Raw genomic sequence first — 56087 nt, 5'->3', positions numbered from 1 at the left:
GCGGACGTCGTCCAGGCTGACGTGGGCGGTGGGCACGGGCCGGGTGCTCGCCCAGTGCCGGGCCACGGTGGTCTTGCCCGCCCCGGCCGGGCCGATCAGCAGCACGGCCAGGACGGCCCCTCCGGTGCCCGGCACCGCGGGCGGCAGCGGGATGTGCCCGGTGGCCTCCGGCAGGGGCGGCAGGCCCGCCGGCGGCACGGGGTGCGGCGGCGGGGTCCCCGGCCAGCCCTGCGCAGGGGGTATCGGCGGTTGCGGCGGCGCTGCCGGGTGCTGTCCCGACTGCCCCCAGCCCGCGCCCCCGCTCCCCACTCCTTGCTGCATCCGGTGCAACTCCGTCTCGTTCCGGCGACTGATGCGAGAACGTTATATGACCCCGGAGACCTCGTCCGCCAGCGCCCGCAGCGCCAGCCTGTACGAGCCGATGCCGAAGCCCGCGACGGTGCCGGTCGCCACGGAGGCGATGACCGAGGTGTGGCGGAACTCCTCGCGCGCGTACGGGTTCGAGATGTGCACCTCGATCAGCGGCGCGGTGCGCTGCGCCGCCGCGTCCCGCATGGCGTACGAGTAGTGCGTGAAGGCGCCCGGGTTGATGACCACGGGAATCTTCCCGTCGGCCGCCTCGTGCAGCCAGCGCACGAGCTGCCCCTCGTCGTTGGTCTCGCGGACCTCGACGTCGAAGCCGAGCTCCTCGCCCAGCGTGCGGCAGCTCTCCACCAGGCCCGCGTACGAGGTGGCCCCGTACACGTCGGGCTCGCGCGAGCCGAGCCGGCCCAGGTTCGGGCCGTTCAGCACGAGCACGCGGCGGCTCACGCGGAGACCTCGCCGTAGGCGGCGATCAGGTGCGCCGGGTCGGGGCCCTCCAGCACGGTGGGCTTGCCCAGGCCGTCGAGGACGACGAAGCGCAGCAGGTTGCCGCGCGACTTCTTGTCGACCTGCATGGTCTGGAGCAGCTTGGGCCACTGGTCGCCGCGGTAGCTCAGCGGCAGGCCGACCGAGGCGAGCACCGAGCGGTGCCGGTCGGCCGTGGCGTCGTCGAGGCGGCCCGCGAGCCGGCCCAGTTCGGCCGCGAACACCATGCCCACGGAGACGGCGGCGCCGTGCCGCCACTTGTAGCGCTCGTTCTTCTCGATGGCGTGCGCGAGGGTGTGGCCGTAGTTGAGGAACTCGCGGAGACCGGTCTCCTTGAGGTCGCTGGAGACCACGTCGGCCTTGACCTGGATCGAGCGCACGATCAGCTCGGTGGTGTGCGGGCCGGTGGGCGTACGGGCCGCCTGCGGGTCGGCCTCGATCAGGTCGAGGATCACCGGGTCGGCGATGAATCCGGCCTTGATGACCTCGGCGAGGCCGCTGACGTAGTCGTTGACCGGCAGCGAGTCCAGCGCCGCCAGGTCGCACAGCACACCGGCCGGCGGGTGGAAGGAGCCGACGAGGTTCTTGCCCTCCGCGGTGTTGATGCCGGTCTTGCCGCCGACGGCCGCGTCGACCATCGCGAGGACGGTGGTCGGTACGGCGATCCAGCGCACCCCGCGCAGCCAGGTGGCCGCGACGAAGCCCGCGAGGTCGGTGGTGGATCCCCCGCCGACGCCGACGACGACGTCGGAGCGGGTGAAACCGGACTGGCCCAGCGCCTTCCAGCAGTACGCGGCCACCTCGGCGGTCTTGGCCTCCTCGGCGTTCGGCACCTGGATGGCGACCGCCTCGTAGCCCTGTTCGGCGAGGTCGTAGCGCAGTGCCTCACCGGTCGAGGCCAGGGCCTCGGGGTGGATCACGGCGACCCGCTGGGCCTTGTTGCCGATCATGCTGCCCAGTTCGCCGAGCAGCTGGTGCCCGACCAGCACCTCGTACGCGTCGTGGCCGGCGTCGGCGCCGACCTGGATCCGCGTCACCTGGTCCGTCATACGTCCTTCAACTCCAGAGCGTCGAGGACCGCCTGGGCGACCTCTTCGGGGGTGCGGTCGTCGGTGGCCACCACGACGCGCGCCACTTCGGTGTACAGGGGTCGGCGGGCGTCCATCAGCTCGCGCCACTGGCGGCGCGGGTTGACCGCCAGCAGCGGGCGGGCGGCGCCGAGGCCGGCGCGCCGGACGGCCGCCTCGATGTCCATCGACAGGTAGGCGACGGGCAGCCCGGCGAGCAGGGCGCGGGTGCCCGGGTCGAGGACGGCGCCGCCGCCGAGGGAGAGGACTCCGGTGTGCTCGGCGACGCCGGCGGCGACCGCCCGGCGTTCCAGCTCACGGAAGTACGGCTCGCCCTCGTCGACGAAGATGTCCGAGATCTCCCGGCCCTGGGCCGCGACGATGTCCGCGTCCGTGTCCCGGTAGGCGACGCCGAGCCGCTCGGCGATCAGTGCGCCCACCGTGGACTTGCCGGAGCCCGGGGGCCCGACGAGGACGACGACGGGCCCGCTCGGGGTGGCGGGTCCGCCCGTCACCGGATCTGCAGGTGGTCGAGGTACGAGCGGACGTTGCGGCGGGTCTCGGGCACCGAGTCGCCGCCGAACTTCTCGACGACGGCGTCGGCCAGCACGAGGGCGACCATGGCCTCGGCGACGATGCCGGCGGCCGGGACGGCGCACACGTCGGAGCGCTGGTGGTGGGCCACCGTGGCCTCACCGGTCGCCACGTCCACGGTCGCCAGCGCGCGCGGCACGGTCGCGATGGGCTTCATGGCGGCGCGCACGCGCAGCAGCTCACCGGTGGTCAGACCGCCCTCGGTGCCGCCGGAGCGGCCGGAGGTGCGCTTGAGGCCGTCGGGGGTGGAGACGATCTCGTCGTGGGCCTTGGAGCCGGGTACGCGCGCCAGCTCGAAGCCGTCGCCGACCTCGACGCCCTTGATGGCCTGGATGCCCATGAGCGCGGCGGCGAGACGGGCGTCGAGACGGCGGTCCCAGTGCACGTGCGAGCCGAGGCCGACAGGGACTCCGTACGCGAGGACCTCGACGACGCCGCCGAGGGTGTCGCCGTCCTTGTGGGCCTGGTCGATCTCCGCGACCATCGCCTTGCTCGCGTCGGCGTCGAGGCAGCGCACCGGGTCGGCGTCGAGCTTCTCCACGTCGGCCGGGGTCGGGTGGACGCCGTACGGGGCCTTGGCCGCGGCCAGCTCCACCACGTGCGAGACGATCTCGATGCCCGCGGCCTCCTTGATGAAGGAGCGGGCGATGGCGCCGAGGGCGACGCGGGCCGCGGTCTCCCGGGCGCTGGCGCGCTCCAGGATCGGCCGGGCCTCGTCGAAGCCGTACTTCTGCATGCCGGCGAGGTCGGCGTGACCGGGCCGGGGCCGGGTCAGCGGCGCGTTACGGCCGGTGTCCTTCAGCAGAGAGGGGTCGACCGGGTCGGCCGACATGACGGTCTCCCACTTGGGCCACTCGGTGTTCCCGATCATGACCGCGACGGGGGATCCCAGCGACAGCCCGTGCCGGACGCCGCCGAGGAAGGTGATCTCGTCCTGCTCGAACTTCATCCGGGCACCGCGGCCGTAGCCGAGCCGGCGCCGGGCCAGGTGGTCGGCCACCAGCTCGGTGGTGACCGGGACGCCGGCGGGAAGGCCCTCCAGCGTCGCCACCAGTGCCGGTCCGTGGGACTCCCCGGCGGTCAGCCAACGCAACCTGCTCAACGATGCTCCTCATGCTCGCGCCTGGTACAGCTCGGCGCGCCCTGGAGACACCTCCCCGCGGAAGCTGGAGGAGTGCGCGGCCCGGACCCGCCTCACCCGATCCTCCCACGTCCGGACGGCCATACCGGCCTCGAGTCCAGCTATCGGACGGCTTGTCCGTCAGTTGACCCCCGGCCGACGCCGCGGCGGCGTGTGCGGAGCCAGGTGACGGCCGTCCACAGGCCCAGGGAACCGACGAGTCCGAGGACGATCGCCTTCGCCCACAGCGGCAGGTCGCCGAAGGCCGTTCTGGCCGCGGCGAGGATCACGAAGGGGATGTCCCACTTCGATGCGAGTATCTGTTCCGTGCCGGTCTGGTCCATGCCGCCCCCATGATCAACTATGTGGGCGGAAAGTCTAACGGGCGGCCAGTGCCCGCTCTGCTGCGGCGCGTATGGCCGCGAGGGGCCCCCGGTCGCACCCCGTCATCTGCTCGACCTGGAGCACGGCCTGGTGGACGAGGAGGTCCAGGCCTCCGATGACCGTGCCGCTCCGCTGGGACCAGGCGGCCGCGAGGGCGGTGGGCCAGGGGTCGTAGAGGACGTCGAAGAGGGTGCCCGGGGCGTCGGGTACGGCAGCGGCCAGTTCGTCGGTGGCGCCGGCCGGGGTGGTCGCCACGACCAGCGGCGCGGCCAGCGCCGCGGCCGCCTCGGACCAGTCGGCCGTACGGACGGGGACGCCGAGCCGCTCGCCCCACTGCCGCATCTCGTCGGCGCGGGCCCGCGAGCGGACGTACGCGGTGACCTCGCCGGTGCAGATCCGCGAGAGGGCGGCCAGCGCCGAGGAGGCGGTGGCCCCCGCGCCGAGGATGGCGGCGGACGGCACCTTGTCGATGCCGCGCTCGTGGAGCGCGGCGACGATGCCGGGGATGTCGGTGTTGTCGCCGAGCCGGCGGCCGTCCTGCGTGAAGACGACCGTGTTGACCGCCTCGACCGAGGCGGCGGTGTCGCTGATGCCGTCGAGCAGCGGGATGACCGCCCGCTTCAGCGGCATCGTCAGGGACAGCCCGGCCCATTCGGGGCCGAGTCCGGCGATGAATCCCGGGAGCGCGGCCTCGTCGACTTCGAAGCGGTCGTACGACCAGTCGGCGAGGCCGAGCTCCTGGTAGGCGGCGCGGTGCAGCACCGGTGAGAGGGAGTGCTCGATGGGCGAACCCAGCACCGCGGCCCTTGTGCGTGACATGCCTTGCCTACCCGCCGTTCTTCTGCTTCTGCCGCTCGAGGAATTCCGCGACCAGCGTCTGGTGCTCCTCGTACGTCTGCGTGAAGGTCGTCGTGACGCCGTCGACCGACACGAAGAACATCCAGCCACCGTGGTCGGGGTTGAGCGTAGCGGTCAGGGCCTCGGCGCCGGGATTCCCGATCGGGCCGGGGGGCAGTCCCCTGACGAAGTGCGTGTTGTAGGCGTTGTCCAGCGACCTGGCCTCCTTCATGGAGAAGTTGAGGTCGCTCGTGCCCTTGATGTAGTTGAAGGTCGAATCGAATTCGAGCTTCTGGTTGGTGACGTCGTTGGTCTTCTTGAGGCGGTTGTAGACGACCTCGGACATCTTGCGGAAGTCTTCGTGGTTCTTGCCCTCGGCGTTGACGAGGCTGGCGACCGTGACCACCTGGAGCGGGTTCTCCAGGCCCAGTTCCTTGGCCTTGCCCTCGATGCCCAGTTCGGCGTACTTGTCCGTCGCGTTCTTGACCATCTGCTTGAGCAGGGACTCGGGGGTGCTGTCCTTGCTGACGTCGTAGCGCGCCGGGAACAGGAAGCCTTCGAGCGGGTCGATGAGCTTCGGGTTGTTGCCCGCCCAGGCCGGCAGGCCGAGGTTCTTGGCCTCGCGCTTGGCGATCTCCTCGGTGGTGCCGGCCGGCTTGCCGAGGCGTGCGTCGATGGCCTTGTAGACCTCGGAGTTCCGCTTGCCCTCGGGAACCGTGATCACGTTCAGCTTCGTGGGGTCGACCATGACGGCGACGGCGGCCGCGGCCGACATCTTCTTCTTCAGCGGGTAGACGCCCGCCTGGATCGACTTGCCCTTGGGGTTGACGCCGGCCGCGGTGGTGAAGGCCTCCACGCTCGCGACGATGCCGTGCTTCTTGAGGATGTTGCCCATCTTGGCCAGCGAGGAGCCCGGGGGGATCTCCACGTCGATCGTCTCGCCGACGCCCTCGCCCGCGTAGTCCTCGGCCGTGGCGAACCTGTCCTTGAGATAGGTGTAGCCGTAGTAGCCGCCACCGCCGAGCACCGCCACGATGACCAGGCTGGCGACCAGGCAGGCCGCGCCGCTGCGCTCCTTGGTCTTGCCGCCCTTGCCGCCCTTGGAGCGGCCGCCGCGCCGGCCGCCGCCGGACGGCTCGTCACCGTCGGGGCCGCCGTCGGCGAGGGACGCGTCGGAAGCCTCGTCCTCCTGCTCGGCCGGCTCGGGCTCCAGGTGGCGCCGGCCCGGGGGCTGCGGCGGCGGGTAGGCCTCGGGCGTGGAGTACAGGTCGGGGGCCTCGCCCGGATAGCCGGCGACGGCCTGCTGGGCGTACGGGTCGGCGCCCGCGTAGGGGTCCGCCGGAGCGGGCACCGCGTACTGCCCCTGGCCGGTGTCCCAGCCCTGGGAGTCGTACTGCGGCTGCTGCGGCTGCGGCGGCGCCTGCGGGACGTAGGCCTGCTGCTGGGCGTACTGCTGGTACTGCGCCTGCTGCTGGTACTGCCCCTGGTGCCCCTGCTGCTGCGGGTGGTGCCCCTGCTGCGGGTACTGCTGCTCGTACTGCGGCTGCTGCGCGTACTGCTGCTGCTCGGGGTACTGCTGCTGGTACTGCTGTTCCTGCGGGTACCCCTGCTGCGGATCGGCGTACGGCGCCTGGCCCTGCTGGGTCTGGTGCCCGGTCCACCCCTGGTCCCCGTACAGGGGATCCTCGGGGTGCCACGGTTCGGGGCCACGGCCCCGGCCATACTCAGTCATCGGTCCCCTAGAGCCGCGAGACGAAGGCGACGGCTGTTCGAATGCCGTCTCATCGCGCGGAACGTTACCGTATCGCGATCAGACAACCACTTCGACGCACTCGCCGGGCGGATTACCTGATACCCGTTCGGTCTCAAGAGCGTTCTGAAGGATCACCACGGCGGCTGCCTGGTCGATGACCGATCTGCCCTTCTTCGCGTTCTTCCCGGAGGCCCGCAGCCCCTGGGCGGCGGTGACCGTGGTCATCCGCTCGTCCACCAGACGGACCGTCACCGGCTTGATGCCCTTGGCCAGTTCGTTCGCGAAGGCGCGCACTTTGACCGCGGCCGGCCCCTCCCGCCCGCTGAGCGAGCGGGGCAGGCCGACCACGACCTCGAGGGGCTCGTACTCCTCGACGAGCTGCCGCAGCCGCCGGTGGGCGAAGGGGATGTCCCGGCCCGGAACGGTTTCCACCGGGGTGGCGAGGACCCCGTCGGGGTCGCACGAGGCGACCCCGATCCGGGCGTCCCCCACGTCGATGGCCAGCCGGCGGCCGCGGCGCAGCGTCATCGTCAGGCCGTCTCTACGACGAGGCGCTCGACGGCGCTGATGGCCTCCGGGATGGCTCCCGGGTTCTGGCCGCCGCCCTGGGCGACGTCCGGCTTGCCGCCACCGCCGCCGCCGAGGGTCTTGGCGGCCGTACGGACCAGGTCGCCGGCCTTGAGACCACGCTCGCGGGCGGCCTCGTTGGTGGCGATGACGGTCAGCGGGCGGTCGTTCGCCGTGGTGAACAGGGCCACGACGGCCGGCCGGCCGCCCTGGATGCGGCCGCGGACGTCGAGGACCAGCTTGCGCAGGTCGTCGGCGCCGGTGCCGTCCGGCACCGTGCCCACGACGAGGGCGACACCGCGGATGTCCTGGGCGTTCTCGGCGAGTCCGGCGGCGGCCTGGAGGACCTTCTCCGCGCGGAACTTCTCGATCTCCTTCTCGGCGTCCTTCAGCTTGCCGAGCATGGAGGCGATCTTCTCCGGCAGCTCCTCCGGGCGGCCCTTGACCAGCTCCTGGAGCTGGGCGACGACCGTGTGCTCCTTGGCGAGGAAGTTGTACGCGTCCACGCCGACGAGGGCCTCGACACGGCGCACGCCGGAGCCGATGGAGGACTCGCCGAGCAGCTTGACCAGGCCCAGCTGGGCGGTGTTGCCGACGTGCGTGCCGCCGCACAGCTCCTTGGAGAAGTCGCCGATGGTGACGACGCGCACGCGCTCGCCGTACTTCTCGCCGAACTCGGCGATGGCGCCCTGCTTCTTCGCCTCGTCGATGCTCATGATCTCGGCGGTGACGTCGAGCTCGCGCGAGAGCACGTCGTTGATCTTCTGCTCCACGTCGGTGAGGACCGGGCCGGGTACGGCGTTCGGGGAGCCGAAGTCGAAGCGGAAGCGGCCCGGCGAGTTCTCGGAACCGGCCTGGGCGGCCGTCGGTCCGAGGGCGTCGCGCAGCGCCTGGTGCGTCAGGTGCGTGGCCGAGTGGGCGCGGGCGATGGCCCGGCGGCGGTGGACGTCGATGGCGGCGTACGCGGAGGCGCCCACCGTCACCTCGCCGACCTGGACGGAGCCCTTGTGCACGGACACGCCGGGGACGGGCTGCTGTACGTCGCGGACGACGATGACGGCGCCCGAGTCGAGCTTGATGCGGCCCTGGTCGGCGAGCTGGCCGCCGCCCTCGGCGTAGAAGGGGGTGCGGTCGAGGACGACCTCGACCTCGTCGCCCTCGGAGGCGGCGGGCGCGGAGACGCCGTTGACCAGGAGGCCGACGATGGTGGACTCGCCCTGGTTGGTGGCGTAGCCGGTGAACTCGGTGGCGCCGGCGCGGTCGGCGATCTCGCGGTACGAGGAGACGTCGGCGTGGCCGGTCTTCTTGGCCTTGGCGTCGGCCTTGGCCCGGTCCCGCTGCTCCTGCATGAGCCGGCGGAAGCCGGACTCGTCCACGGAGAGCCCCTGCTCGGCGGCCATCTCCAGGGTGAGGTCGATCGGGAAGCCCCAGGTGTCGTGGAGCAGGAACGCCTTGTCCCCGGACAGGACCGTGCCGCCGGCGGCCTTGGTCTCGGTCACGGCGGTGTCGAGGATGTTCGTACCGCCCTTGAGCGCCTTGAGGAAGGCGGCCTCTTCGGCGAGCGCGACGGTCTCGATGCGCTTGCGGTCGGTGAGGAGCTCCGGGTACTGCTGCCCCATGGTGTCGATGACGACGTCGACGAGGTCCTGGACGACCGGACCGGTGGCACCCATCAGGCGCATGTTGCGGATGGCGCGGCGCATGATGCGGCGCAGCACGTAGCCGCGGCCCTCGTTGCCGGGGGTGACGCCGTCGCCGATGAGCATGACGGAGGTGCGGATGTGGTCGGCGACCACGCGCATGGACACGTCGGTGTCCTTCGCGGCGCCGTACCGGACACCGGTGAGCTCGGTGGCCTTGTCCATGACCACGCGCAGGGTGTCGGTCTCGTACATGTTCTGCACGCCCTGCAGGATCATGGCGAGACGCTCGAGGCCCAGACCGGTGTCGATGTTCTTCGACGGCAGGTCGCCGAGGATCGGGAAGTCTTCCTTCCCGTCGCCCGCGCCGCGCTCGTACTGCATGAAGACCAGGTTCCAGATCTCCACGTAGCGCTCGTCGTTGACGGCCGGGCCGCCCTCGACGCCGAACTCCGGGCCGCGGTCGTAGTTGATCTCCGAGCACGGGCCGCAGGGGCCGGGGACGCCCATGGACCAGAAGTTGTCCTTCTTGCCCAGGCGCTGGATGCGCTCGGCGGGGACGCCGATCACGTCGCGCCAGATCGTCTCGGCCTCGTCGTCGTCGAGGTAGACGGTGATCCAGAGCTTCTCGGGCTCGAGGCCGTAGCCGCCGTCCGCCACGGAGCTGGTGAGCAGCTCCCAGGCGTACTTGATGGCGCCTTCCTTGAAGTAGTCGCCGAAGGAGAAGTTGCCGCACATCTGGAAGAACGTGCCGTGGCGGGTGGTCTTGCCGACCTCTTCGATGTCCGGCGTACGGACGCACTTCTGCACGCTGGTGGCGCGGGGGGCCGGGGGCTTGGTCTCGCCGAGGAAGTACGGCTTGAAGGGGACCATGCCCGCGTTGACCAGCAGCAGAGTCGGGTCGTCCGCGATGAGCGACGCCGAAGGGACAACGGCGTGACCGCGCTCCTCGAAGAAGCTCAGCCAGCGGCGGCGGATTTCAGCCGACTCCATCAGTGGTCCTCATTCCGGTTGTACGTAACCGCCGGGCGGTTCGTTCGGTGGGTGGTCTTGTCGTGCTCGATGGCCCGCAGCCGCCGCGGCCCGGGGAGGGCGGTGACGTTGTCGGGCCGGTCGGGGTCGCTGTTCAGCCCCAGTGCATCGTTCAGCTCGTCCTCGCGCTGCGTCATTCCCGCCTTGACGTCGAGGGCGAAGTCCTTGAGGCGGTGGCCCGCCTCCACGGCCTTGTCGGCGGCCTGGGCGGCAAGGCTCTCCGGCGTCAGCTTCTTGAGCTGGCGGTTGACCTTGGTCGTGGCCCACACACCGGCGGCGGCGCCTGCGGTGAACCAGAAGGCTCGGCGGAACATCGGCGGTCTCAGCCCTTCTGCTTCCGGCGGCGGGCCGCCGGCACGGTACGGCCGACGATCACGGTTCGCCTGGTGGTCTTCGCGGGCGCCTCGTCCGTCCGGCCCAGGGCCCGGCGGACGCCGTACCCGAAGGCCGCGACCTTGACCAGCGGTCCCCCGAAGGTGGAGGCCACGGTGGAGGACAGCGCGGAGGCGTTGGAGGTGACCTCCTGGACGTCGCTCGCGATGGCGTCGACCCGGTCCAGCTGGGTGCGCGCGGAGCGGACGGTCGTGGAGGCGTCCGCCAGCAGCGGGACGGCCTGCTCGGTCACGTCCGCCACCAGCTTGGTGGTCGCCTTGAGCACCTGCGCCAGCCTCGCCAGCGCCACGGCGAGGAAGGAGACCAGGATGGCCCAGAAGACGGCCACGAGGATCCCGGCCACCTCTCCACCGGACACGTTGCACCGCTCCCTGCGCCTAGTAAATCTACGGAGAAAAGTCTCCCCCGACCCTATCGCGCCGGGGATCCGCCGCCGTACCTGATTTCGTGGCCCGGCGGGCTCGTCTTGTACGCAGCGCGTTCGGACCAGTACCCTCCGTGTCCCATGCGCCACAGACCGCTTCCCCGCACCGCGTACGGCAATCTTCCCTCGGAGCTCAGCGCCTTCGTCGGGCGGGGCGCCGAAGTGGCCGAGGTGGGGCGGCTCCTGGAGGCCTCGCGGCTGGTGACGGTGACCGGGACGGGCGGGGTGGGCAAGTCCCGGCTGGTGCTGGCCGCCGCCCGCGCCGAGGCGGAGGCGTCGCAGGAACGCTCCTGCGAGGGGGTCTGGCTGGTCGAGCTGGCGACCGTACGGGATCCGGCACTGCTGGAGCTGACCGTCTCGGAGGCCCTCGGGCTGACCGATCACACCACCCGGCCGCCCCGGGCCGTCCTGGCGGAGCACCTGGCCGGGCGGCGGCTGCTGCTGGTCCTGGACGGGTTCGAGCAGCTCGTCGACGAGGCGGCCGGGCTGGTGCGTGAGCTGCTGCGCGGCTGCCCCGGCCTGCGGGTCCTCGCGGCGGGCCGGCGGCCGCTGGACCTGGAGGGGGAGCTGGTCCTCCCGCTGGCCCCGCCGGCTCCGGAGGAGGCACTGGCCCTCCTGGCGGCCCGGGCGCGCGCCGCCGACCCGGCCTTCGCGGTGACCGAGGCGAACCGTGCCGAGCTGACCGAGCTGTGCGCCCGCCTCGACGGGGTTCCGCTCGCCCTCGAGCTGGCGGCGGGCCGGCTGCGGGCGCTGTCCCCCGCCCAGGTGCTCGCCCGCCTCGACGACCGCTTCACCCTGCTGACGGGAGGCTCGCGCGGGGCGCTCCCCCGGCACCGGGCGCTGCGTACGGCGATCGGCTGGAGCCACGAGCTGTGCACGGCCGCGGAGCGGCTGCTGTGGGCGCGGCTGTCGGTCTTCGCCGGGCCGTTCGACCTCGATGCCGCCGAGTACGTGTGCGCGGGTCCGGACCTGCCGGTGGAGAGCGTGCTGGACCTGGTCGGGGAGCTCCTGGCCCAGTCCCTGCTGCTCCGGGAGGAGACGGCGGCCGGGGTGCGCTACCGGATGCTGGAGTCCGTGCGGATGTACGGGGCGGGCTGGCTGGAGTCGCTGGGTGACGCGGACCGGCTGCGGCGGCGGCACCGGGACTGGTACGTGGGCCTGGCGACCTGGTGCGAGCTGGACTGGTTCAGCCCGCGGCAGGCCGAGGTGGCGGCGCTGGTGGAGACGGAGCTGCCGAACCTGCGCCTGGCCCTGGAGTGCTCCCTGGACGACCCGGACGAGGTGCACCTGGGCCGGCACCTGGCGGGAACGCTGTGGTTCTACTGGGCCGGCTGCGGCCGGCTCACGGAGGGCCGGCACTGGCTGGAGCGGGCCCTGGAGGACGCGGACGAGCCGGCGGCGTACGAGAGCTCGCGGCTGAAGGCGCTGTGGGTGCTGGGGTACGTCGCGGCCCTGCAGGGCGATGCGGTGGCCTCCATGAGCGCGCTGTACGAGTGCCGGGACGCGGCCGCGCGCAGCGGAAACGCCCTCGCCGCGGCGTACGCGGTGCACCGGCTGGGCTGTCTGGCGCTGGTCTCGGACGACATGGCGCGGGCCGGAGAGCTGCTGGGCCAGGCGCTGGAGCGGTACCGGGACGCCGGGGAGCTGAACAGCAACGTGCTGATGTGCCAGGTGGAGCTGGCGATGGCGCTCGCCTTCCAGGGGGAGACGGCCGGGGCGCTGGCGCTGTGCCGGGAAGTGCGGGAGATCTGCGAGGAGCGCGGGGAGCGCTGGACGAAGGCGTACGCCCTGTACGTCCTCGCGTACGCGGCGCTGGACGCGGGGGCGGCGGACGAGGCGCGGCAGCTGCTGACCGAGTGCGTGCAGATCAACCACGCCTTCCACGACCTGGTGGGGCTGGTGCTGGCCCTGGAGCTGCTCGCGCTGGTCGCGGTCGCGGAGGGCGATCCGGCGGAGGCGGCGGTGCTCCAGGGCGCCGCGGAGCCGATGTGGGGCGGGGTGGGCCTGCAATTGTTCGGTTCGGGGTACTTCAACGCGCCGCGGCTGATGTGCCAGGAGCGGGCGGGCGAGCTGCTGGGCGCCGAGCGCTATGCGGCGTACGCGGCGGAGGGGCGGGCGCTGAGCCGGGAGGCCGTGGTCGTGCGGGCGCAGCGGGGGCCGGGCGGCCCGGAGGACGGAAAAACCCGCCGCCCCCGAGGGGGACGGCGGGTTTCCACCAGCCTGTGAGGCCTAGGCCTGCATCAGCGGGCGTAGTACTCGACGACGAGCTGCTCGTCGCAGATGACCGGGATTTCCTTGCGGTTCGGGTCGCGGTCCAGGCGGAAGGCCAGGGCCTTCAGGTTGACCTGCAGGTAGCGCGGGGTCTCGCCCTCGCCTGCGTAGCCACCCTCACGGGCAACCTGGAACGGAACCTTCTCGCGGCTGCGCTCGCGCACGGTGACGACGTCGTCCGGGCGGACACGGAACGACGGCTTGTCGACCTTGCCACCGTTGACCTCGATGTGGCCGTGAACGACCATCTGGCGGGCCTGGTAGATGGTGCGGGCGATGCCCGAACGCAGAACCAGGGCGTCGAGGCGACGCTCGAGCTCGACGACAAGCGCCTCGCCCGTCTTGCCTTCGGCCTTCTTGGCGCGGTCGTACGCGCGGGCCATCTGACGCTCAGAGATGTCGTACTGAGCGCGCAGACGCTGCTTCTCGAGCAGACGAACCTTGTAGTCCGAGTTCTGCTTGCGGCCACGGCCGTGCTCGCCCGGCGGGTAGGGGCGGGCCTCGAAGTACTTGACGGCCTTCGGGGTCAGCGCAATGCCGAGGGCACGCGACTTCTTGACCTTGGGTCGCTTCTGGTTCACGTGGAACCTACCTCCATGTAAGTTAGGTGAGGCTTACCTTAGCGAGGAGGACGTAATGTCTCGACCACATGGGATCCCCCTGCCCAGTGCGCACCGGAGTTCAGATTCCAACGAAACGAAATCTGCTTTCGGCGACGATAGGCAAGGTCAGCCGCGTCCCAGGGAAGGCGTTCGGCAGCTCACCGGAGCCGAACGCGTACGAACCCTCGTAGAGTCCAACGCCTCAGTATCCCTCACGCTGCCGGGTGCTCGTGACAGTCACGGGCCCGACGAGTTCGGGGCAGGGATGCCGGCCGCGCGGACCGTCACCCCGGACGGGGACGTGATTCTCCTTGTTTCCGCGGAGTCCGCGGCTGCCAGGGCAGCCGCTCACGCCCAGGACGACGACCTCACCGCCGTGATCGAGATCACGGACGTGGCGCCGGTGTCCGTGCCCCATCGTATCCGAGGCCGCGCGTGGCTGGCCGGCTGGCTGACGACGGTACGCGGGACCGACCGCGCGGCCTGCGCGGCGCTGCTCGCGGAGCGGCAGCCGGTGGGCGAGCTGCTGGGGATGGCCGGCCGCCCCGCGTACGTACTGCTCCGCCTGGAGGTCGGCGAGATCTCGGTGGACGACCTGTGGGGCGCCGAGCACGTCGACCCGGAGGACCTGGCCGCCGCGCAGCCGGACCCGATGGCCGGGCACGAGGCGGAGCTCCTGCAGCACCTGGCCTCCTCGCACTCCGACCGGGTCGGGGAACTGTGCGGCCTGCTGGGCGCCCGGGAGGCGGACGGCATGACCGCCACCCCGCTCGCCCTGGACCGCCTCGGCCTGCGCGTGCGCTTCTCGGGCGGCGCCACCGGCTCCTTCGACGCCCGCTTCGACTTCCCCGAACCGGTCACGGACATCTGCGGCCTGCGCCGCGCGATGCGCACCCTCTTCGCAGCGGCGGGCCACTGAGACCGGCCGCCGGGCCGTGGGGTCAGGGTTCGCGGAGGCGTTCGCGGACCTTTTCCACCACGTCCGCGTACCGGGCTTCGGCCCCGTACCGCGTCGGCTCGTAGTACCGCTTGCCGTGCACCGCGTCCGGCGCGTACTGCTGGGCCGCGATGCCGCCCGGCACGTCGTGCGGGTACACGTACCCCACCGCGTGCCCGAGCTTCGCCGCGCCCTTGTAGTGCCCGTCCCTCAGGTGCGCCGGCACGGAGCCGGCCAGCCCGGCCCGTACGTCGGCCAGCGCCGCGCCGATCGCGGTCGTGGCGGTGTTCGACTTCGGGGCCAGCGCCAGCGCGATGGTGGCGTGCGAGAGGGTCAGCGCGGCCTCCGGGAAGCCGATCATCGCCACCGCCTGGGCGGCGGCCACCGCGAGCGGCAGGGCCGTCGGGTCCGCCAGGCCGATGTCCTCGCTCGCCGAGATCATCAGGCGTCGCGCGATGAACCGCGGGTCCTCGCCCGCGTCGATCATCCGGGCCAGGTAGTGCAGCGCCGCGTCCACGTCCGAGCCCCGGATCGACTTGATCAGCGCGCTCGCCACGTCGTAGTGCTGGTCGCCGTCCCGGTCGTAGCGGACGGCGGCGCGGTCGACCGCCTCCTCCACGGTCTGGAGGCTGATCTCCCCCTCGCCCTTGGCGAGGGCCGCCCCGGCGCCGGCCTCCAGCGCCGTGAGCGCCCGCCGGGCGTCGCCGCCGGCGATCCGCAGCAGGTGCGCCTCCGCGTCCGCGGGCAGGGTGACCGCTCCGCCCAGGCCCCGCTCCTCCGTCAGCGCCCGCCGCATCAGCGCGCTCAGGTCCTCGTCCGTCAGCGGTTCCAGCGTCAGCAGCAGGGAGCGCGACAGCAGCGGGGAGATGACCGAGAAGTACGGGTTCTCGGTGGTGGCCGCGATCAGCGTCACCCAGCGGTTCTCGACGGCCGGGAGCAGGGAGTCCTGCTGCGCCTTGCTGAAGCGGTGGATCTCGTCCAGGAAGAGGACGGTGTCCTTGCCGTAGCCGCCGGCGGCGCGTTTGGCGCCCTCGATGACCGCCCGTACCTCTTTGACGCCCGCCGTGATGGCGGACAGTTCCACGAACCGCTTCTGCGTGGCCTGGCTGACCACATACGCCAGGGTCGTCTTCCCGGTGCCCGGCGGGCCCCAGAGGATCACCGAGGAGGCACCGGCCGGGCCGCCGGCCCCGTCCCCGACCAGCCGCCGCAGCGGTGATCCGGGCTTCAGCAGGTGCTGCTGGCCGACGACCTCGTCCAGGGTGCGCGGGCGCATCCGGACGGCGAGCGGGGAGGTCGAGGGGTCCTTCTCCCGGCGGTCTTCGGCGGCAGCGGTGAACAGGTCTGGTTCCACACAGGAAGCCTATGCGAGGCCACCGACAGTCGCGGCGGGCCCGTCAGGAGGTCCAGAAGTCCCACCAGCGCGTCAGGATCAGCATCCCGACGATCCCGATGTGCAGCACCGGGAGCACCCACGTGAACTCGTCGAGGAAGCCCTTCAGCCAGCCCGGCGCGGGCAGCAGGCCCTGGCGCACGTTGTGCGAGGTGACGTACCAGAACATCAGGATCGTGGCGACCCAGGCCAGGCAGCACCACAGGCAGAGCGAGTTGATGTTGTACAGCGACTGGTAGGTCAGCCAGGCGCAGAACACGACGCCGAAGAGGGTGCCCGCGTTCAGCGTCAGCCAGTACCAGCGGCGGAACCGGGCCCCGGCGAGCAGGCTCATGCCGACGCAGATGACGATGCCGTACGAGACCAGCCCGAGCATCGGGTTCGGGAAGCCGAAGACGGAGGCCTGGTCGCTCGTCATGATGTTGCCGCAGGAGACGATCGGGTTCAGGCTGCAGCCCGGGACGAAGTTCGGGTCCTCGAGCAGCTTGAACTTGTCGATCGTGATCACCCAGGCGGCGAGGAGGCCCGCGGCCCCCGTGATCACCAGCAGCAGGGCCAGCGCCCGGCTGCCCCCGACGGTGGTGTCCGGGGCGGTCTCCGTGTCCGTACTGCGTGTCGTCATACCGCCCGCTCCACATCCGCAAGGTCAACAAGCACGGGCCATTGTGCCGTACGCCGCTGTGAACGGACGGGGCCGGGGAATCGTCCCCGGCCCCGTCGTTCTTCAGGTGTGCCCGCCGTCAGGCGAGGCGCGCCCTGACCGTCTCGACGAGCTCGGCGACCGGCACGGCGGCCTGGTCGCCGGACTCCATGTCCTTCAGCTGCACGACGCCGTCGGCGAGGTCGCGGTCGCCCGCGACGACCGCGAAGCGCGCGCCGCTGCGGTTCGCGTCCTTCATCGCGCCCTTGAGGCCCTTGCCGCCGTAGGACATGTCCGCCGCGATACCGGCCTTGCGCAGCTGGGTGACCAGCGCGAACAGGGCCGGCTTGGCCTCGCCGAGCGCCACGGCGAACACCGTGGTCGACGCCGGGATGTCCAGGTCGACGCCCTCGGCCTCGAGCGCCAGCACCGTACGGTCGACGCCCAGGGCCCAGCCCACGGACGGCAGCGCGGGGCCGCCGATCATCTCGGACAGGCCGTCGTAGCGGCCGCCGCCGCCCACCGCGGACTGCGAGCCCAGGCCGTCGTGGACGAACTCGAACGTGGTGCGCGTGTAGTAGTCGAGGCCGCGCACCAGCTTCTCGTCGTCCTCGAAGGCGACCCCGGCCGCCGTGATCAGCGCCCGGACCTCCTCGTGGTACGCCTTGCACGCGTCGCACAGGTAGTCGCGCAGCACCGGCGCGCCGACCAGCTGCTTCTGTACGTCGGCCCGCTTGTCGTCGAGCACCCGCAGCGGGTTGATCTCGGCCCGGCGGACGGTCTCCTCGTCGAGGTCGAGACCGCTCAGGAAGCTCTGGAGCGCCTCCCGGTACACCGGGCGGCACTCCTTGTCGCCCAGCGAGTTCAGCAGGATCCGGAAGTTGCGCAGGCCCAGCGAGCGGTACGCCTGGTCGGCCAGGATGATCAGCTCGGCGTCCAGGGCCGGGTCCTCGGCGCCGATGGCCTCGGCACCGACCTGCGAGAAGTGGCGGTAGCGGCCCTTCTGCGGCTTCTCGTAGCGGTAGTAGGAGCCCGAGTACCAGAGCTTGACCGGCAGGTTGCCCTTCTTGTGCAGGCTCGCCTCCAGCGCCGCGCGCAGGACCGAGGCCGTGCCTTCGGGGCGCAGGGCGAGCTGGTCGCCGCCCTTGGTCTCGAAGGCGTACATCTCCTTGGAGACGATGTCGGTGGACTCGCCCACGCCGCGGGCGAAGAGGCCGACGTCCTCGAAGCCGGGGGTCTCGATGTAGCCGTACCCGGAGTTGCGCAGGGGGGCGGAGAGGGCCTCGCGCACGGCCAGGTACTTCACGGAAACCGGGGGGATCAGGTCGTACGTGCCCTTGGGGGCCTGAAAAGTAGCCACGAAACTCTCGTCACATTCCTCGTCGTGGAGCGGCTGTCGGGTCCGCTGCCAGGCCGGCCGCGACCTCCCGCAAGTACGGGTTGGTCGCGCGCTCGCGGCCGATGGTGGTCTGGGGACCGTGGCCGGACAGCACCACGGTCGAGTCGTCGAGCGGCAGGCACACGCGGCCCAGCGACTCGAGCATCTCGGCGTGGGAGCCGCCGGGCAGGTCGGTGCGTCCGATGGAGCCGGCGAAGAGCAGGTCACCGGAGAAGAACACGGACGGGACGTCCGGGGCCTCCGGCATCCGGAAGGTCACCGACCCCTTGGTATGCCCCGGCGCGTGCGCCACGGAGAAGTCCATTCCGGCCAGCTTCAGGGCGGCGCCGTCGGTCAGCTCGCGGACGTCGTCCGGCTCGCCCACGGTGAGCTCGCCCATGAGCGGCATCCCGATGGAGCGGCCGAGGGCCTTCTCCGGGTCGCTCATCATGTAGCGGTCCTCGGGGTGGATCCAGGCCGGTACGTCGTGTGCTCCGCACACCGGAACGACCGAGGCCACATGATCGATGTGGCCATGGGTCAGCACGACCGCGACGGGCTTGAGCCGATGCTTCTTCAGCGTCTCCTCGACACCCTGGACGGCCTGGTGGCCCGGGTCGATGATGACGCACTCCTCACCCGCGGCGGGGGCGACCAGGTAGCAGTTGGTCCCCCAGGCCCCGGCGGGGAACCCGGCAATCAGCACGTTCGTCCTCAATCGTCGTCCGGCGGGAGGCTGCAGATCGGAATGCTGCTGCTCAGAGCCTACCGGCGCCCCTCATCACACAGCGAACCCATATACGGTACGGCCTAACCCAGCCCGGACAGTGGTACCAGAGACGCACAAGGAGACGACCCGGTGGTCACGAGCGATCAGCGGCGGCGACAGCTCGCCAGGGAGAAGTACGAGCGCCAGCAGAAGCGCCGGGCCGAGGCCCGGCAGAAGGCGCGCCGACGGGCGGCCGTGATCGGCGCGGCGGTGGCCGTGGTGGTCGCGACGCTGGTCGGCCTCATCGTGGGCGGTGTCTTCGACAAGGACACGAAGGACCAGGCGGCGGACCCGGCCGCCAGCCCGTCGGCGTCGCCCTCGCCGAAGCAGTCCCCGTCGCCCCCGATGGCCATCGACCAGAAGGCCACGTACACCTTCGGCCTGAAGACGAGCGCGGGCGACATCAACTTCACGATGGACGCGGCGAAGACCCCGCAGACCGTGAACTCGTTCAAGTCGCTCGCCGACAAGGGCTACTTCGACAACACCAAGTGCCACCGGCTGACGTCGAGCGGGATCTTCGTGCTCCAGTGCGGCGACCCGGAGGGCACCGGCATGGGCGGCCCCGGCTACAACATCCCGGACGAGAACCTCGACGCCCTGGGCAAGGCGAACGAACAGGGCCAGGTCGTCTACCCGGCGGGCACCGTCGCGATGGCCAACACGGGCCGGCCCGGCTCGGGCGGCAGCCAGTTCTTCCTGGTCTACAAGGACAGCCCGCTGGCGCCCTCGTACACGCCGTTCGGCAAGATCGACGCGGCGGGCATGAAGGTCCTGGAGGAGATCGCCAAGGCCGGTACGGCCGACGGCGGCCAGGACGGTGCCCCGAAGACCGAAGTGAAGATCGAGAAGGGCACCGTCACCCAGAACTGACCGGAAGCCGCTGCCACGGGCCTGGCGGCCCGCATCCCGCCCCCAGGGCCCGTCTTCCGGGACGAGCCGGGCCGATATTCCGTCGTGCGGGATGCGGACAGCCGGCCCGGCGGTCGCCTATGTTGGCGTTGTGCAGGGCGGGCGCGGCCCGCCCCAGGAAACTGTGGACGATGCCCAGGGGGTGAACCCCTCGCAGGCATCAGGTGGAGGAGGCGCTGTGATCAGCGACCCGTGGGGCCGAGTCGACGAGACGGGCACCGTGTACGTGCGTACTGCCGATGGCGAGAAGGTCGTCGGTTCGTGGCAGGCGGGCACCCCTGAGGAGGCCCTGGCCTATTTCGAACGCAAGTACGAGGGCCTGGTGGTGGAGATCGGCCTCCTCGAAAAGCGGGTGCGGACCACCGATCTGTCCGCCAAGGACGCGCAGACGGCGATCGACCACCTGCGCACCCAGGTCGACGAGCACCACGCCGTGGGAGACCTCGACGCGTTGCGCGTGCGGCTGGACAAGCTGGTCGAGACCGTGGAGTCGCGGCGCGAGGAGCGCAAGGCCCAGAAGGCCAAGCAGACGGACGAGGCCCGTGCGGCCAAGGACGCGCTGGTGGTCGAGGCCGAGGAGCTGGCGCAGAGCGACCAGTGGCGCAGCGCGGGCGAGCGGCTGCGCGCCCTGGTGGACATCTGGAAGGGTCTGCCGCGCCTGGACCGCAAGTCGGACGACGAGCTGTGGCACCGCTTCTCGCACGCCCGCTCCGCGTTCTCCAAGCGCCGCAAGGCGCACTTCGCCTCGCTGGACGCGCAGCGCGAGGATGCCCGCAAGGTCAAGGAGAAGCTGGTCGCCGAGGCCGAGGCGCTGTCGAAGTCGACCGACTGGGGTCCGACGGCCGCCCGCTACCGCGAGCTGATGGCGGACTGGAAGGCGGCGGGCCGGGCGCAGCGCGAGGCCGAGGACGACCTGTGGAACCGTTTCCGCGGTGCGCAGGACGTGTTCTTCGCGGCGCGCAGCGAGGTCTTCGCGGAGCGCGACGCCGAGCAGACCGAGAACCTGAAGCTGAAGGAGGAGCTGGCCGACGAGGCCGAGAAGCTCGTCCCGATCACCGACCTGAAGGCGGCCCGTGCCGCGTTCCGCTCCCTCAACGAGCGCTGGGAGGCCATCGGCCACGTGCCGCGGGACGCCCGGCCGAAGGTCGAGGGCCGGATGCACTCCGTGGAGCGGGCCCTGCAGGAGGCCGAGGAGGGCGAGTGGCGCCGTACGAACCCGGAGGCGCGGGCGCGCGCGGCCGGTCTGACGGGCCAGCTGCAGGCGGCCGTCGACAAGCTGCGTGAGCAGATCGACGCGGCGCGCGCCGCGGGCAACAACGCGAAGGCCGACAAGCTCTCGCGCGAGCTGGAGGGCCGCCAGGCCCTGCTGGACCAGGCCCTGAAGGGCCTGGAGGAGTTCGGCGGCTGACGCCCCGGCACTCTGTGGTCGTACGCGGGCCCCGGTACGGAATTCCGTACCGGGGCCTCGTCCGTCTCAGGGCCGGGCCCGTTTGTCGTCCTGGATCAGGTCGAGCGCGTGCTCCAGGACCTCGCACGCGTGGAGGTGGTTCCCGGACTCCTGCAACAGGCCCGCCAGCCACCGGCACACCAGGACCGCCTCGGGGCGGTGGAACCGGTGGACGCGTACGAAGGCCTCTTCCAGGACGGCGATGGCCTCGCCGAGCTGCCCGGTCTCGGCCAGCATGTCGGCCAGTTCGAGCTGGACCGCCAGCAGGTCGCCCTCGCCCGCGCCCGACCGCTCGCGCAGGGCCAGCCGCAGTACCGGCAGGGCGTCCCGGGTCCGCCCCGCCGAGCGCAGGGTGCGGGCCAGTGCGAGTCCCGTGCCGACCATGGCCGACTGCAGGTCGCCCCGGAGCACCGGCCCGGCCGGGACTCCGTGCGCGGCGCGGGCCCGGTTGCGGAAGAGCTTGAGCCGTCCGACGCCGTTCTCCTGGGCCTGCCGCGGCAGGGGCCGGTTCTTGCCGCGCAGCCGCAGCTCCAGGGTGCGGAACAGGGTGTCCAAGTCGATCAGCTCGGGGCCGTCCGGGATCCCTTCGCGCAGCACCTTGAGGAGTTCCCCGGTGAAGGCGGTGTGGCGTTCCCCGTCGGGGGCGAGGGCCACCCGGTTCGGCGGGGAGGCGGTGAGGACGTAGGCCCCCTCGACGGCGGTCTGGGCGGCGAGGTCCTCCCCGTCCGCGCCGGCGAGGGTGCGCGCGGCCCGCCCGCTGAAGCAGCAGTCGAGGATCACCACCTTGCGGGCGGCGCGGGAGGTGCGCAGGGCCGAGCGCAGGTGCCGGTAGGCGACGGCGGTGTATCCGACGTTCTCCCGCGAGCCGTACAGGGACAGGAACAGGTCGGAGGCTTCGGCGTCCCGCATGCCGTGGCCGGCGAAGTAGACGAGGAGGGTGTCGGTGGCCTCCTCGCCGGCCTGGTGGACGGGGTCCAGCAGGTCGGCCGGGAGCGACGGGTTCCGGACGAGGGTGAGGTTCCGCTCGGGCAGTCCCCAGACCGTGGGGTCGAAGAGTTCGGCTGCCAGGTCCTCGATGTTCGCCTCGACCGCGGGGAGCCCGGACAGATCGCTGTATCCGGCGCCGCCGATGAGCACGGCGCGTGAGCCCGCCGGGTCAGGAACTCCCGTCATCTGCCCCGTCCAGGGCCGCCACGATGCGGCGGAGCGCCTCCGGGTCGGCGGCCTGCCCGCCGTCGATCCGGACCTCGTAGGGGCCCCTGCGCACGGTCAGTGCGGGCGGGCGGCGGCGGGCGAGCCGCCACTGCAGCACCGCGAAGAGCAGGGAGGCGGTGGACAGCCCGCTGCCGACGGCCAGTTGCAGCACGTCGAAGCCGCCCCCGGCCATGTGCCCGTCCTCGGCGGGCCGGTCTCCGGCGATCAGGCCGCGCACCTCGCGGCCGGCGTCCTCGTCCGCGGCCAGCCAGGCCAGCAGGGAGCGCAGCTCTTCCTCGGGTTCCCCGTCATCGGCGACCCGTACCTCGAATTCATGCATCCGTGTCGTTCCTCCCCGCTCCGATGCGTGTGCTGACCCGCGCGAACAGTTCCAGGGCCGTGGCGGCCTCGCCCAGCCGCACCAGGCAGACGGCCTTCCAGTACTGGCAGGCCAGGGTGGTGGGATGGTCCGCGCCGAGCGTGTCCCGGCAGTACGGGAGCATCCCTTCCAGGATGTCGGCGGCCTGCTGGACGTCACCGCGCAGCAGCAGGCCGACGGCCTCGCGCTGCCGGGCCAGGGCGGAGGACTCGGTCATGCGGCTGCGCACCAGGCGGCGGGTGACGCCGCTCAGGGTGACCGGCTCGGCCACGTGGGCCGCGCCGTGCCATGGGGCGCCGGCGGGTTCGGCCGGCGGCCGCAGCCGCGGCGCCTCCGGTACGGTCCCGGGCTCCGCGGCCCAGGGCAGCAGGAGCCGGATGGCCTCGGCGGTGTCCGCGGGCCGGTTCGCGGGATCCTTGGCGCAGAGGCTGTCCACGACCTCCGCGAAGCCGTCCGGCAGGTCCGTGAGGATCTCGCGCATGGGGGGCAGCCCGCGCAGGATCCGGTACACGACGGGGGCGTGGCTGTCCTGCGCGGCCCCCGCCGGCGGTCTTCCGGTGAGCATGAAGCGCAGGCAGACGCCGACCCCGTACAGGTCCGACGCCGCGGTGGCCCTCGTCCCGTCGAAGCGCTCCGGTGCGAGGTAGCCGACCGTGCCGACCACGACGCTGCCCGCGGTGTCGTCGTCCTCCACCAGTTTCGCGATGCCGAAGTCGTACAGCACCACCCCGCGGCTGGTGAGCCGGACGTTCTGCGGTTTCACGTCCCGGTGCAGCACCCCGCTGGCGTGTGCCGCGGCCAGCCCGGCGAGCATGTCCACGGCCACCCGGCAGGCCCGGTCCACGGGCAGCGGCTGCCCGCGTCCGGCGACCAGCTCGGAAAGGTCCTCCCCGTCGAGCAGTTCCATCAGCAGGTACGGGACGCCCTCGTCCACGCCGGTGTCGTAGACGGCGACCACACCGGGGTGGCTGATCCGGGCGAGGGCGACGCCCTCGTCCCGGAACCTCTGCGCGTCGCCCTCGCGGAAGCCGCCCTGGAGGCATTTGATCGCCACGCGCCGTTCGAGGCGGAGGTCCTCCGCCTCGAAGACCACGCCCATGCCGCCGCGGCCGATGACCCGGACGGGCTCGTAGCGTCGGCTGAGGCCGCGCGGAAACAGGTCGTACGTACCCACGCGCGCCCCCCGGTGCGGCTTCAGACGGTGCTCACGGCCTCCTTGCCGACGTCACACGGTAGACGTCGTACACGCCCTCCACACCCCGAACGGCCTTCAGGACGTGGCCCAGGTGCTTGGGGTCGCCCATCTCGAACGTGAAGCGGGAGGTGGCCACGCGGTCGCGGGAGGTCTGGACGGCGGCCGACAGGATGTTCACGTGCTGGTCCGACAGGACGCGGGTGACGTCCGACAGCAGGCGGGACCGGTCCAGGGCCTCGACCTGGATGGCGACCAGGAAGACCGAGGACTGGGTGGGGGCCCACTCGACCTCCAGCATCCGCTCGGGCTGCTGGGAGAGGGAGTCGACGTTGACGCAGTCCGCGCGGTGAACCGATACGCCGCTGCCGCGCGTGACGAACCCGATGATCGGGTCGCCCGGCACCGGGGTGCAGCAGCGGGCCAGCTTGACCCACACGTCGTCGACGCCCTTGACGACGACGCCCGGGTCGGCGTTGCTGCGCCGCTTGCGGCCGCGCGCGGGCGGGATCGACTCCTCGATGTCCTCGCCGGCCGCTTCCTCGCCGCCGAGGGCCGACACCAGCTTCTGTACGACGCCCTGCGCGGCCACGTGGCCCTCGCCGATCGCCGCGTACAGGGAGGAGATGTCGGGGTAGCGCATCTCGTGCGCCAGGGTGACGAGGGAGTCGCCGGTGAGGATGCGCTGGATCGGCAGGTTCTGCTTGCGCATGGCCCGCGCGATGGCGTCCTTGCCGTGCTCGATGGCCTCGTCGCGGCGCTCCTTGGAGAACCAGGCGCGGATCTTGTTGCGGGCACGCGGGGACTTGACGAAGCCGAGCCAGTCGCGGGACGGTCCGGCGCCCTCGGCCTTGGAGGTGAAGACCTCGACCAGGTCGCCGTTGTCGAGCGTGGACTCCAGCGGGACGAGGCGGCCGTTGACCCGGGCCCCTATGGTCCGGTGGCCGACCTCGGTGTGGACGGCGTACGCGAAGTCCACGGGCGTTGCCCCGGCCGGCAGCGCTATGACGTCGCCCTTGGGCGTGAAGACGAAGACCTCGTTGCGGGAGAGGTCGAAGCGCAGCGAGTCGAGGAACTCGCCCGGGTCCTCGGTCTCCTTCTGCCAGTCGAGCAGCTGGCGCAGCCAGGCCATGTCGTTGACCGTGTCCTGCCCGGCGCTGCCCTTGGCGGCCTGGGGGACGTCGGTGCGTACCTTCGAGGTGCCCGCGACGGTCTGCTGCTTGTACTTCCAGTGCGCGGCGATGCCGTACTCGGCGCGGCGGTGCATGTCGAAGGTGCGGATCTGGAGCTCGACCGGCTTGCCGCTGGGCCCGATGACCGTCGTGTGGAGCGACTGGTACATGTTGAACTTGGGCATCGCGATGTAGTCCTTGAACCGGCCGGGGACCGGGTTCCATCGCGCGTGCACGGTGCCGAGGGCGGCGTAGCAGTCCCGTACGGTGTCGACGAGGACGCGGATGCCCACCAGGTCGTAGATCTCCGCGAAGTCACGGCCGCGGACGATCATCTTCTGGTAGACGCTGTAGTAGTGCTTGGGTCTGCCGGTGACGGTGGCCTTGATCCGGGCGGCCCGCAGGTCGGTCTGCACCTCGTCGGTGACGATCGCGAGGTACTCGTCGCGCTTGGGCGCGCGCTCGGCGACCAGGCGCACGATCTCGTCGTACATCTTCGGGTAGAGGATCGCGAAGGAGAGGTCCTCGAGCTCCCACTTGATCGTGTTCATGCCCAGCCGGTGCGCCAGCGGGGCGTAGATCTCGAGGGTCTCGCGGGCCTTCTTCTCCTGCTTCTCCCGCTTGAGGTAGCGCATGGTGCGCATGTTGTGCAGGCGGTCGGCGAGCTTGATCACCAGGACCCGGGGGTCCTTGGCCATCGCCACGACCATCTTGCGGACGGTCTCCGCCTGGGCGGCCTCGCCGAACTTGACCCGGTCGAGCTTGGTGACGCCGTCGACGAGGAGGGCCACGGCGTCGCCGAAGTCGCGGCGCAGGTCCTCGAGGCCGTACTCGGTGTCCTCGACGGTGTCGTGGAGCAGACCGGCCATCAGGGTGGCCGGGTCCATGCCGAGCTCGGCGAGGATCGTGGTGACCGCGAGCGGGTGGGTGATGTACGGGTCGCCGCTCTTGCGCTTCTGGCCGCGGTGCCAGCGCTCGGCGACCTGGTAGGCCTGTTCCAGCTGGCGCAGCGTCGCCGTCTCGATCTTCGGGTCGTTGCTGCGGACTATGCGGAGCAGCGGCTCCAGTACCGGGTTGTACGGATTCGTGCGCTGCACGCCGAGCCGGGCGAGGCGGGCGCGCACCCGGTTGGAGGACCCGGCCGACTTCGCCGGCGCGGGCTTCACCGGCGGGGCCGGCGGGGGCGTGGCGGCGGCCGCCTTGGCCTGCTCGGCCTGCGGGTCGGGCTGCGCGGCGGAAAGTGGCTGGACCTCGTCTGGCAAGAGCGCTCCTCACGGGGGTCCCCCGAGACGCAGTCCGGGGGAGGGTCCGGTGCCCGTGTCCGGTCCGGATAACCCATCGTAGCGAGGGTTGCGTCCCCTCGTTCTCCCGGTCCACGGTCTGCTGCGGGCGCCGCACACGCAGAACGGCGGGCACCCGGGACGTCCCGGATACCCGCCGCTCGACGAGCAAACGCGTCAGACCACGATCAGCGCGTCCAGCGGAGCCTCGCCCAGCGCCTCGGCCAGCCGCAGGCGGCCCGGCAGGAACGACAGCTCCATCAGGACCGCCACCCCGGCGACCTCGGCCCCGGCCCGCCGGATCAGCGAGAGCGAGGCTTCGGCCGTGCCACCGGTGGCGAGGACGTCGTCGATGACCATGACCCGGTCACCGGCCGCCAGATCCTCGGCGTGGACCTCGATCTCCGCGGTCCCGTACTCGAGCTCGTAGGCCTGCGCCAGCGTCGCCCCCGGCAGCTTCCCGGCCTTGCGCACCGGCACGAAGCCGACCCCGGCCTGTACGGCCACCGGAGCCGCCAGGATGAACCCGCGCGCCTCCAGCCCGACGATCTTCGTCGCCCCGTACCGCCCGGCCAGCTCCACCAGCGCGTCGGTCAGCGCCGCGAACGCCCGCGCGTCCGCCAGCAGCGGGGTGATGTCCTTGAACATCACGCCCGGCTTCGGATAGTCCGCCACGTCCTTGATCCGGCTGAGCAGCAGCTCGCGCACGCCCTCGGACAGCGGTGACGCCGTCACCGGCGCCGTCCCGGCTGCCGGCCCTGCGCCACGACCTGCGGCGCGTCCTCGGAGTCGTAGCCCTCGTCCGCGGACTCGCCCTTCGCCGCCGCGGCCGCCCGCTTCGCGAGGACCCGCTTCTTCAGGGCCTTCATCGCCGGCTCGCGCTCCTTGAAGTCCACGACCAGCGGGGTCGCGATGAAGATCGAGGAGTACGCACCGGCCGCGAGGCCGACGAACAGCGACAGCGAGATGTCGTTCAGCATGCCGGCGTCCAGCAGGCCGCCGCCGATGAAGAGCAGGGCCGCCACCGGGAGCAGCGCCACGACCGTGGTGTTGATCGAGCGGACCAGCGTGCCGTTGATGCTGCGGTTGGCGATCTCGCTGTACGTCCAGCGGGTCTGCTTGGCGATGTCCTTCGACCCCTCCTTGAGACCGTCGAAGACGACGACGGTGTCGTAGAGCGAGTAACCGAGGATCGTCAGCAGACCGATGACCGTACCCGGGGTGACCTCGAAGCCGACCAGCGCGTAGATGCCGACGGTGATGGTGAGGTCGTGGATCAGCGCGATCAGCGCCGCGATCGCCATCCGCCACTCGAAGGCGATGGCCAGGTAGATCACCACGAGGATCATGAAGATCCCGAGGCCGGTCCAGGCCTTGTTGGCGATCTGCTCGCCCCAGCTGGGGCCGACGAGGTCCGCGTTGATGTCGGCCTCGGTGACCTTGAGGGCCGTGGCGAGCTGCTTCTTCACGTCGGTCGCGGCGTCGGTGTCCAGACCGGAGATCTGGATCCGCATGCCGCCGGTGCCGAGCTCCTGGACGATCGCGTCGTGACCCGAGGCCTTCTCCGCCTCGTCGGTCGCCGCGGCGACGGAGACGGCCGTCTTCGGGGTGGTGAAGACGGCACCGCCCTTGAACTCGATGCCCATGTTGAGGCCCTGAACGGCCAGGGCCGCGATCGCCGTGATGGTGATCAGGATGGAAACGCCGTACCAGATGAAGCGCTTGCCGACGAAGTCGTAGCCGACCTCACCGCGGTACAGCCTGGCGCCGAGATCTCCCAGCTTCGACATCTCTCACGCCTCCTTTGCGTCGACGGGGGCGGGTGCGGAACCGGTACGGCGGGACCGGCGCAGCGGCGGCTTGGCGCCGAGCCGCGTCGGGTCCAGCCCGGACCACGGGTGACCGCTGGCGAAGAACTTCGTACGCGCCAGCAGCGTCATGACCGGCTTGGTGAAGAGGAACACCACGACCACGTCGAGCAGGGTGGTGAGACCCAGCGTGAAGGCGAAGCCCTGCACCTTGCCGACGGTGACGATGAACAGCACCGCGGCGGCCAGGAACGACACGAAGTCGGAGACCAGGATGGTGCGCCGGGCGCGCGGCCAGGCCCGCTCGACGGCCGGACGCAGGGTGCGGCCCTCGCGGATCTCGTCGCGGATGCGCTCGAAGTACACGATGAACGAGTCCGCCGTGATGCCGATCGCCACGATCGCACCGCAGACGGCGGGCAGGTTCAGCGCGAAGCCGATGCCCTTTCCGAGCAGCGCCATGATCGTGTACGTGAGGATCGCGGAGACCAGGAGGCTGATGATGGCGACGAACGCCAGGCCCCGGTAGTACACCAGCAGGTAGATCACCACGAGCAGCAGGCCGATGGCGCCGGCGATCAGGCCGGCCTTCAGCTGCTCACCGCCGAGCGCGGCCGTGACCGTGGTGACGCTGTCCTCGCTGAAGGAGAGCGGCAGGGCGCCGTACGAGAGCATGTTGCCCAGGTCCTGCGCGGACTGCTGGGTGAAGCCGCCGGAGATCTCGGCGTTGCCGCCGGTCAGCGCCTGGCTGACGGAGGGGTCGGAGATGACCTCGCCGTCGAGCACGATGGCGAACTGGTTCTGCGGGGCCTGCTTGGTGGCGAGCTCACCGGTGATCTTGGCGAACTTGTCGGCGCCGCTGTCGGTGAACTGCATCGTGACGATCCACATGCCGCGCTGCGGGTCGATGATGCCCTTGGCGTCCTTGACGTCCTTGCCGTCGACCTGTGCCGGGCCGAGGATCCACTTGCCCCAGGCGGTACCGCGCTGGCCGCAGGCGACCATCGGGTCGGTGGGCTTGGCGCCCTTGCCGGCGGCGGCGCGCTGCTCCTCGTTGGTGCAGTCCAGCTTCGCGAAGGCTTCCTGGAGGCCGGCTGCGGCGGTCTCCTCGGCCGACGGGGGCGTGGACGGCGACGGTGCGCCCGACGGGGTCGGGGCGGCCTTGTTGTCGTCTGCCTTCTTCGACTCGCTACCCGAGGGGGTGGGAGTGGGGGCGTTCGGGGCCTTGAGGGCCTCGCTGAGCGCACGGCCCTGGGAAGTGGCGCTGGACGACGGGGTGGCCGACGGGGACGTGCCGTCGCCGGCCTTGGGAGCGCCGGAGCCGCTCGCGGAGGGGCTCGGGCTCTGGGCGCCCTCGGGAGCGGCGGGGGCGCCGTCCGCGAAGGCGAGGACCGGACGGAAGTACAGCTGGGCGGTGGTACCGACCTGCTCGCGCGCCTGCTGCTCGTTCGTCCCCTTGGGGATGTTCACGATGATGTGGTCGCGGCCCTGGGTCTGGACCTCGGCCTCCGACACGCCGAGACCGTTGACGCGGCGCTCGATGATGCCGACCGCCGTGTTCATGTTGGTCTCGTTGATCGCGTCCGGCTTGCCGGGCTCGCTCTTGGCCTTGAGCGTGATGCTCGTGCCGCCGGCGAGGTCGATGCCCAGCCGGGGAGTCGTCTGCTTGGAGAGGAACATCCCCGCGGTGAGCGCCACCATCGCGATCAGGATGATCGCCAGGGCGCGCCCCGGCCTCCCCTGAGCCCCCGTGGGCCGCCGGCCCTTCTTCGGTGCTGCCACCTTGTCGTTTCTCCCTGTCCAACCGCCCCGCGCCGGGTCAGCGCGCGGACGGCCACGAAAATGTGTGGTGGGGACCCCTGCCCCCCGCAGAAGTGGGTCGCTGCCCGGGACCGCGACGGCCGCCGGTCAGGCGCCCTCGCGGTCCCCGGCCCGCGCGCTACTTCGCGCCGGGCTCGCCGTCCGTCTTGCCGTCCTTGGGCTCGTCTTCCTTCGGCTCGTCCTTCTTGCCGAGGTCGAGCTTCGGGGCCTCGTCCGCGTCCTTCTCGGTGAGGGAGGAGGCGTCGTCGGGGACGACCGGCGTGTCGATGGTCAGATCATCGGTGGTGCCGTGGACGATGCGGTTGTATTCCGCGTCCTCGAGGACGGCGCCGATGGCGTTCTTCGCGTAGACCGCGTGGACGCCGGGAGCCACCTCGAGGGTGACGGTGTCGTCGCCGATCTCCTTCACCGTGGCGTACATGCCGCCGATGGTGCGGACCCCGGTGCCGGGCGTCATCTGGTCGCGCATCTGCGCGGCCGCCTGCTGCTTCTTCTTCGCGGAACGGGTCATCAGGATCATCGCCCCGATGAGCACGATGAACGGGAGGAATGTCAGGAGATTCACGGGACGGAGATCCTTCGCACGACCGCACGCGGACGGCGGCCTTTTCTACGGGGGTGGGCACACCGACCCGAAGGGTCGGCATCGGCGGAGTCTAGGCGAGTCCGCACCGATGGAACAACGCCCAGCATGGCACCGCAGTTCCTGAGGGTGCGAACCTCCGCGCCGTCAGGCCCCGAACAAGCCCTGTTGTCCGCTTGATCCGCCGCGGTGGTGCTGGGGCGGTGTGCCCGGCGGTACTGCTTCGTTCACGAGTCCCAGGTGGGACCAGGCGGCGGGCGTCGCGACCCGTCCCCTGGGGGTGCGTGCGAGCAGGCCTTCGCGGACGAGGAAGGGCTCGGCGACCTCCTCCACGGTCTCCCGCTCCTCGCCGACGGCGACGGCGAGCGTGGACAGGCCCACGGGCCCGCCGCCGAAGAGCTTGAGCAGCGCCTCCAGGACGGCCCGGTCCAGGCGGTCCAGCCCGCGCGCGTCCACCTCGTACACCTGCAGGGCGGTACCGGCGACCTCGCGGTTGATCACACCGTCCGCGCGGACCTGGGCGTAGTCGCGGACGCGGCGCAGCAGGCGGTTGGCGATGCGGGGGGTGCCGCGGGAGCGGCCGGCGATCTCGGCGGCGCCGTCGGCGTCGATCTCGACGTCGAGGAGGCGGGCGGAGCGGTGGATGACGCGCTCCAGCTCCTCGGGGGCGTAGAACTCCATGTGCCCGGTGAAGCCGAAGCGGTCGCGCAGCGGGGGCGGCAGCAGGCCGGCCCGTGTGGTCGCCCCGACCAGGGTGAAGGGCGGCAGCTCCAGGGGGATGGCGGTGGCGCCCGGCCCCTTCCCCACGATCACGTCGACGCGGAAGTCCTCCATGGCCATGTACAGCATCTCCTCGGCGGGCCGGGACATGCGGTGGATCTCGTCGAGGAAGAGGACCTCGCCCTCCTGGAGGGAGGAGAGGATGGCCGCGAGATCGCCGGCGTGCTGGATGGCGGGCCCGGAGGTGATGCGGATGGGCGCGCCCATCTCGGCCGCGATGATCATCGACAGGGTGGTCTTGCCGAGGCCGGGGGCGCCGGAGAGCAGGACGTGGTCGGCGGTGGCGCCGCGCTGCCTGGCCGCCTTCAGGACGAGGTCCAGCTGCTGGCGGACCTTCTCCTGACCGACGAACTCCCCGAGGTCCTTGGGACGCAGCGCCGCCTCGACGGCGGTGTCCTCCCCGTCGGCGGAGGCGGCCACGAGCCGCTCGGTCTCGGCGTCGGTCTCGTCGTCCCAGTTCACGGTGTCAGTCTGCCTTCTCGGTATGCACGGTGGGTCTCGTGTGCGGCGCCGCTGCGGGGGCTCCGCTGCGGGCGCTCCGCCGCACGTCAGCGGGCCCGGTTCAGGGACTGCAGGGCGGCGCGCAGGAGCTGGGGAACGGGGGCCGCGCCTCCGGCGGCGATGGCCGCCTCGGCCTGCGGGGTGACCGCGGAGACGGCCTCCTCGGCCTCCCGGGAGGCGTACCCGAGGCCGATCAGCGCCGCGGCGAGCTGCTCCGTCCACGGCGCGGGCCCCGGCGCGGCGGCCCGCTGCGCCCCCACCAGGCCGCTGGAGCCCAGCGGAGCCCCCAGCTTGTCCTTCAGCTCCAGCAGCAGCTTCTGCGCGCCCTTCTTGCCGATCCCCGGCACCGCCATCAGGGACTTCTCGTCACCCGTCGACACGGCCGTCCGCAGCGCGTCGGGACTGTGCACGCCGAGCATGGCCTGCGCGAGCCGCGGTCCGACCCCGCTCGCCGTCTGGAGCAGTTCGAAGACCTGCCGCTCGTCGTCGTCGGCGAAGCCGTACAGGGTGAGCGAGTCCTCCCGTACGACCAGCGAGGTGGCCAGCCGGGCGTGTTCGCCCGTCCGCAGCCCGGCGATGGTGTTCGGCGTGCACTGCACGGCCATGCCCACTCCCCCGACCTCGATCACGGCCAGGGTGGGGGCGAGCGCGGCGACGGGGCCGCTGACGAAGGCGATCATCGGGTACGGCCTTTCGAGCCAGAGGCGTGCAGGGCGACCGCCTGCTGGAGGCGGTTCTGGGCGGGGGCCCGCCAGATGTGGCAGATGGCCAGGGCGAGGGCATCGGCGGCGTCGGCCGGCTTCGGCGGTGCGTCCAGTCTGAGCAGCCGGGTCACCATGGCTCCGACCTGGGCCTTGTCGGCCCGGCCGCTGCCGGTGACGGCGGCCTTGACCTCGCTCGGCGTGTGCAGGGCGACCGGTATTCCGCGCCGGGCCGCGCACAGCATGGCGACGGCGCTCGCCTGGGCGGTTCCCATCACCGTGCTGACGTTGTGCTGGCTGAACACCCGTTCCACGGCGACGACTTCGGGCCGGTGGTTGTCGAGCCATTCCTCGATGCCCTGCTCGATGGCGACGAGCCGGTCTCCCAACTCCGCTTCGACGGGCGTGCGGACGACCCCCACCGCGCGCATGGTCAGGGGGCGGCCGGCGACACCCTCGACGACGCCGATACCGCATCGCGTCAGCCCCGGGTCCACACCGAGTACGCGCATCTCCCCCCCAACCATCGATCACATGTCCGTGTGGGTGCAGCGTATCGGGACCCGCTGACAAAGCGGCCAAAGCGACGGGCCGACAGGATGTGTCCTGTCGGCCCGTCGTCGAAATCAGCGCCCGGCTCAGGCGTCGACCTTCTCCATGACCTCGTCCGAGACGTCGAAGTTGGCGAAGACGTTCTGCACGTCGTCGCTGTCCTCCAGCGCGTCGATCAGCTTGAAGATCTTGCGCGCGCCCTCTTCGTCCAGCTCGACCTGCATCGAGGGGACGAAGCTGGCCTCGGCGGAGTCGTAGTCGATGCCCGCCTCCTGGAGCGCGGTGCGGACCGCGACCAGGTCGGTGGCCTCGCTGATGACCTCGAAGGACTCGCCGATGTCGTTGACCTCTTCGGCACCGGCCTCGAGCACCGACTCCAGGATGTCGTCCTCGGACAGCTCACCCTTGGGCAGGACGACGACGCCCTTGCGGTTGAACAGGTACGAGACCGAGCCCGGGTCGGCCATCGAACCGCCGTTGCGGGTCATGGCGACCCGCACGTCGGACGCGGCGCGGTTGCGGTTGTCGGTGAGGCACTCGATGAGCACCGCGACACCGTTCGGACCGTAGCCCTCGTACATGATCGTCTCGTAGTCGGCGCCGCCCGCCTCGAGGCCGCCGCCGCGCTTGACCGCGGAGTCGATGTTCTTGTTCGGGACCGAGCTCTTCTTGGCCTTCTGGATGGCGTCGAAGAGCGTCGGGTTGCCGTCGACGTCGGCACCGCCCATACGGGCCGCGACCTCGATGTTCTTGATCAGCTTCGCGAAGAGCTTGCCGCGCTTGGCATCGATCACGGCCTTCTTGTGCTTCGTCGTAGCCCATTTAGAGTGGCCGGACATCCGCCTGTCTCCTTCGCGTAACCAACAGTGTTCGTCTCCGATCCTACCGGGACCTGTTTACAGCCCCGCGCGCACCATGTCGACGAAGTACGCGTGGACTCGGTCGTCGCCGGTCAGTTCGGGGTGGAACGACGTCGCGAGGACGTTGCCCTGGCGCACGGCGACCGTGTGGCCGTCGTACGTGGCGAGCACCTCGGCGGCTCCGCCGACGGACTCGACCCACGGCGCGCGGATGAAGACGCCCTGGACCGGGCCGCCCTCGACGCCGGCGAAGTCGATCTCCGCCTCGAAGGACTCGTTCTGCCGGCCGAAGGCGTTGCGGCGCACGATCATGTCGATGCCGCCCAGGGTCTCCTGGTCCTCACGGCCGTCCAGGAGCTTGTCGGCGAGCATGATCATGCCGGCGCATGTGCCGTACACGGGCATGCCGGCGGCCACGCGCTCGCGCAGCGGCTCCAGCATGCCGAACAGCACGGCGAGCTTGGACATGGTCGTGGACTCGCCGCCGGGGATCACCAGGGCGTCGACCTCGGCCAGCTCCTCGGGACGCCGGACCGGCCTGGCCACGGCGTCCGCCGCGGCCAGGGCGATCAGGTGTTCCCGTACGTCGCCCTGGAGGGCCAGGACACCAATCACGGGGGTGGTCATGGCAGTACTACCAGCCGCGGTTGGCGTAGCGCTCGGCCTCGGGGAGGGTGTCGCAGTTGATGCCGACCATGGCCTCGCCCAGGTTGCGGGACGCGTCCGCGATGATCTTCGGGTCGTCGTAGAAGGTGGTGGCCTTCACGATGGCGGCGGCGCGCTTGGCCGGGTCGCCGGACTTGAAGATGCCGGAGCCGACGAAGACGCCCTCGGCGCCGAGCTGGCGCATCAGGGCGGCGTCGGCCGGGGTGGCGACGCCACCGGCGGAGAACAGGACGACCGGGAGCTTGCCGAGCTCGGCGACTTCCTTGACGAGCTCGTACGGGGCGCGCAGCTCCTTGGCGGCGGCGTACAGCTCGTTGTTGTCGTAGCCGCGCAGGCGGGCGATCTCGTTCTTGATCTGGCGCAGGTGGCGGACGGCCTCGACGACGTTGCCGGTGCCGGCCTCGCCCTTCGAGCGGATCATGGCCGCGCCCTCGGCGATGCGGCGCAGGGCCTCGCCCAGGTTGGTGGCGCCACAGACGAAGGGGGTGGTGAAGGCCCACTTGTCGGAGTGGTTGACCTCGTCGGCCGGGGTCAGGACCTCGGACTCGTCGATGTAGTCGACGCCGAGGGACTGCAGGACCTGGGCCTCGACGAAGTGGCCGATGCGGGACTTGGCCATGACGGGGATCGAGACGGCCTCGATGATCTCTTCGATCATGTTCGGGTCCGACATGCGCGCCACGCCGCCGTCCTTGCGGATGTCGGCGGGGACCCGCTCGAGGGCCATGACGGCCACGGCGCCGGCGTCCTCGGCGATCTTCGCCTGCTCGGCGTTGACCACGTCCATGATCACGCCGCCCTTGAGCTGCTCGGCCATGCCGCGCTTGACGCGCGAGGTGCCGATGGCCGACTCAGCGGACTGGGGGGAGGTGGGAAGCGTGCTCACGGATTGACCTCACTCGAAAGGAAGACGGGTGCTACTGGTACTACTCGGCCGAGGAAACCCCACGCACCAGTCCACTACAAGGGCCAATGTGGAGCCTGTGGCCTCTTCACTTGTCCCCCGCGGCCCTGGCGGGTCCCGGTACATCAGGGTCGGACCCGCTCAGACCGGCCTCTCCGCGAGGTCCGCAGGGGGCTCGTCGTCCATTTCGAAGGCCAGCGGGAAGGGCGCGTGCCCGGCCAGCCGGAACCAGCGGACCTTGCGGTGCCTGCGCAGGGCCCGCGCGGCCCGTACGGCGTCGTTGTGGAAGCGGCGCGCCATGGGCACCCGGCGCACGGCCGCCGCCAGGTCCTCGGCGGCCTCCGCCCCGCCCGGCGCCGCCTTCAGCACCTCGACCTGGTCGGCGTCGGCGAACACCGCGCGCAGCGCCTGGCTGAGCTCGCTCTCGGCGACCTCCCGGTGCTCCTCCTCGGCCTGCCGCGCGGCGTGCGCGGCCTCGTACAGCACGAGGGAGGACGCGGGGTCGAGCACGCCGGAGGCGGCCACCTCCACCACCACGGAGGCCCGCCGCACGAGCTGCGCGTCCAGCGCGGCCCGCGCCGCGTCCATCCGCGAGTGCAGCCGGTCGAGCCGGCCGGCGGTCCAGCTGAGGTACACCCCGATGACACCGAGCGCCAGGGCAATCCAGACAAGGGTTTCGATCACGGGCCGCGACTCTACCGGCCGCTCAGGCGGACGGGTCCCGCGAGAAGCCGAGGCGGGTGCGGAGGGGGACGCGTTCGTCCGTGGCGACGGCCGCCGCGCCGTCCGTGACCGTCTCGTAGACCGCGAGGATGTCCGCCCCGACCGTGGACCAGTCGAAGCGGCGCACGTGCGCCGAGCCGCGGGCGCTGAGTTCCGCGCGGCGGGCCGGGTCGCGCAGCAGGGCGATCGCGCCGGCCGCCAGGGCGTCGGCGTTCTCGTTGGCGAAGAGGTCGCCCGCGCCGCCGTGGTCCAGGACCTGCGCGAAGGCGTCCAGGTCGGAGGCCAGGACCGCCGCGCCCGCCGAGAGGGCCTCGACCAGGATGATGCCGAAGCTCTCGCCGCCGGTGTTCGGGGCCACGTACACGTCCACGCTGCGCAGCAGCCGGGCCTTGTCCTCGTCCGAGACCATGCCGAGGAACTCGACCCGGGAGCGGAGCTCGGCCGGGAGGGAGGCCACCGCCTCCTCCTCGTCGCCGCGGCCCGCCACGAGCAGCCGTACGTCCGGGCAGGCCGCCGCGATCTTCGGGAAGGCCGCCATCAGCACCGGCAGGCCCTTGCGCGGCTCGTCGATGCGGCCGATGAAGCCCAGCGTCCCGCCGGACCAGGCGGGATGGGGTTCCGCGGCCGCGAAGAAGTCCACGTCGACGCCGTTGGGGATCACCACCGCGTCCCCGCCCAGGTGCTCCACCAGCGTGCGCCGCGCGTACTCGCTCACCGCGATGCGCGCGCTGATCTTCTCCAGGGCCGGCTGGAGGATCGGGTACGCCGCGATCATGGCGCGCGAGCGCGGGTTCGAGGTGTGGAAGGTCGCCACGATCGGGCCCTGCGCCGCCCAGCAGGACAGCAGTCCCAGCGAGGGCGAGGCCGGCTCGTGGATGTGGATGACGTCGAAGGTGCCGTCGTGCAGCCAGCGCCGCACCCGGGCGGCCGAGAGGAACCCGAAGTTGAGGCGGGCGACGGAGCCGTTGTAGGGCACCGGCACGGCCCGTCCCGCCGAGATCACGTACGGCGGCAGCGGGGTCTCGTCGTCCGCCGGGGCCAGGACCGACACGTCGTGGCCGAGCCGGATCAGGTGCTCGGCCAGGTCCCGGATGTGGAACTGGACGCCGCCCGGCACGTCCCACGAATACGGGCACACGATGCCGATCTTCACTACGGGCGCTCCCCCTGGTCGGTCAGATCGTCCAGCCACAGCCGCTGCAGCATGTGCCAGTCCTCCGGGTGCTCGGCGATGCCCCGCGCGAAGGCGTCCGCCACGGCCTGGGTCATGGCGGCGGTCTTCTCCTTCCGGGTCCCGGCCGCGGGCACCTCCACCTCGGGGTGGATGCGCCCGTACATCTTCGGCGAGTCCCCGTAGTACAGGGTCACCGGGAGCAGCACCGCCCCCGTCTGCTGCGCCAGCAGTGCCGGCCCGGCCGGCATGCGCGCCGTGGAGCCGAAGAAGTCCACTTCGATGCCGGACGCCGACAGGTCGCGGTCGGCGACCAGACAGACCAGGCCGCCGGAGCGGAGCCTGCGGGCGAGGGTGCCGAAGGCGGCGCCGCCGCTGTGCGGCAGCACCTCCATGCCCAGGCTCTCGCGGTAGGCCACGAAGCGGTCGTAGAGGCTCTCGGGCTTGAGGCGCTCGGCGACCGTGGTGAAGGGCACGCCCACGTGACCGGTGACCCAGGCCCCGGCGAGGTCCCAGTTGGCCAGGTGCGGCAGGGCGGCGACGACCCCGCGCCCGGAGGCGATGGCCTCGAGCAGGATGTGCTCGTCCTTGAGCTGGACGTCCTCGCCGAACCTCTCGGGGTCCATGGCGGGCAGCCGGAAGGATTCCATCCAGTAGCGCATGTAGGAGCGCATGCCCGCGTGCGACAGCTCGCGCAGCCGCTCGGGCGTCGCGTCCGGCACCACGCGGGCCAGGTTCGACTCCAGCCGCAGCACGCTCTTGCCGCGCCGCTTCCACGCCACGTCCGCGATCTTGCGGCCCAGGGCCACCGCGGCCGGCTCCGGAAGCTTCTTCACTCCCGCCCAGCCGAGCCCGTACAGCCCGTCGACCAGCTTGTCCCGCACCGTCCCCATCAGGCCGCGCCGCCCTCGGCGGCGGCCGCCGCGGCGTCCGCCTCGGCCGACTCGCGGCGTACGGTGACCACCCGCTGGATCAGCGTGACGAGCGAGCCGACCGCCACGATCCACAGCGCGATCGGCAGCAGCACTCCGATCCAGGACGGCACGCCGAAGGTCTGCAGCCCGGACAGGCCCGCCGCGACCAGCGAGATGACGAGGCGCTCGGCACGCTCGATCAGCCCGTTGACGGCGACCGGCAGGCCGATCGATTCTCCGCGGGCCTTCGTGTACGAGACCACCTGGCCGCTGGCCAGGCAGAAGATCGCCACGGCGCACAGCACGTTGTCGTTGCCGGAGCCCGAATACCAGAGCGCGAGTCCCCCGAAGATCGCCGCGTCCGCCACCCGGTCCAGGGTGGAGTCGAGGAACGCGCCCCACCGGCTGGAGACCCCGGCCTGGCGGGCCATGTTCCCGTCCACCAGGTCGGAGAAGACGAAGAGGGTGATGGTGATCGTGCCCCAGAAGAACTCCCCCCGGGGGAAGAAGACCAGCGCTCCCGCCACCACTCCGGCCGTGCCGATCAGGGTGACCGCGTCCGGGCTCACCCCCCGCCGGAGCAGAAAAGCGGCGAATGGCGTGAGAACACGCGTGAAGAATGCACGCGCGTACTTGTTCAGCATGGCCTTCCCGGAGGGTCGCTGGGCCGCACGGCCACCACGGCCACCGGCTGGCCCATCGTAGCCAGCACGCCGCCTCCCGCACGCCGCACACCCACCGGTTCGCGCCGCGTGAGGCGTGCTTCATGTCACGGACCGCCTCCCGTACCCGTCCCGTACCCCTCCGGTACGCATCCGTACGCCCCCGGGTACCTCCCCGGTACGCCGTATGGACGTGGTGTGACACCAGTGCAAAGCTCGAAGAGCCCCGTTTTCCCTCCTCGTAGGAAGCAGGGAGGCACGAGCATCATGGGAGCCACTTCACACCAAGCCGGAGCCGCCGGCAGGGCACTGACGGCCGACCGCCCCTCCTCCGTACGGAACGTCGTGCTGGTCGGCCACACCGGATCCGGCAAGACCACGCTGGTCGAAGCCCTCGCCCTGACCGCCGGAGCGGTCAACCGGGCCGGCCGCGTCGAGGACGGTGCCACGGTCTCCGACTACGACGAGATCGAGCACCGCCGACAGCGCTCCGTCCAGCTGTCCCTCGTCCCCGTCGAATGGGGCGGAATCAAGATCAACATCCTGGACACCCCCGGATACGCCGACTTCGTCGGGGAGCTCAGGGCCGGTCTGCGCGCCGCGGACGCGGCCCTCTTCGTCGTCTCGGCCTCCGACGGCATCGACGGCGCCACCCGCATGGTCTGGGACGAGTGCCAGGCCGTCGGCATGCCGCGCGCCATCGTCGTCACCCACCTGGAGGCCGCCCGCGCCGACTACAGCCAGATGGCCAACATCTGCGGGGAGATCTTCGGCGCCGACGACCCCGACGCCGTCATCCCGCTCTACCTGCCCCTGCACGGCCCCGCCGGGCCCGACGGCCACGCCCCCGTGACCGGCCTGCTCGGCCTGCTCTCCCAGCGCGTCTACGAGTACGCCTCCGGCGAGCGCACCGAACGCGATCCGGACCCCGCCGAGCTCGCCCTCATCTCCGGCGCCCGCTCCCGCCTCATCGAGGGGATCATCGCCGAGAGCGAGGACGAGAGCCTCATGGACCGCTATCTCGGCGGCGAGGACATCGACATCAAGACCCTCGTCGACGACCTCGAGCGCGCGGTGGCCCGCGGCACCTTCCACCCCGTGCTGATGGCGGCGCCCGCCGCCGAGGGCGCCAAGCAGGGCCTGGGCACCGTGGAGCTCCTCGAACTGATCACCGGCGGCTTCCCCACCCCCCTGGAACGGCCCGCCCTGACCGTCACCGCCCCGGACGGCTCCCCGCGCCCCGCCGTCACCTGCGACCCCGCGGGACCCCTCCTCGCCGAGGTGGTCAAGACCTCCTCGGACCCCTACGTCGGCCGCGTCTCCCTCGTACGCGTGTTCTCCGGCACCCTGCTCCCCGAGGAGACCGTGCACGTCTCCGGCCACGGGCTGGCCGACCGCGGCCACGAGGACCACGACGTCGACGAGCGGATCGGCGCCCTCAGCGCGCCGTTCGGCAAACAGCAGCGCGTCCTCACCCGGTGCATCGCGGGCGACCTCGCCTGCGTGGCCAAGCTCACCCGCGCCGAAACCGGCGACACCCTCTCCGCCAAGGACGACCCGCTCCTCATGGAGCCCTGGGCCATGCCCGACCCGCTGCTCCCCCTCGCCATCGAGGCCCACAGCAAGGCCGACGAGGACAAGCTGTCCCAGGGCCTGGCCCGGCTCGTCGCCGAGGACCCGACCATGCGGCTGGAGCAGAACCCGCACACCCACCAGGTCGTCCTGTGGTGCCTCGGCGAAGCCCACCAGGACGTCGCGCTGGAGCGGCTGCGCACCCGCTACGGCGTCCAGGTCGACGCCGTGCCCCACAAGGTGAGCCTGCGGGAGACCTTCGGGGACAAGGCGGCGGGCCGCGGCCGGCACGTCAAACAGTCCGGCGGCCACGGCCAGTTCGCCATCTGCGAGATCGAGGTGGAGCCGCTGCCGCCCGGCAGCGGCATCGAGTTCGTCGACAAGGTCGTCGGCGGGGCCGTGCCGCGCCAGTTCATCCCGTCCGTGGAGAAGGGCGTGCGCACCCAGGCCGCGCGCGGGGTGGCGGCCGGGTACCCGCTGGTCGACGTCCGCGTCACCCTGCGCGACGGCAAGGCGCACTCGGTGGACTCCTCCGACGCCGCCTTCCAGACCGCCGGCGCCCTCGCCTTGCGCGAGGCCGCCGCCGAGGCCCGCATCCACCTGCTGGAACCCGTCGCCGAGCTGTCCGTCACGGTCCCCGACGAGTACGTGGGCCCCGTCATGAGCGACCTCGCCGGCCGCCGCGGCCGGGTCGTCGGCACCGAACAGGAGGGGCCGGGGCGGACCCGGGTCCGCGCCGAGATCCCCGAGATCGAGATCAGCCGCTACGCCGTCGAGCTGCGCTCCGTGTCGCACGGCACCGGCCGCTTCGCCCGGAATTACGCCCGCCACGAGCCCATGCCGCCCCAGATCGCGGACAAGGTGCGCGAACAGTCCGGGAAGGGAACGTAATTGACATGACGTCGGGAGGTGCCGCCCATCCAACCCGCTTGCGGTGGGCGGCATTTCCCTGTCCCATGACCATGGGGTGAGATCGCCCGATAGGCTCATCGGCGCACCAAAGAGCACGAACGCACAGCGATGGGGGCAGCGGTGGCGGACGACGGATTCGACTTCAGGCCCGGCGCGCAGATTCCACTCCAGGGTGGCGGGGGACAGACGGCGGCGACCAACGCACTGGCCTCCGCCGCGTACCGGGACGGCGCCAAGGACAGCGGACTGGCCCTCATACTCGGGGCCAACAGCGAGAACCACCCCGCCACGGTCAAGCCCCCGAAGATCTCCCTCTTCGAGCCCAACCTCGGTGAGGCCTTCTGCCGGGCCGTCGAGGCCCGCACGCTGGGCGCCGGCCGCAAACCGCTGATCCAGTCCTTCGGCGCCGACCCGCAGACCGTCGTCGAGCACTGCCTGGCGGCCTCCCGCATCCGCAAGGAGCGCGACCAGAAGCTCCGCCTGATCATGCTGGTCTGCGGCGTGGTGTTCCTCCCGGGCCTGCTGCTGTGGCTGGGCCTGTTCCAGCTCCGCAAGAGCCTGGCCTCCGGCGAGGGCAAGCGCGCCTCCTGGATGGGCACCGCGCTCCTGGTCGGCGTGGCCGTCGTGGTGGCCGTCCTGATGTTCAGGCTGCCGTTCAGCGGGTTCGCCGGCCTCTACCTGCGCGGCATGATCATCGCCCCGGCCCTGGGCTGGCTCCTCGCCCGCCGGCTCTGCGAGTCCACCGCCGCCGACCTGCGCTCCCGCTGGGACGGCCTGCTGGACGGCGACGGGATCGGCGCGAAGATCCCCGAGGCGGTGCCGGGCAACCCCGACGAGAAGGCCCGCGAGGACCTGCGCCACCAGCTGGCCAAGCTGACCGCGGAGGACCGCAGCAACCACGTCTTCTACGCGGGCCCCAAGGGCATCCTGGGCATGGGCACCCGGTGGGGCAGCTGGCAGATGGCCGAGGAGCTCACCCCCAAGACCGAGGGCGCCGAGATCCACCCGTTCCGCAGCTGGGACGTCATACGCGCGATCGACACCCAGCTGCGCAAGCTGGAGCGCGGCCCCCTGCACACCGGCGGCTTCCCGCCCGCCGCGATACAGCACTGGATCGTCACCCCGATCGGCGAGGGCGCCGCGGAGGTGGCCCGCCCGACCGGTGAGAACGTCGACACCTTCCTCATCAAGCCGCACGAGATCACCCGGATCTGCAACGAGCAGCAGTTCAGCGCCGGCAACCGGCACTACCTGGGGATCCAGTACCCGCTGTGGGACGGCCAGCTGGTCATCACCATGCTGGTGACGGTCACCGTGCTCTACAAGACGCTGCGCGTGGACGTCACCGCGCACGCCCTGGGCCCCGTGCACGGCCTGTTCACGACGAAGTCGAAGGCCCCGGTGGTGGAGGTGCCCAAGAGCGTCCGCTTCTGGGAGACCGTGGAGCGGAAGCTGCCGCTGGTGGACGCGCAGGAGGTCGTCCGGCTGGCCGTACGGGCCCCGCTGACCTGGTACCCGCCGGTCCTCGACTTCTTCGGCGGCAAGCTGGTGCTGCCCGAGCCGTTCGGCCTGCGGCACGTGTGGGCCGGCTCGATGTGGCGCCACCGCTTCATGGCCGACGACGCCATCCGTACCGTGGCCCCGGTCCTGAGGGCCGTGCACGCGGCGACCTTCAAAGTCCTGGAGGAGAACGGCGTCGACACCGAGCGCTTCACCAACCGCTCCTCGATCATGAGCGGCCTGATCCAGGAGCCGGCACCGCGCAAGGCGGACGTGTACGACGCGTAGGCAGGGCGCGTAGGTAGGCTGGAAACGAGGCGGAGCCGATCCCGGACCGGAGGAGCGAGCGACCATGACCGAGCGCAAGCCGCCGGGTGTCGAGGTCGAGTCCTGGGTGGACCGGCAGATCCGGGAGGCCGCCGACCGGGGCGACTTCGAGAACCTGCCGGGCCGGGGCAAGCCGCTGGCCTCGCTCGACGCCCCCTACGACGAACTGTGGTGGATCAAGGGGAAGCTGCACCGCGAGGGGTTCTCCGCCCTGCCTCCGTCGCTCGCGCTGCGCAAGGAGGCCGAGGACGCGAGGGAGGCGGCCCTCGCGGCCCGTTCCGAGCGCCAGGCGCGGGACATCCTCACCGACATCAACGAGAAGATCCGCGCGGCCCTGCGCAGGCCGCCCCAGGGGCCGCCCCTGCGCCTCGCGGAGTTCGACGTCGAGGACGTGCTGCGCACGCGGCGCGGGGCCCGCGACACGCAGGCCCGCGACGCGTAGGCCGGGTCAGCCGGTGGGCCAGGACTCGGCGAGCATCTGGCGGGTGTCCGCGAGGAGTTGGGGCAGCACCTTGGTGTGGCCGACGACCGGCATGAAGTTCGTGTCCCCGCCCCAGCGGGGCACGATGTGCTGGTGCAGGTGGGCGGCGATACCGGCGCCGGCGGCGCTGCCCTGGTTGAGCCCGATGTTGAACCCGTGCGCTCCGGAGGCCTTGCGCAGCGCGACCATGGCCCGCTTGGTGAGATCGGCCAGCTCGGCCGTCTCGGGGCCGTCGAGCTCGGTGTAGTCGGCGACGTGCCGGTACGGGACGACCATGAGGTGGCCGCCGTTGTACGGGTACAGGTTCAGCACCGCGTAGACGTGCTTGCCGCGGGCGACGATCAGGCCGTCCTCGTCGGACATCTCCGGAATCCCGCAGAAGGGACAGCCGTCCCCGGCCTCCGGGCCGGTCGGCTTGTTCTCCCCCTGGATGTAGGCCATCCGGTGGGGCGTCCACAGACGCTGGAACGCGTCCTGCGTGCCCACACCGATCTGCTGCTCCGGCTCAGTCGTCATGGCGGCAAGCATATGACCTCGCCTGCGCGTACGAGGAAGGCCCCCGGAAAGTGATCACTTTCCGGGGGCCCTTCGCGCGGATCAGACCTGGACGCGGTCCGCGACGACCTTGGCCAGCTTGGCCAGCGCCTCGTCCTTGGGGATGCCGTTCTCCTGCGAGCCGTCGCGGTAGCGGAAGGAGACGGTGCCCGCGGCCATGTCCTCGTCACCGACGATGATCATGAACGGGACCTTGAGCTTCTGGTGGTTCCTGATCTTCTTCTGCATGCGGTCGGAGGAGGCGTCCACCTCGACCCGCAGGCCCTGCTTCTTCGCCGCCGCGGCGAACTCCTGCAGGTACTCGACGTGCCCGTCGCCGATCGGGATGCCGACCGCCTGGACCGGGGCCAGCCACGGCGGCATGGCGCCCGCGTAGTGCTCCAGCAGCACGGCGAAGAACCGCTCGATGGAGCCGAACAGCGCGCGGTGGATCATGACCGGGCGCTGGCGGGAGCCGTCCGGGGCGGTGTACTCGAGGTTGAACCGCTCCGGCAGGTTGAAGTCCAGCTGGACGGTCGACATCTGCCAGGTGCGGCCGATGGCGTCGCGCGCCTGCACGGAGATCTTCGGACCGTAGAAGGCCGCGCCGCCCGGGTCGGGGGTCAGCGGGAGGCCCTGCTTCTCGGCGACCTGCTGGAGGACGGCGGTCGCCTCCTCCCAGACCTCGTCCGAGCCGACGAACTTCTCCGGGTCCTTGGTGGACAGCTCCAGGTAGAAGTCGGTCAGGCCGTAGTCGCGCAGCAGGTTCAGCACGAAGGTGAGCGTGCGGTCGAGCTCCTCCGCCATCTGCTCACGGGTGCAGTAGATGTGCGCGTCGTCCTGGGTGAAGCCCCGGGCGCGGGTCAGGCCGTGCACGACGCCCGACTTCTCGTACCGGTACACAGTGCCGAACTCGAAGAGGCGCAGCGGCAGTTCGCGGTAGGAGCGGCCGCGCGCGTCGAAGATCAGGTTGTGCATCGGGCAGTTCATGGGCTTGAGGTAGTAGTCGGTACCACCGTCGAGCTGCATGGGGGGGTACATGCCCTCCGCGTACCAGTCCAGGTGGCCGCTCTTCTCGAAGAGGGCGCCCTTGGTGGCGTGCGGGGAGTAGACGAACTCGTAGCCCTCCTCCTCGTGCCGGCGGCGCGAGTAGTCCTCCATGGTCCGGCGGATGATGCCGCCGCGCGGGTGGAAGACGGCGAGGCCGGAGCCGATCTCGTCCGGGATGGAGAAGAGGTCCAGCTCGTTGCCGAGCTTGCGGTGGTCGCGCTTCTCGGCCTCGGCGAGGAAGTCGAGGTGGGCCTTCAGCTCCTCCTTCGAGGGCCACGCGGTGCCGTAGATGCGCTGGAGCATCGGGTTCTTCTCGCTGCCGCGCCAGTAGGCGGCGGCGTTGCGCATGAGCTTGAAGGCCGGGATGTTGCGGGTGGTGGGCAGGTGGGGACCGCGGCAGAGGTCCTTCCAGCACAGCTCGCCGGTCTTCGCGTCGAGGTTGTCGTAGATGGTCAGCTCGCCGCCGCCCACCTCGACGTTCGCGCCGTCGTCGGTGGACGCGGCGCCCTTGATGCCGATGAGCTCCAGCTTGTACGGCTCGTCGGCGAGCTCCTCGCGGGCCGCCTCGTCGGTGACCACGCGGCGGGCGAACTTCTGCCCGCGCTTCTGGATCTCCTGCATCTTCTTCTCGATGGCCTTGAGGTCATCGGGGGTGAAGGGCTTGGCGACGTCGAAGTCGTAGTAGAAGCCGTTCTGGACCGGCGGACCGATGCCCAGCTTGGCCTCGGGGAACAGCTCCTGCACGGCCTGGGCCATGACGTGCGCGGTCGAGTGGCGCAGGATGTTCAGGCCGTCCTCGGAGGAGATCTCCACGGGCTCGACGGACTCGCCGTCCCGCACCTCGTACGAGAGGTCCTTGAGCTCGCCCGCGACACGGGCGGCGACGATGGTGCGCTCGCCGGCGAAGAGCTCCGCCGCCGTAGTGCCCGTGGCCACCACGCGCTCGTCCCGCTCGGAATCGCGTTGGATGATCACACGGACGTCTGACACCGGTCTCTCCTGACTCAGGGGGTGCGCGAGCGAACACTGCGCGCCTGAATCGTACCGAGCGGAGTGGCTGCGCCGCTAAACGGTTACCGGCCGGGGCCCGGACCCCGGCTCCGGTCCGGCCCCGGTCCGGCTCCGGCCGAAGCCCCGCCCCGGCCCAGTGGCGCGCGGCCGGTAGCGTGGGGCGGGCCAGCCGACTCCCCGGAAGGACCCGCATGCCGAGCCCCCAGATCCGTCCGCTGGACCTGGCCGACGATGCCACCGCGGCCGCCGTGCACCGGATCGGGCGGGCCGCGTACGCGGTGGAGGCGGAGCTGATCGGCTTCGACGGCATCCCGGCGCTGCGCGAGAGCCTCGCCCGGATGCGGGCGCGGGACCTGCACTGGGTCGGAGCCGCCTCCGCGGCCGGGGAGCTCGCCGGCTTCCTCGCCTGGGAGGAGCGGCCCGACGGCGGCATCGGCATCGACCGGCTCTGCGTGGACCCGGCGTGGTTCCGCCGGGGCATCGCCTCCCTGCTGCTGCGCCACGCCCTGACCGAGCTCTTCCCGGACCGCCCGGTCGAGGTCACCACGGGCGCCGCCAACGCCCCCGCGGTGACCTTGTACGAACGGCTGGGCTTCATCCGCGGCGCGGACTTCTCCCCGGCCCCGGGCCTGCGGATGGCCTCCTTCCAGCGCCCGGTCCGGCCCCTCCCCGCCGGCGTCTGAGGCGCGGAGGCCGGGGCCGGCGCCCCCGGCAGCGGCGCCGCGCGCGCCCTACTCGTCGCCTGGCAGCGCGTCCGCAGGATCGAACGCCTCGTCCAGCGACTTCATCAGCCGGTCCCGCTCGACCTCGTCCAGCGGCACGGGGGTCACGTCCGTGACGTCGGCCAGCCGGCGGAAGCCGCCCCGCCGCTGCAGCCGTCCGCTGACCCGGACCGGCTGGCCCACCAGGTGCGCGTGGCCCGCCACCCGGTACGCCTCCTCGTCCAGCACGGCCCGGACGTACGAGACCTCCGCCCCCGCCAGGACCCGCAGCCGGACCGTGCCCCCGCCGCCCGCCTCCGAGCGCCGCATCCGCACCACCGCGCCCGCGATCCGCACCGGAACGGCCGGCTCGGCCGCGGTGTAGCGTGCGGCCGCCTCGCGGAGCACCGGCAGGTCGCCGGGCGAGAACTCCACCGGCTCCGGGCGGGCCGCGCACCCCGCCGGGACGCCCGCCGCCGGAGCCCAGGCCAGCGCGACCCGGGCCCCCTCCGAGCCCCGGACCAGCGCGATCAGCGCATCGGCGAGCTCCCGGCTGACCCCGGCCGGCACGGCCGCGTCGAAGGCCTCCATGCCGCCCGTGGCCCGCCGGTAGTCCACGGCCTCGCGGGCCGCGTGCAGGGCGTGGTGCAGCCGGGTCACGGTCCCCCGCCCCCCGTCCACGGGCACGTACGCGGTGAGCCGCCGGCCGCCGGGAGACGGCCCCACCAGGACGCCCTCCAGGGCCCGTTCGGCCTGCGCCCGGTGCCGGGCGCCGTGGTACCCGGCCCGTTCCCGCTCGGCCAGGGCCCCGGCCAGCAGCAGCCGGCGGGCGGCCGAGCGCAACTGTTCCTGCACCGTCCAGTCGGCCTCGCCGCGGAGCGCGTTCGGCCCGTCGGGGATCTCCCGCTCCCAGCGGACCTCGTCACTCGGCACGCTCAGCCCGTACAGCACCTCCCGCGCCGACGGCAGCGCGCTGCGCGAGAGCGCGGTCAGCGCCTCCTCCAGCAGGTCCGCGCAGTCGGGGAAGGTGCGGCTCTCGGGGACGAGCAGGCTGGTGCCCCCGGTGCCCGTGGCAGGGGCGGCGGGCGGGGTCCAGCGCCCGTAGCGGCCGGCGGCCCCGCCGCGCCGCAGCCAGCCGTGCCGGTGCAGCAGGGCGCCCAGCACCGCCGGATCGACGTGCGCGGGGTCGGGCGTTCCGGAGGCCAGCTCCGGGGACGACAGTGGTTCGAGGTGCGGTGGGTGCCAGTTCATCAGGGTGTCCCTCCCGACCCGACCCGGGTCATGATCTCGCACAGCGCACGGTCGTCGAAGATCCGCGAGGTCGGGATCCGTACGGTGGTCCGGCGCCGGCCGGTCACGGGGTGTCCGGCGAGGTTGGTCCAGTAGCAGCAGTGCCGCAGGTCGAGCCGGTCGTGTCCGGCGGCGAGCCACTGGTCGCGCTCCCGCGGGACGAGCATCACGACGAGGATCTTGTGGACGGCGACCGGCGTGCGGGCCAGCTTCACCAGGTGCTCGTTGTCCAGGGTGAAGCCGAAGGTGGGCCCGGCCGGCCGCGGCGGTATCTGGTAGGTCGCCTTCAACTGCACCTTGATGGTGACCTCGTCGTCGACGACGTGCTCGGGGGCGCCGTGGCTGACGTGCCAGTCGATGCCGTTGTCCGGAAAGGGCTGGGACAGCGAGCAGCCGGCCGCGGCGGCGACGGCGTGCAGGTATCCCACCTGAAGGGTCTCCATGCAGGCGGTGGTGGCGAGTGTGCCGCGCAGCGGTCCGCTCCGCGCCTCGCCCGGCGTGCCGGTGCGCGGATCGATCTGCCCCGCCAGCACCCCGCCCTGTTCGGGCTGCGCGAGCGCCATGGCCGGCTCCCCATGCCTTCCGGGCTCTGCCGTGGGTGGTGGGTGGGGTGACGACCGGTCATGTGCACGGCCCCCCACGGTTGTTGTCTCCGCACCCGGGTCCGCGCAAACGGCGTACGGGGCAAACAGCCCGGGTATCACCGATGCGGGCAAGGGTGGCGTGGTCCGGGTGCGCCCCATCTGCCGATCGGGGACGAGGAGTTCGCCATGACACGCTGGTACGAGGGCCCGCTGGCCGCATTCGACACGGAGACGACCGGGGTGGACGTCGAGGAGGACCGGATCGTGTCCGCCGCGCTCGTCGTGCAGGAGTGCGCGGGCGGGCGGGTGCGCACCACGCGCTGGCTGGTCAACCCCGGCATCCCGGTGCCCCCGGGGGCCACCGAGGTGCACGGCCTGACCGACGAGCACCTCCAGCGGCACGGGCGGTGGCCGGCGCCGGTGGTGGAGGAGATAGCCCGCGCCCTCGCGGAGCAGCAGGTGGCGGGCCGGCCGGTGGTCGTCATGAACGCGCCGTTCGATCTGACGCTGCTGGACCGGGAGTTGCGCCGGCACCGGGCGTCGTCGCTGACGCGGTATCTGGACAACCGGCCGCTGACGGTGCTGGATCCGCGGGTGCTGGACAAGCACCTGGACCGCTACCGCAAGGGCCGCCGGACCTTGACGGACCTGTGCGCGCACTACGGGATCGAGCTGGAGGGCGCGCACGACGCGGCGGCGGACGCACTGGCCTCGCTGGAGCTCGTACGGGCGGTGGGGCGCCGGTTCGCGGCCCGTCTGGAGCGGCTTTCGCCGGCCGAGCTGCACACGCTGCAGGCGGTGTGGCACGCGGCGCAGGCGCGGGGGCTGCAGGCGTGGTTCGCACGGCAGGGGACACCGGAGCCGGTGGATCCGCACTGGCCGCTGCGGCCGGGCCTGTCGACGGCGGCGTAGCGCGCCGCGGGGAACGCACCTCGTACGTGCCGGACATGCGGAAGGCCGGTCCATCAGATGACGGACCGGCCTCTCCCGGTGGGCGATACTGGGATCGAACCAGTGACCCCTTCGGTGTGAACGAAGTGCTCTCCCGCTGAGCTAATCGCCCGGGAACGCACTGAACAATACAGAAGCCTTGGGGCTGGTTCAAACCGCTTCCGGCGGAGCGGCCAGCCGGGCCTCGAGGCCGCGCCGCCCGGCCCGCATCATCAGGGCGTGGTTCAGCCGGAACACCGGCCGCCCGGCCAGCCCGAGGCGCCGCATCAGCGGCCGGCGCACCTCGACCTCCTGCTCGTACAGCGCGCGGGTGCGTGCGGAGCCGGTTCCGGCGCGCGGCCGCACGGTCCACCGGGCCCAGCCTTCGAGGTCGCCGTGCAGGGACACCTCCAGGACCCCGCGGACGGGGTCGCGGAGCAGTTCGCCGACGGTGACGCGCAGGGCGTACGGGAGGACCGAGCGGATGGTCGCGGTGCCGGTGCGGTCACCGGCCGGCTCGACCCGGCGGATCTGGGGCCACCACCGGGGGTACTCCCCCGGCTGCTCCAGTACGGCGTAGACGCGTGCGGGCGGCGCGTCGAGGTCCCACACGCTGCGGAAGCGGTAGTGGCTCCAACGGTCCCAGCGGCTGCGGTCCATGGATCCAGTCTGGCCGGGTGCGGGCACCGGTACGCCCGGTTCCGCCGGATTTTCGGCCGGCCGTCCTGCCCGGCCGTGGGTACTCAGGGCGGATCTGAGTACGTACACCCATGTCCCGACCGCGTGACGGGCGCCACACTGCGCCTCATGAACACCCCGCTGCCGCCGGCCGAAGAGCTGGCGCTCATCGACCGTGAGCTGGCTCAACTCGATGCCCGCCGCCTGTACTTGCTGGGCCGCCGGGAGTGGCTGCTGCGGCTGCCGACGCCCCACGCCCGGGCCGCGGCGGCGCCCGCGCCGGCCGGGGAGGCCTCGGCTCCCGGCGCGCAGAACGTGCTGCTGACCCTGGGCGCGGTGCTGCTGGCCGTGGCCGCGCTGGCCTTCACGCTGCTCAGCTGGGGGTCCCTCGGGATCGCCGGGCGCTCGGCGGTGCTGGCCGCGGTGACGGCGGCCGCGCTGGCCGCGCCCGTGCCGCTGCTGCGCCGCGGGCTGGCCTCGACGGCGGAGTCGGTGGCGGCGGTGGGGCTGCTACTGACCGTGCTGGACGCGTACGCGCTGTACGCGGTCGGCCTGCCGGGCACGGACGGCACGGCGTACGCGGCCGGCGCGGCGGCGGTGCTGGCCGTGGTGTGGGCCGGGTACGGCTTCGCCCTGCGCACGCTGCGGATCCCGCTGCCGGCGGCGGTGCTGGCGGCGCAGTTCCCACTGCCGCTGGCCGCGCTGGCCGCGCAGGCGGGACCGCCGGAGCTCGGCTGGGCGCTGCTGGCGACGGCCGCGCTGGATGCGGCCCTCGCGCTGCGGGCACGGGCGGCGGCCGTCCCGGCGGCGGTGCTGGGGGCGGGGGCGCTGCTGATCGGCGCGGCCGAGTCCTGGTCGGCGGCCTCGGCGGCGGCCGCGCTGGCCCCGGCGGGTCTACTGCTGGCGGGTGCGGCGCTGGGCACGGCGGCGGCGTGGCGGCAGCAGCGCGCGTGGCCCGCCGCTCTGGCGGGCGGTCTGGCGGCGGTGGTGGCGCTGGGCGGGGTGGCGCGTCCGGGGCTGGATCCCGCCTGGGTGGTGGCGGCGCACCTGTTGGTCGCGCTCCCGCTGCTGGCGGTCGTACGGGTCCGCGCGGTCCCGGAGGCGGTGCGGCGCGGGCTGGCCGGGGCCGGGGCGGTGACGGCCGCTGTGGCCGCGGCGGCGGCCGGGTCGGCGGCGGCGTCGGCCCTGCTGGGCCGGGTCGGGGTGCTGGGCGAGGTGTGGGCGTCGACGGCGCCGGTCCGGGAGCCGGTGTGGCCGGGGGCGGCCGTGCCGGTGACGCTGCTGGTCGCGGCGGGGGCGGCCTGGTGGCTGTCCCGGGTGGTGCCGCGCCCGGAGCCGGGGGCGGTGGCGGTGGTGCTGGCCTGGGCGGGCCTGTTCACCGCTCCGGAGCTGCTCGGCCTGCCGGTGGCGGCGGTGTTCGCCGTGCAGACGGCGGTGACGGGCGCCGCGGGGGTGCTCGCCCTGCGCTGCCGGGAGCGGGCGGCCGGGATCGCGGCCGTCGCGTGCGCGCTGGCGGGGGCCGGGAACGTGTCCCTGGGCGCGCTGGACGGCCGGGCGGCCACGTTCGCGGTCTGGGGACTGCTGGGGGCGGGCTGCGCGGCCGGGGCGGCGTACGGGGCCGCTCCGCGCGCCGTGCGGGCGGGGGCGGCCGTGTGCGCCGTCGGGTACGCGACGGGGCTGCTGGTGGCGGTGGCCGCGGTGACGGACCTGGCGGTGGTCTGGTGGGCGCTGCCGGTGCTGGCCGTCCCGGCCTCCGTGGCGGCGCTCGGGCCGCGGCTCGGCGCCGTGCGGGTGCCGGCCGAGATCGCGGCGGGCGGGGCCGCCGTGTCGGCGGTCGCCCTGGCGGCGGGCCGCGCCTCGACCCTGGCGCTGGTCCTCGCCCTGGCCGGGGTGATCTGCTCGGGGGCGGCGGTGCGGGCGGACCGGCGGGTGCTGGGATGGGCGGCGGGGGCCCTGTTCGCGGCGGCGACCTGGGTCCGGCTGGCGGAGGCCGGGGTCACGGCCCCGGAGGCGTACACGCTGCCGGTGACGGTGCCGGCCCTCGCGGTGGGCTTCCTGCGGCGCCGCAGGGACCGGAGCCCGGCCGCGACGTCCTCGTGGACGGCGTACGGTCCGGGGCTGGCCGCGACCCTGCTGCCGAGCCTGCTGGCGGTTCTGGGCGGTTCCCTGGTCGGGACGGCGAGCTGGCTGCGCCCCCTGCTGCTGGGGCTGGCCGCGCTGGCGGTGACCCTGGCGGGCGCCCGCTGGCGGCTCCAGGCCCCGCTGCTGCTGGGCGGGGCGGCGCTGGCGGCGGTGGCGCTGCACGAGCTGGCCCCGTACGTGGTGCAGATCGCGGGGGCGCTCCCGCGCTGGGTGCCGCCGGCGCTGGCGGGCCTGCTGCTGCTGGCGGTGGGGGCGACGTACGAGAGGCGGCTGCGCGACGCCCGCCGCCTGAAGGCCGCGATCGGCCGGCTCGGGTGACCGGGTGACCGGGTGTCCCGGGCGACCCCGCGGGGCCGCCTGGGACCCCCCTGGGACCGCCTGGAATCGCGGAAACGCCAGAGGCCCGGAGACGGTGAAGGTCTCCGGGCCTCTGGTCCGGGTGGGCGATACTGGGTTCGAACCAGTGACCCCTTCGGTGTGAACGAAGTGCTCTCCCACTGAGCTAATCGCCCGGACGCACCGCAAACATTACCGCATGTCAGCCGTGCTCCATGACCATCGCCGGACGATCACTGGTCCTTGAGGTTCCAGGGCAGCACGAGCCCGTACTTCCACAGGTAGTAGCCGATCAGTGCGCCCGCGATGACGAGGCCCACGGTGGTGAGGATGAGGTTGCGGCGGCGGACCTTGGGGTCGAGCGCCTTCTGCGCCGCCTCGGTGACCTTGCGCTTGGTCCACCGCAGCACGAGGTGGGCCCACGCGAACTCGGTGGCCCAGATCGCCAGGCCCGCGAAGATCGCGACCCAGCCCGGCCCGGGCAGGACGAGCATCGCGGCGCCCGCCGCGATGACGGCCAGGCCGACGACGAAGACGCCGACCTGCCAGCTCAGGTGCAGGCCGCGGCGGGCCTTGATGAAGGCGGGCGCCTTCGAGACGTGCGGTGCCGCTTCGGCGACCGGCTCACTGCTCACGGACTCGTCGGCCCCGTGGTCACTCCCCGTATTCATGAGGACGAATCTACCCGAGCCCGAAGCACACGTGAATGTCGTTTGGATCCGCCGTCCGAGGGACCCAGAGGTCCGCAAAACGGTCAGAGGGGTTTACAACGGCACCGTAGGTGGCATGTCGATTTCGCCGACGTGCGAATCCCCGAGCGCACACTGAGCGAAAGGCCCTGGCGCTTATGAACACCACGGTCAGCTGCGAGCTGCACCTGCGCCTCGTTGTGTCGAGCGAGTCCTCACTGCCTGTTCCCGCGGGCCTGCGGTATGACACGGCCGACCCCTACGCCGTGCACGCCACCTTCCACACCGGTGCCGAGGAGACGGTCGAATGGGTATTCGCCCGCGACCTCCTCGCCGAGGGCCTCCACCGGCCCACCGGCACCGGCGACGTCCGCGTCTGGCCCTCCCGGAGCCACGGTCAGGGCGTCGTCTGCATCGCCCTGAGCTCACCGGAGGGAGAAGCGCTGCTCGAAGCCCCAGCACGCGCACTCGAGTCGTTCCTCAAGCGGACGGACGCCGCGGTCCCGCCGGGGACCGAGCACCGGCACTTCGACCTCGACAAGGAGCTCTCCCACATCCTGGCCGAAAGCTGAGCCAGGCCCTCCGCCGCGCGACACCGTCCGACTCGGGGCGACGGTGCGCGCCGGACAACCACATAGGCAGTGCCGGCGCTGTCCACGCGGGAGCCATCCGCGCGGACGGCGCCGGTGTGCGTGCCGGGCCCCCTCGGCGAAGTACCCGCTAGAGTCGGCCCCCATCGGCGGCGGCAGTCCGTCGCCGCAGGCCCGGCCCTTGAGGGAGACCCCGTGCAGATCCCCCACGACACCCGTCGCGCGCTCGACGTCGTCGTCGCGCTGGTGAACACAGCGGCCGAGGCGGACCAGCCCGACGGACTCTCGGACGTCAGCGCGCTGCGTGATTTCGTCCAGGAGTACGCGATCAGCGACGTCGGCGAGCTCGGTGCCCGCGACCTGGCCGGGGTCCGCACGGTCCGCGGCAAGTTCGCGCAGGTCTTCGCGGCACCGAACGCCCGTGCGGCGTCCGTGCTGATCAACGAGCTGGTGGCGACGGCCGGCACCACCCCGCAGCTCACCGACCACGACGGCTACGACTGGCACGTGCACTACTTCGCGCCGGGCGCGTCGGTGGGCGACCACCTGGCGGCCGACGGCGGCATGGCGCTGGCCTTCATCGTGGTCTCGGGCGAACAGGAGCGGCTGCGCCGCTGCGAGGCGCCGGACTGCCGTCGCGCCTTCGTGGACCTGTCGCGGAACCGCTCGCGGCGCTACTGCGACAGCCGGACCTGCGGGAACCGGCTCCACGTGGCGGCGTACCGGGCCCGGCGCAAGGAAGCGGACGCCGGGCACTCAGAGCAGGAAGAGGTCATGCACGGCGGCAAGCAGCAGCAGGACGCCGATCACTCCTAGAAAGATCATCAAGGGCGGCTGGGAGAGCGCGAAGAGGCAGCCTCGCGGCTCCTCGGCGACAGGGGCGGGTGCCGGCGCGGGCACCGAGGGCTCACTCTGCGATGTTTCGAGCATGTCGGGGCGATGATGGCGCAGCACCCGGCCATCCGTCCGCCAACACGCCATTTTCCGCGCGGTAGTTCGCCCGATCTCGTGGACCGGGGTGGCCCGCGGGCGATCCGGCCGTCAGATCCCGTGCTTCTTGAGGATGGCCTCGATGTCGGAGAAGTCGTCCGCCGGAGCGGCGGCGGCCTGCTGCTTCTTGCGCGCGGCGGGCTGCGGGCGGGCGCCGGAGCCCAGGGAGGGCGCGGAGGCGGCCGGGGCGACGGCCTCCGGGGCCGTGCTCCCCCTGGCGGCCTTGGCAGGCTTCCCGGACCCGCCGAGCCTGCGGCGCTCGACGGCTCGGGTGGTCATGAAGAGCAGCCAGGCCAGGCCCAGCAGTCCGAAGCCGGCCCAGACGGTCGGCTTGAAGACCATCCCGGACACCCACTCCACGACACCGGTGAGCACCAGCCCCACCGGCACCAGCGCGTACGCGGCGATCCGCGTCGCCGCCAGGAAGCGCCTGCGGTAGGCGGTCAGTGCGGCGATGCCCAGGCCCGCCGCGGACACCGCGGAACAAATGGTCTCGGCGAGCATGCGGTCCTCCAGGTGTGGGCGGTCTGTCCCCCTCCATCCTGCCCCGCCCGCGGCCGTACGGGCCAGGCGCGCGGCCTCCCCCGGACGGATCTCGGGGACATCTCCGGGTCGCGCCTCCTCCGCAGGTCCCGGTCGGTACGGGCGGGCGAGGGCTGGGAGACTGTCCACATGACCGATTCCGTGATCCTCGACGTCTGGTGCGAACTGCAGTGCCCGGACTGCCACAGCGCGCTCGACGACGTACGCGCCCTGCGGGCCCGCTACGGCGACCGGCTGGACATCCGGCTGCGCCACTTCCCCCTGGAGAAGCACAAGCACGCCTTCGCCGCGGCGCAGGCCGCCGAGGAGGCCGTGGAGCAGGGGCAGGGCTGGCCGTACGCGGAGGCCGTGCTCG

55 protein-coding genes and 2 tRNA genes (2 of these 57 cut by a window edge) are annotated in these 56087 nt (G+C 72.1%); 13 read left to right on the top strand and 44 right to left on the bottom strand.

Annotated elements, in window-relative coordinates; all coding sequences use genetic code 11:
* From ACZ6I1_RS19105 to ACZ6I1_RS19050, 12 genes are all read right to left on the bottom strand, one after another.
* Positions 1-321 carry the start of an AAA family ATPase gene (locus ACZ6I1_RS19105; protein ID WP_469288581.1) on the bottom strand. Its footprint begins 423 nt before the window's first position, so 321 of the gene's 744 nt are visible here — the first part of the coding sequence; the start codon lies at positions 319-321; its stop codon lies off the left edge, out of view.
* Between the two features lie 42 nt (positions 322-363).
* Positions 364-810 (bottom strand): type II 3-dehydroquinate dehydratase, encoded by a 447-nt coding sequence (gene aroQ, locus ACZ6I1_RS19100; RefSeq protein ID WP_469288579.1) that lies wholly within the window; start codon positions 808-810, stop codon positions 364-366.
* Positions 807-1898 (bottom strand): 3-dehydroquinate synthase, encoded by a 1092-nt coding sequence (aroB, locus tag ACZ6I1_RS19095; RefSeq protein ID WP_469288577.1) that lies wholly within the window; start codon positions 1896-1898, stop codon positions 807-809. The genes aroQ and aroB overlap by 4 nt, the downstream gene beginning before the upstream one ends.
* Positions 1895-2431 carry a shikimate kinase gene (locus ACZ6I1_RS19090; protein ID WP_469288575.1) on the bottom strand — a complete coding sequence of 179 codons (537 nt, stop codon included), beginning with the start codon at positions 2429-2431 and terminating at the stop codon, positions 1895-1897. The genes aroB and ACZ6I1_RS19090 overlap by 4 nt, the downstream gene beginning before the upstream one ends.
* On the bottom strand, positions 2428-3612 hold the full coding sequence (aroC, locus tag ACZ6I1_RS19085) for a chorismate synthase (RefSeq protein ID WP_469288573.1): 1185 nt from the start codon (positions 3610-3612) through the stop codon (positions 2428-2430). Before aroC ends, ACZ6I1_RS19090 begins: the two co-directional genes overlap by 4 nt.
* Before the next feature lie 140 nt (positions 3613-3752).
* Entirely contained in the window at positions 3753-3974 is a 222-nt protein-coding gene (locus ACZ6I1_RS19080) for a hypothetical protein (protein WP_469288571.1), read from the bottom strand.
* 34 nt (positions 3975-4008) lie between these two features.
* Positions 4009-4833 (bottom strand): shikimate dehydrogenase, encoded by an 825-nt coding sequence (locus ACZ6I1_RS19075; RefSeq protein ID WP_469288569.1) that lies wholly within the window; start codon positions 4831-4833, stop codon positions 4009-4011.
* 7 nt (positions 4834-4840) lie between these two features.
* Positions 4841-6583 (bottom strand): endolytic transglycosylase MltG, encoded by a 1743-nt coding sequence (mltG, locus tag ACZ6I1_RS19070; RefSeq protein WP_469288567.1) that lies wholly within the window; start codon positions 6581-6583, stop codon positions 4841-4843.
* A 78-nt stretch (positions 6584-6661) separates the two neighbouring features.
* On the bottom strand, positions 6662-7132 hold the full coding sequence (gene ruvX, locus ACZ6I1_RS19065; protein ID WP_030009552.1) for a Holliday junction resolvase RuvX: 471 nt from the start codon (positions 7130-7132) through the stop codon (positions 6662-6664).
* 2 nt (positions 7133-7134) lie between these two features.
* The gene (gene alaS / locus ACZ6I1_RS19060; RefSeq protein WP_469288565.1) at positions 7135-9804 is read right to left on the bottom strand and encodes an alanine--tRNA ligase; all 2670 of its coding nucleotides are present in this window, start codon (positions 9802-9804) and stop codon (positions 7135-7137) included.
* A complete protein-coding gene (locus ACZ6I1_RS19055) occupies positions 9804-10157 on the bottom strand; it encodes a DUF6167 family protein (protein WP_443297873.1) in 354 nt (117 codons plus the stop codon). Before ACZ6I1_RS19055 ends, alaS begins: the two co-directional genes overlap by 1 nt.
* Before the next feature lie 8 nt (positions 10158-10165).
* Positions 10166-10594, bottom strand: coding sequence for a DUF948 domain-containing protein (locus ACZ6I1_RS19050; protein ID WP_469288563.1), 429 nt, complete (start codon positions 10592-10594; stop codon positions 10166-10168).
* 147 nt (positions 10595-10741) lie between these two features.
* Between ACZ6I1_RS19050 and ACZ6I1_RS19045 the strand changes: the two genes are divergently transcribed.
* The gene (locus tag ACZ6I1_RS19045; RefSeq protein WP_469288561.1) at positions 10742-12886 is read left to right on the top strand and encodes an ATP-binding protein; all 2145 of its coding nucleotides are present in this window, start codon (positions 10742-10744) and stop codon (positions 12884-12886) included.
* 14 nt (positions 12887-12900) lie between these two features.
* Here the strand turns inward: ACZ6I1_RS19045 and rpsD are convergent, their stop codons facing one another.
* Complete coding sequence (gene rpsD, locus ACZ6I1_RS19040) at positions 12901-13512, bottom strand: 30S ribosomal protein S4 (protein WP_150520470.1); 612 nt, start codon at positions 13510-13512, stop codon at positions 12901-12903.
* A 55-nt stretch (positions 13513-13567) separates the two neighbouring features.
* Here rpsD and ACZ6I1_RS19035 point away from each other — a divergent pair, with 55 nt between their 5' ends.
* Positions 13568-14452: a DUF2470 domain-containing protein gene (locus ACZ6I1_RS19035; RefSeq protein WP_469288559.1), complete on the top strand. Its 885-nt coding sequence runs from the start codon at positions 13568-13570 to the stop codon at positions 14450-14452.
* A 22-nt stretch (positions 14453-14474) separates the two neighbouring features.
* On the opposite strand, the gene ACZ6I1_RS19030 is transcribed toward ACZ6I1_RS19035, so the two are convergent.
* The 4 genes from ACZ6I1_RS19030 to ACZ6I1_RS19015 all read right to left on the bottom strand — a co-directional run bounded on the left by ACZ6I1_RS19030 (position 14475) and on the right by ACZ6I1_RS19015 (position 18587).
* Positions 14475-15824, bottom strand: coding sequence for a replication-associated recombination protein A (locus ACZ6I1_RS19030; RefSeq protein WP_469288557.1), 1350 nt, complete (start codon positions 15822-15824; stop codon positions 14475-14477).
* 43 nt (positions 15825-15867) lie between these two features.
* Complete coding sequence (locus ACZ6I1_RS19025) at positions 15868-16485, bottom strand: vitamin K epoxide reductase family protein (protein ID WP_469288555.1); 618 nt, start codon at positions 16483-16485, stop codon at positions 15868-15870.
* Between the two features lie 118 nt (positions 16486-16603).
* Positions 16604-17863, bottom strand: coding sequence for a histidine--tRNA ligase (gene hisS / locus ACZ6I1_RS19020; RefSeq protein ID WP_469288553.1), 1260 nt, complete (start codon positions 17861-17863; stop codon positions 16604-16606).
* 10 nt (positions 17864-17873) lie between these two features.
* A complete protein-coding gene (locus tag ACZ6I1_RS19015; protein ID WP_469288551.1) occupies positions 17874-18587 on the bottom strand; it encodes an MBL fold metallo-hydrolase in 714 nt (237 codons plus the stop codon).
* A 153-nt stretch (positions 18588-18740) separates the two neighbouring features.
* On the opposite strand from ACZ6I1_RS19015, the gene ACZ6I1_RS19010 reads away from it, so the two are divergent.
* Both ACZ6I1_RS19010 and ACZ6I1_RS19005 read left to right on the top strand, forming a co-directional pair.
* Positions 18741-19523, top strand: coding sequence for a peptidylprolyl isomerase (locus tag ACZ6I1_RS19010; protein WP_469288549.1), 783 nt, complete (start codon positions 18741-18743; stop codon positions 19521-19523).
* 217 nt (positions 19524-19740) lie between these two features.
* Positions 19741-20970, top strand: a complete 1230-nt coding sequence (locus ACZ6I1_RS19005; protein ID WP_469288547.1) for a DUF349 domain-containing protein — start codon at positions 19741-19743, stop codon at positions 20968-20970.
* Between the two features lie 66 nt (positions 20971-21036).
* Here the strand turns inward: ACZ6I1_RS19005 and ACZ6I1_RS19000 are convergent, their stop codons facing one another.
* The 18 genes from ACZ6I1_RS19000 to pgsA form a co-directional block, all read right to left on the bottom strand.
* Positions 21037-22182, bottom strand: a complete 1146-nt coding sequence (locus ACZ6I1_RS19000) for a caspase family protein (protein ID WP_469288546.1) — start codon at positions 22180-22182, stop codon at positions 21037-21039.
* Complete coding sequence (locus ACZ6I1_RS18995) at positions 22166-22543, bottom strand: effector-associated constant component EACC1 (protein ID WP_469288544.1); 378 nt, start codon at positions 22541-22543, stop codon at positions 22166-22168. Before ACZ6I1_RS18995 ends, ACZ6I1_RS19000 begins: the two co-directional genes overlap by 17 nt.
* Complete coding sequence (locus tag ACZ6I1_RS18990) at positions 22536-23756, bottom strand: serine/threonine-protein kinase (RefSeq protein ID WP_469288542.1); 1221 nt, start codon at positions 23754-23756, stop codon at positions 22536-22538. The genes ACZ6I1_RS18995 and ACZ6I1_RS18990 overlap by 8 nt, the downstream gene beginning before the upstream one ends.
* Positions 23757-23787: 31 nt before the next feature.
* Entirely contained in the window at positions 23788-26208 is a 2421-nt protein-coding gene (locus ACZ6I1_RS18985; protein ID WP_469288540.1) for a RelA/SpoT family protein, read from the bottom strand.
* A 195-nt stretch (positions 26209-26403) separates the two neighbouring features.
* On the bottom strand, positions 26404-26961 hold the full coding sequence (locus ACZ6I1_RS18980) for an adenine phosphoribosyltransferase (protein ID WP_469288538.1): 558 nt from the start codon (positions 26959-26961) through the stop codon (positions 26404-26406).
* The gene (secF, locus tag ACZ6I1_RS18975) at positions 26958-28016 is read right to left on the bottom strand and encodes a protein translocase subunit SecF (protein WP_469288536.1); all 1059 of its coding nucleotides are present in this window, start codon (positions 28014-28016) and stop codon (positions 26958-26960) included. The genes ACZ6I1_RS18980 and secF overlap by 4 nt, the downstream gene beginning before the upstream one ends.
* A 3-nt stretch (positions 28017-28019) precedes the next feature.
* On the bottom strand, positions 28020-29816 hold the full coding sequence (secD, locus tag ACZ6I1_RS18970) for a protein translocase subunit SecD (protein ID WP_469288534.1): 1797 nt from the start codon (positions 29814-29816) through the stop codon (positions 28020-28022).
* A 157-nt stretch (positions 29817-29973) separates the two neighbouring features.
* Positions 29974-30420: a preprotein translocase subunit YajC gene (gene yajC, locus ACZ6I1_RS18965; RefSeq protein ID WP_469288532.1), complete on the bottom strand. Its 447-nt coding sequence runs from the start codon at positions 30418-30420 to the stop codon at positions 29974-29976.
* A 165-nt stretch (positions 30421-30585) separates the two neighbouring features.
* Positions 30586-31680: a Holliday junction branch migration DNA helicase RuvB gene (gene ruvB, locus ACZ6I1_RS18960; protein WP_469288530.1), complete on the bottom strand. Its 1095-nt coding sequence runs from the start codon at positions 31678-31680 to the stop codon at positions 30586-30588.
* An 86-nt stretch (positions 31681-31766) separates the two neighbouring features.
* Positions 31767-32399, bottom strand: coding sequence for a Holliday junction branch migration protein RuvA (gene ruvA / locus ACZ6I1_RS18955; RefSeq protein WP_469288528.1), 633 nt, complete (start codon positions 32397-32399; stop codon positions 31767-31769).
* A complete protein-coding gene (ruvC, locus tag ACZ6I1_RS18950) occupies positions 32396-32932 on the bottom strand; it encodes a crossover junction endodeoxyribonuclease RuvC (protein WP_469288527.1) in 537 nt (178 codons plus the stop codon). The genes ruvA and ruvC overlap by 4 nt, the downstream gene beginning before the upstream one ends.
* 126 nt (positions 32933-33058) lie before the next feature.
* Positions 33059-33811 (bottom strand): YebC/PmpR family DNA-binding transcriptional regulator, encoded by a 753-nt coding sequence (locus tag ACZ6I1_RS18945; protein WP_469288525.1) that lies wholly within the window; start codon positions 33809-33811, stop codon positions 33059-33061.
* A gap of 57 nt (positions 33812-33868) precedes the next feature.
* Positions 33869-34459 (bottom strand): pyridoxal 5'-phosphate synthase glutaminase subunit PdxT, encoded by a 591-nt coding sequence (gene pdxT, locus ACZ6I1_RS18940; RefSeq protein ID WP_469288523.1) that lies wholly within the window; start codon positions 34457-34459, stop codon positions 33869-33871.
* 7 nt (positions 34460-34466) lie between these two features.
* Positions 34467-35384, bottom strand: coding sequence for a pyridoxal 5'-phosphate synthase lyase subunit PdxS (pdxS, locus tag ACZ6I1_RS18935; RefSeq protein WP_266937873.1), 918 nt, complete (start codon positions 35382-35384; stop codon positions 34467-34469).
* A gap of 159 nt (positions 35385-35543) precedes the next feature.
* Positions 35544-36086: a LemA family protein gene (locus tag ACZ6I1_RS18930; protein WP_469288520.1), complete on the bottom strand. Its 543-nt coding sequence runs from the start codon at positions 36084-36086 to the stop codon at positions 35544-35546.
* Positions 36087-36108: 22 nt separating this feature from the next.
* A complete protein-coding gene (locus ACZ6I1_RS18925) occupies positions 36109-37278 on the bottom strand; it encodes a glycosyltransferase family 4 protein (protein WP_469288519.1) in 1170 nt (389 codons plus the stop codon).
* A complete protein-coding gene (locus tag ACZ6I1_RS18920) occupies positions 37278-38189 on the bottom strand; it encodes a phosphatidylinositol mannoside acyltransferase (protein ID WP_469288517.1) in 912 nt (303 codons plus the stop codon). The genes ACZ6I1_RS18925 and ACZ6I1_RS18920 overlap by 1 nt, the downstream gene beginning before the upstream one ends.
* On the bottom strand, positions 38189-38854 hold the full coding sequence (gene pgsA, locus ACZ6I1_RS18915; protein ID WP_469288515.1) for a phosphatidylinositol phosphate synthase: 666 nt from the start codon (positions 38852-38854) through the stop codon (positions 38189-38191). Before pgsA ends, ACZ6I1_RS18920 begins: the two co-directional genes overlap by 1 nt.
* 285 nt (positions 38855-39139) lie before the next feature.
* Here pgsA and ACZ6I1_RS18910 point away from each other — a divergent pair, with 285 nt between their 5' ends.
* The 3 genes from ACZ6I1_RS18910 (at position 39140) to ACZ6I1_RS18900 (ending at position 43625) form a co-directional block, all read left to right on the top strand.
* Positions 39140-41335: an elongation factor G-like protein EF-G2 gene (locus tag ACZ6I1_RS18910; RefSeq protein WP_469288513.1), complete on the top strand. Its 2196-nt coding sequence runs from the start codon at positions 39140-39142 to the stop codon at positions 41333-41335.
* Between the two features lie 141 nt (positions 41336-41476).
* Positions 41477-43144, top strand: a complete 1668-nt coding sequence (locus tag ACZ6I1_RS18905; protein ID WP_469288511.1) for a hypothetical protein — start codon at positions 41477-41479, stop codon at positions 43142-43144.
* A gap of 64 nt (positions 43145-43208) precedes the next feature.
* A complete protein-coding gene (locus ACZ6I1_RS18900) occupies positions 43209-43625 on the top strand; it encodes a DnaJ family domain-containing protein (RefSeq protein WP_469288509.1) in 417 nt (138 codons plus the stop codon).
* Positions 43626-43631: 6 nt separating this feature from the next.
* On the opposite strand, the gene ACZ6I1_RS18895 is transcribed toward ACZ6I1_RS18900, so the two are convergent.
* Together ACZ6I1_RS18895 and thrS are read right to left on the bottom strand one after the other, a co-directional pair.
* The gene (locus ACZ6I1_RS18895) at positions 43632-44192 is read right to left on the bottom strand and encodes an HIT family protein (RefSeq protein ID WP_469288507.1); all 561 of its coding nucleotides are present in this window, start codon (positions 44190-44192) and stop codon (positions 43632-43634) included.
* A gap of 69 nt (positions 44193-44261) precedes the next feature.
* Positions 44262-46238 carry a threonine--tRNA ligase gene (gene thrS, locus ACZ6I1_RS18890; RefSeq protein WP_469288505.1) on the bottom strand — a complete coding sequence of 659 codons (1977 nt, stop codon included), beginning with the start codon at positions 46236-46238 and terminating at the stop codon, positions 44262-44264.
* A gap of 212 nt (positions 46239-46450) precedes the next feature.
* Here thrS and ACZ6I1_RS18885 point away from each other — a divergent pair, with 212 nt between their 5' ends.
* Positions 46451-46942, top strand: a complete 492-nt coding sequence (locus ACZ6I1_RS18885) for a GNAT family N-acetyltransferase (RefSeq protein WP_469288503.1) — start codon at positions 46451-46453, stop codon at positions 46940-46942.
* A 48-nt stretch (positions 46943-46990) separates the two neighbouring features.
* On the opposite strand, the gene ACZ6I1_RS18880 is transcribed toward ACZ6I1_RS18885, so the two are convergent.
* Positions 46991-48211, bottom strand: coding sequence for a hypothetical protein (locus ACZ6I1_RS18880; RefSeq protein ID WP_469288501.1), 1221 nt, complete (start codon positions 48209-48211; stop codon positions 46991-46993).
* Complete coding sequence (locus tag ACZ6I1_RS18875) at positions 48211-48813, bottom strand: DUF4365 domain-containing protein (protein ID WP_469288499.1); 603 nt, start codon at positions 48811-48813, stop codon at positions 48211-48213. The genes ACZ6I1_RS18880 and ACZ6I1_RS18875 overlap by 1 nt, the downstream gene beginning before the upstream one ends.
* Positions 48814-49020: 207 nt before the next feature.
* Here ACZ6I1_RS18875 and ACZ6I1_RS18870 point away from each other — a divergent pair, with 207 nt between their 5' ends.
* Positions 49021-49746 carry an exonuclease domain-containing protein gene (locus ACZ6I1_RS18870; RefSeq protein ID WP_469288497.1) on the top strand — a complete coding sequence of 242 codons (726 nt, stop codon included), beginning with the start codon at positions 49021-49023 and terminating at the stop codon, positions 49744-49746.
* A gap of 79 nt (positions 49747-49825) precedes the next feature.
* On the opposite strand, the gene ACZ6I1_RS18865 is transcribed toward ACZ6I1_RS18870, so the two are convergent.
* Both ACZ6I1_RS18865 and ACZ6I1_RS18860 read right to left on the bottom strand, forming a co-directional pair.
* Positions 49826-49897 (bottom strand) — tRNA-Val (locus ACZ6I1_RS18865).
* Positions 49898-49935: 38 nt separating this feature from the next.
* Complete coding sequence (locus ACZ6I1_RS18860; RefSeq protein ID WP_469288495.1) at positions 49936-50424, bottom strand: SRPBCC family protein; 489 nt, start codon at positions 50422-50424, stop codon at positions 49936-49938.
* A 147-nt stretch (positions 50425-50571) separates the two neighbouring features.
* Between ACZ6I1_RS18860 and ACZ6I1_RS18855 the strand changes: the two genes are divergently transcribed.
* Positions 50572-52902, top strand: a complete 2331-nt coding sequence (locus tag ACZ6I1_RS18855) for an SCO7613 C-terminal domain-containing membrane protein (RefSeq protein ID WP_469288493.1) — start codon at positions 50572-50574, stop codon at positions 52900-52902.
* Positions 52903-53024: 122 nt separating this feature from the next.
* On the opposite strand, the gene ACZ6I1_RS18850 is transcribed toward ACZ6I1_RS18855, so the two are convergent.
* Positions 53025-53096: transfer RNA gene (locus ACZ6I1_RS18850), tRNA-Val, on the bottom strand.
* Between the two features lie 57 nt (positions 53097-53153).
* A complete protein-coding gene (locus tag ACZ6I1_RS18845; protein WP_469288492.1) occupies positions 53154-53591 on the bottom strand; it encodes a TIGR02611 family protein in 438 nt (145 codons plus the stop codon).
* 176 nt (positions 53592-53767) lie between these two features.
* On the opposite strand from ACZ6I1_RS18845, the gene ACZ6I1_RS18840 reads away from it, so the two are divergent.
* Positions 53768-54181: an SsgA family sporulation/cell division regulator gene (locus tag ACZ6I1_RS18840; protein ID WP_030011909.1), complete on the top strand. Its 414-nt coding sequence runs from the start codon at positions 53768-53770 to the stop codon at positions 54179-54181.
* Between the two features lie 213 nt (positions 54182-54394).
* A complete protein-coding gene (locus ACZ6I1_RS18835; RefSeq protein ID WP_469288490.1) occupies positions 54395-55015 on the top strand; it encodes a CGNR zinc finger domain-containing protein in 621 nt (206 codons plus the stop codon).
* Between the two features lie 225 nt (positions 55016-55240).
* On the opposite strand, the gene ACZ6I1_RS18830 is transcribed toward ACZ6I1_RS18835, so the two are convergent.
* A complete protein-coding gene (locus ACZ6I1_RS18830; protein WP_469288488.1) occupies positions 55241-55693 on the bottom strand; it encodes a hypothetical protein in 453 nt (150 codons plus the stop codon).
* A gap of 168 nt (positions 55694-55861) precedes the next feature.
* On the opposite strand from ACZ6I1_RS18830, the gene ACZ6I1_RS18825 reads away from it, so the two are divergent.
* On the top strand, positions 55862-56087 hold the beginning of the coding sequence (locus ACZ6I1_RS18825) for a DsbA family protein (RefSeq protein ID WP_469288486.1). Its footprint extends 278 nt past the window's final position; 226 of the gene's 504 nt are visible here — the first part of the coding sequence; the start codon lies at positions 55862-55864; its stop codon lies beyond the right edge, outside the window.

This window comes from Streptomyces sp. NPDC046303, from assembly GCF_055588085.1.
This window is presented reverse-complemented; position numbering and strand designations above follow the sequence as displayed.

Excerpts from the sequence above, each read along its gene's own strand:
- aroB (WP_469288577.1), bottom strand. The coding sequence starts at position 1,898 with ATGACGGACCAGGTGACGCGGATCCAGGTCGGCGCCGACGCCGGCCAC.
- ACZ6I1_RS19080 (WP_469288571.1), bottom strand. The coding sequence starts at position 3,974 with ATGGACCAGACCGGCACGGAACAGATACTCGCATCGAAGTGGGACATC.
- ACZ6I1_RS19075 (WP_469288569.1), bottom strand. The coding sequence starts at position 4,833 with ATGTCACGCACAAGGGCCGCGGTGCTGGGTTCGCCCATCGAGCACTCC.
- mltG (WP_469288567.1), bottom strand. The coding sequence starts at position 6,583 with ATGACTGAGTATGGCCGGGGCCGTGGCCCCGAACCGTGGCACCCCGAG.
- ruvX (WP_030009552.1), bottom strand. The coding sequence starts at position 7,132 with ATGACGCTGCGCCGCGGCCGCCGGCTGGCCATCGACGTGGGGGACGCC.
- alaS (WP_469288565.1), bottom strand. The coding sequence starts at position 9,804 with ATGGAGTCGGCTGAAATCCGCCGCCGCTGGCTGAGCTTCTTCGAGGAG.
- ACZ6I1_RS19055 (WP_443297873.1), bottom strand. The coding sequence starts at position 10,157 with ATGTTCCGCCGAGCCTTCTGGTTCACCGCAGGCGCCGCCGCCGGTGTG.
- ACZ6I1_RS19045 (WP_469288561.1), top strand. The coding sequence starts at position 10,742 with ATGCGCCACAGACCGCTTCCCCGCACCGCGTACGGCAATCTTCCCTCG.
- ACZ6I1_RS19035 (WP_469288559.1), top strand. The coding sequence starts at position 13,568 with ATGTCTCGACCACATGGGATCCCCCTGCCCAGTGCGCACCGGAGTTCA.
- ACZ6I1_RS19025 (WP_469288555.1), bottom strand. The coding sequence starts at position 16,485 with ATGACGACACGCAGTACGGACACGGAGACCGCCCCGGACACCACCGTC.
- ACZ6I1_RS19000 (WP_469288546.1), bottom strand. The coding sequence starts at position 22,182 with ATGACGGGAGTTCCTGACCCGGCGGGCTCACGCGCCGTGCTCATCGGC.
- ACZ6I1_RS18995 (WP_469288544.1), bottom strand. The coding sequence starts at position 22,543 with ATGCATGAATTCGAGGTACGGGTCGCCGATGACGGGGAACCCGAGGAA.
- secF (WP_469288536.1), bottom strand. The coding sequence starts at position 28,016 with ATGTCGAAGCTGGGAGATCTCGGCGCCAGGCTGTACCGCGGTGAGGTC.
- ruvA (WP_469288528.1), bottom strand. The coding sequence starts at position 32,399 with ATGATCGCCTTCGTCAGCGGCCCCGTCGCCGCGCTCGCCCCCACCCTG.
- ruvC (WP_469288527.1), bottom strand. The coding sequence starts at position 32,932 with ATGCGCGTACTCGGTGTGGACCCGGGGCTGACGCGATGCGGTATCGGC.
- ACZ6I1_RS18945 (WP_469288525.1), bottom strand. The coding sequence starts at position 33,811 with ATGTCCGGCCACTCTAAATGGGCTACGACGAAGCACAAGAAGGCCGTG.
- pdxT (WP_469288523.1), bottom strand. The coding sequence starts at position 34,459 with ATGACCACCCCCGTGATTGGTGTCCTGGCCCTCCAGGGCGACGTACGG.
- ACZ6I1_RS18920 (WP_469288517.1), bottom strand. The coding sequence starts at position 38,189 with ATGGGGACGGTGCGGGACAAGCTGGTCGACGGGCTGTACGGGCTCGGC.
- pgsA (WP_469288515.1), bottom strand. The coding sequence starts at position 38,854 with ATGCTGAACAAGTACGCGCGTGCATTCTTCACGCGTGTTCTCACGCCA.
- ACZ6I1_RS18910 (WP_469288513.1), top strand. The coding sequence starts at position 39,140 with ATGGGAGCCACTTCACACCAAGCCGGAGCCGCCGGCAGGGCACTGACG.
- ACZ6I1_RS18900 (WP_469288509.1), top strand. The coding sequence starts at position 43,209 with ATGACCGAGCGCAAGCCGCCGGGTGTCGAGGTCGAGTCCTGGGTGGAC.
- ACZ6I1_RS18895 (WP_469288507.1), bottom strand. The coding sequence starts at position 44,192 with ATGCTTGCCGCCATGACGACTGAGCCGGAGCAGCAGATCGGTGTGGGC.
- ACZ6I1_RS18885 (WP_469288503.1), top strand. The coding sequence starts at position 46,451 with ATGCCGAGCCCCCAGATCCGTCCGCTGGACCTGGCCGACGATGCCACC.
- ACZ6I1_RS18880 (WP_469288501.1), bottom strand. The coding sequence starts at position 48,211 with ATGAACTGGCACCCACCGCACCTCGAACCACTGTCGTCCCCGGAGCTG.
- ACZ6I1_RS18875 (WP_469288499.1), bottom strand. The coding sequence starts at position 48,813 with ATGGCGCTCGCGCAGCCCGAACAGGGCGGGGTGCTGGCGGGGCAGATC.
- ACZ6I1_RS18870 (WP_469288497.1), top strand. The coding sequence starts at position 49,021 with ATGACACGCTGGTACGAGGGCCCGCTGGCCGCATTCGACACGGAGACG.
- ACZ6I1_RS18860 (WP_469288495.1), bottom strand. The coding sequence starts at position 50,424 with ATGGACCGCAGCCGCTGGGACCGTTGGAGCCACTACCGCTTCCGCAGC.
- ACZ6I1_RS18855 (WP_469288493.1), top strand. The coding sequence starts at position 50,572 with ATGAACACCCCGCTGCCGCCGGCCGAAGAGCTGGCGCTCATCGACCGT.
- ACZ6I1_RS18845 (WP_469288492.1), bottom strand. The coding sequence starts at position 53,591 with ATGAATACGGGGAGTGACCACGGGGCCGACGAGTCCGTGAGCAGTGAG.
- ACZ6I1_RS18840 (WP_030011909.1), top strand. The coding sequence starts at position 53,768 with ATGAACACCACGGTCAGCTGCGAGCTGCACCTGCGCCTCGTTGTGTCG.
- ACZ6I1_RS18830 (WP_469288488.1), bottom strand. The coding sequence starts at position 55,693 with ATGCTCGCCGAGACCATTTGTTCCGCGGTGTCCGCGGCGGGCCTGGGC.